The following is a 55049-nucleotide window of genomic DNA, read 5'->3' on the forward strand; positions in this document are numbered from 1 at the left end:
CGTACGCGTCGTCGAGGATCTCGCGGGCCGTGACCAGCGTCCGCTCCTCGGCGAGGCGGAGCGCCTGACGGGTGTACGGGGAGGGCGGGACCGGGTGGCGCCGGTGCCACCAGCCCGCGCCCACGGCGTACGCGCCGGCGGCGAGGACCAGGGTGGAGACCAGGTCGGGGATCAGGTCGGGGACGGACAGGGCCGGCAGGACATCGCCCACGGCGGGACCTCCTTCAGCGGATGTCCTCTTCTGTCGGCAGGTTCCCGGGCCCGACTGGAGATCGTTCTTCGGCCAATGAATGGCCGGATGACTACCGACGGATGTGCGTGCCGAGCGGATGCGCTCCGGTGCACCCGGGCGCGTTCGCCGGAAGGCCGGCGCCCCTGGAGAGCGCCCCCGCAGGGAAGGAGCCGCAGGTACCGCATGGTCCGTGCGCCTCGTACGTCCGATGTGTCCCGCAGGTCCCCTGGCTGGGGTGCGGCCTGCGTTGCCTGGGCGGCCTGTAATGCCTGTGCGGTTGGTGCGTCAGGGCCACACCAGGCAGTACGCCTGGTGGCCCGCGTCGTGGAGGCGGACGGAGAAGTCCTGCCACTCGTGGAGGAGGCGGTAGACGTTGAAGGCGTCGCGCGGGCCGCCGCGGTCGGGGACGGTCGACCATATGAAGGCCGCCGCGCCCACCGTCTCCTCACCCACGTCCCGCAGGGGGTCGACCACGGTCATCGGCAGCTTCACCACCGCGTAGTCGGGGTGGAGGACGACGAGCTCCAGCGGGGGGACCTGGTGCAGCGGGATTCCCTGTATCCCGGTGAGGACCATGGCAGCCACCGTCTCCGGCTTGATCTTGGTGAACATGCCCCCCATGCCCAGCTCGTCGCCGCCCAGCTCCTCGGGGCGCATCGAGATGGGCACGCGTGCGGCGGTCGCCCCGTCCGGGGCGCCGAAGTACTTGTAGGTCACCCCCACCCGGCCACCGCTCCTGATCCCGGGACCGCCGCCGGCCTCCGGGACCGGTCTGCTGCCCTGTACGCGTTCAGCATCGCGCCGGTGGCGCCCACGCCGCACAGGCTCGGGCCCGAGGCCGTCGGTGCCTTCGCCCACTCCGCCACCGCGATGCATATTTCATCCACCCGACTACTTCTAAGGAGACAGAGCCCCACCGCGAGCAACCCGATCATCGTGTCAGTGACCTCCCCACCAGGCGTGCGGCGAAACACCTGCCCGCGAGTCCGCGCGCGCCTCTGACACCATGGCACGTGTGAGCTTTCCCCATGACGCCCCAGTTTCGCAGACGCGAGGGGGCTGACGCCCTTTCGTGATACGAGGAGTGCGCGCTCCTTGCTCACCGGTGGCCGCGATGTCCCCACCAGCCCTCCGACCCCCCGAATCGCAGATCAGGACCAAAGTGGCGTATTCATACGAAGCCCCAGTTTCACAGTCGCTCTTCGACCGCGCGTCCGTCGTGACGCCCGGTGGCGTGAACTCGCCGGTGCGCGCCTTCAACGCCGTCGGCGGTACGCCCCGGTTCATGGTGTCCGGCACCGGTCCGTACCTCACCGACGCGGACGGTCGCGAGTACGTCGACCTCGTCTGCTCGTGGGGGCCGATGATCCTCGGTCACGCCCACCCCGAGGTCATCGGCGCCGTCCAGGCGGCGGTCGGCCGGGGCACCTCCTTCGGCACCCCGGGTGAGGGCGAGGTCGCGCTGGCCGAGGAGATGGTGGCCCGCGTCGAGCCCGTCGAGCAGGTGCGCCTGGTCTCGTCCGGCACCGAGGCGACCATGTCCGCGATCCGGCTGGCGCGCGGCTTCACCGGCCGGGCCAAGGTCGTGAAGTTCGCCGGCTGCTACCACGGCCACGTGGACGCGCTGCTGGCCGCCGCCGGCTCCGGCGTCGCGACCTTCGCGCTGCCAGACACCCCCGGGGTGACCGGCGCGCAGGCCGGGGACACCCTGGTGCTGCCGTACAACGACCTGGAGGCCGTCCGCGCCGCCTTCGCCGCGCACCCCGGTGAGATCGCCTGTGTGATCACCGAGGCCGCCGCAGGCAACATGGGCGTCGTCCGGCCGGTGGACGGCTTCAACGCCGGGCTCAAGGAGCTGTGCGCCGCCGAGGGCGCGCTGTACATCTCCGACGAGGTCATGACCGGGTTCCGTACGTCGAAGGCAGGCTGGTACGGCGTCGACGGCGTCCGGCCCGACCTGATGACCTTCGGCAAGGTGATGGGCGGCGGCTTCCCGGCCGCGGCCTTCGGCGGCCGTGCCGACGTCATGGCGTACCTCGCCCCCGCCGGTCCCGTCTACCAGGCGGGCACCCTCTCCGGGAACCCGATCGCCACCGCCGCGGGCCTCGCGCAGCTGCGGCTGCTCGACGACGCCGCGTACGCGAAGGTCGACGCGGTCTCCGCCGAGCTCCAGGGCCTGGTCAGCGGCGCGCTGAGCAAGGAGGGCGTCGCGCACCACGTCTCCACGGCGAGCAACATGTTCTCCGTGTTCTTCACCGACGGGCCGGTCCTGAACTACGCCGACGCGAAGAAGCAGGAGGCGTTCCGCTACACCGCCTTCTTCCACTCGATGCTCTCCCAGGGCGTCTACCTGCCGCCCTCGGCGTTCGAGTCCTGGTTCGTCTCCACCGCCCACGACTCGCGGGCCGTCGAGCGCATCGCCGACGCCCTGCCCGCCGCCGCCCGCGCCGCCTCGGAGGCCACCGCATGAGCGAGAACGGTTCCCGTCAGGACATCACCGTCGTCCACCTGATGCGCCACGGCGAGGTGCACAACCCGGAGGGCGTGCTCTACGGGCGCAAGTCCGGCTACCACCTCTCCGAGCTGGGCCGGAAGATGGCCGACCGGGTCGCCGAGCACCTGGCGAAGCGCGACGTCCGCCACGTCGTCGCCTCCCCCCTGGAGCGTGCCCAGGAGACCGCCACGCCGATCGCCACGGCGCACGGTCTGGACCTCGCCACCGACGAGCGGCTGATCGAGGCCGCCAACGTCTTCGAGGGCAAGACCTTCGGCGTCGGCGACGGCGCGCTGCGCAACCCGGACAACTGGAAGCACCTCACCAACCCGTTCAAGCCCTCCTGGGGTGAGCCGTACGTCGAGCAGGTCGTGCGGATGATGGGCGCCCTGGACGCCGCGCGCGACGCGGCCCGGGGCCACGAGGCGGTCTGCGTCAGCCATCAGCTGCCGATCTGGATCGTGCGCAGCTTCGTGGAGCGCCGCCGGCTCTGGCACGACCCGCGCAAGCGGCAGTGCACCCTCGCCTCGTTGACCAGCTTCACGTACCAGGGCGACAAGATCGTCTCGGTGGGCTACTCCGAGCCCGCCCGCGATCTGGTGCCCGCGCACCTGCTCGCCGGGGCGAAGCCGGTGAAGGGCAAGTCGAAGGCGTTCGGCGCCTGACCGCCCCGGAAACCGCTCCCGGAAGCTGATCCCGGAAGCCGATCCCGACAGCCGATCCCGAGAACTGATCCCGGGGGCGGGCCACGCCAGGTGGCCCGCCCCCGGGATCAGTCGTGCGGGGCGGCTCGGAGCAGGTCGGCTCTCAGCCCTCCGGGTCGCCCTTCTCGCCGAACCAGTCGAGGCAGACGACCAGGGCGTCGTCCTCCGGGTCCGCGTCGCGGTGCTCGGCCAGGGACTCCAGCACCACCCTCGGTACGGCGGGGGCGTGCAGCAGGCTCGCCCCCTGGATGGCGCGGGCCAGCGCCCGTTCGCCGTACAGCTCCCCGGCGTGGCTCGCCGCCGCGTAGACGCCGTCGCTGACGAAGACCAGCCGGTCCCCGGGGAGGACCTGGAACTCCTGGACGGCGTAGGCGGTCTCGTCGAACATGCCGAGCGGGAGCTGCGCCTCCAGGTCGAGGCGTTCCACGGTCTTGCCGCGCCTGCGCCAGAGCTGCGGGGACCCGGCGTCCACCACCTGGACGTTGCCGGTGGCCAGTTCGAAGGTGAGCAGCAGCGTGGAGACGTGCGACGCGCCCCGGTACTGGGCGTACAGCGCCTGGTCCGCGAGGGCCGCCTGGTCCGCTATGCCGATGCCGGCCCGGCGGGCGTTGCGCAGGGCGTTGACGGCGAGGTTGGTGAGGAGCGACGCCTCGATGCCCTCGCCCATGCCGTTGGTGACGGTGAGGGTGAGGGTGTCGGCGGTGGTGGACCAGTCGAAGTTGTCGCCGTGGATGGCGTACGCCGGTTCCAGCTGCGCGCCTATGGCGTACTCCGGCCGCGAGCACGCCCGGGCGGGCAGCAGCTGCCACTGCATCTCGGCGGCGAGCGTCAGCCGGCTGACCCGGCGGGCCCGCAGGTAGAGGTCGGTGTCGCGTTCGGCGACGATGATCTCGTGGCCGAGCAGCCGGGCGATCTCCGTGAGGTCCTGGACGGCGGCGGCCGTGCGCCGGTTGCGGGGCAGCGTCACGTCGAGGACGCCGAGCCGGTCGCCGCGGACCGTCACCGGAAGGTGCAGCACGACCGAGTCGTCCCGCCCCGGCGCGGTGCGCTCGTACGGTGTCTGGCTGCCGAAGGCGCGCCCTTCCGGGCTGCCGTTGACCGGCACCGGGCCCTCCGGGCGCGGCGGGGCGTCGACCGGCTGGAGCACCGTCAGGCTGTAGTCGGCCATCAGCAGCTCGATGTCCGAGGCGCCGTAGTGCTCGGCCAGTGCGGCACGCGCGGCCTCCACCAGGGCGTGCGGCGCGGCGGAGCGCAGGGCGCGTTCCACGGCCAGGTAGTTCGTCACAATTCGGTCGGCTTTCTTACCAGAGTGCTGCTCGGAGTCGAGCAGAGTACGGGACCCGGGGGTGTGCGGAGCATCAGAACCGTCCCCTTCGCGTCGGGCCCCTCCGACGGCGGAGCCCCGGCCGGAATCACCGGGCCGGGGCGGATGCGGCGGGGCGGGGCGTGGCCGGTGGGGGCGCCGCCGTCACACGGTGTCCGTCCAGCCGAGGTGGAGTACGGCCACGTCGTCGGCGAGTCCACCGCTGTCGGCCGCGAGGTCCTCGCACCGCTGGATGACCGCGTCCACGAAGTCGTCGGCCGGGAGGTGGGCGTACTCCCCGGCGATCGCCACGAGGCCCGCCTCGCCGAGGCGTTCGTACCCGTTGCCGACGCGGCCCTCGATGAGGCCGTCGGTGAAGAGGGCGAGCCGCGTTCCCCGGGGGGCCTCCAGCAGGGTCACCGGCCAGTGCGCGCGGCCGGGCAACAGGCCCAGTACGGGTCCGCCCGGTACTTCCTCCAGGTGGACCGGGCCGTCCGGGGGGCGTACCAGCATCCCCGGGTGACCGGCGCGCATGACCTCCACCCGCGGCGCGCGGGCGGCCCGGCTGAGCGTGGTGAGGGTGGCGAAGATCTCGGGGCCGGAACGCTCGGCCACCAGCATCTGTTCGAGCAGATCCAGCAGTCGCTGGCCGCGCGCGCCGGAGAGGATGAAGGAGCGCCAGGCCACCCGCAGGCACACGCCGAGGGCGGCCTCGTCGGGGCCGTGGCCGGAGACGTCGCCGACGACCGCGTGCGTGGTGCCGTCGGGCGTCTGGACGACGTCGTAGAAATCGCCGCCGAGGAGGGTCTGGGCGCGGCCGGGACGGTAGCGGGAGCAGACCTCGGCGGTGTCGTCGCGGAGCAGCGGGGTGGGCAGCAGGCCGCGTTCGACCCGGCTGTTCTCCGCGGCCCGCAGCCGGCTCTCCCGGAGGTCGGCGGCGGCGCGCTCGGCGCGCTTGCGTTGTATCGCGTAGCGGATGGCCCGGACGAAGAGCTCGGCTTCGAGGCGGCCCTTGATCAGGTAGTCCTGGGCGCCGCCGGTGACGGCGGCGAGGCCGGAGTCCTCCTGGGCGAGGCCCGTGAGGACGACGACGGCCGTGTCCGGGGAGCGGGAGAGGATCGTCTCCAGCGCGCCGAGTCCCTGGGAGTCGGGCAGGTGGAGGTCGAGCAGGACGCACTCGGGGGTGTCGCGGTCGAGGGCGTCGAGCGCCTCGGCGAGCGTCCGCGCCCAGGACAGGTCGATGGCCACTCCGCTGTCGGCGACCATCTCCTCGACGAGCAGGGCGTCCCCGGGGTCGTCCTCGATCAGCAGGACGCTCGGTCCGTCACCGCTCCACAGGTCGAAGCCCGGTGCCGTACGGGCGGCGGGGAGGGGTGAGGCGGTGCCGGTGCGCGTGGGCTCGGAGGAACTGCCGTCACGAGGTGCGAGGACGGAAGGGGGCGGGGTGCCCAAGGCGCTGTGCCTCCTCTCACCATGGACCGGCCGGCCATGGGGGCGCACGGTGCGTCCGCGACGAGACTAGAGGTAATAGTTGTTCACTGACAACAATTGCTGGGAGTAAACATCCCTGTTCGGGGCGGTACGGGGCGAAACGGTGCACTCTCCCCCGGGCAGGGGAGACGTAACTCTCAGGCCGGGTTCGCCAGCCATGCGGGTGCGACCCGCTCATATCTGTCCCCGTCGATGGCCTCCTCGGCGGCGTCCCGGAACGCCGCGAGACCCTTGTGCAGCGCTTCGGCCGCCTCGGGGTCCATCGTCGCGAGCACCTGGGACACCTCGCGCACCTGGGCGGCCCTGATCTCGTCCAGCAGGGCCCGGCCGGGGCGGCTCAGGTAGAGCTCTATCTCCCGGCGGCTGGCCGCGCTCAGGCGGCGTTCGACGAGGCCGGCCGCTTCCAGCCGGTCGCAGAGGCGGCTCGTCGCGGGCGGGGTGGACCCCAGCGCCTCGCCCAGCGCCCGCATGTTGCCGCCCTCCCGGCGTTCGATCGCCAACAGTGCGCGCAGCTGGGAGGGGGAGGTGGGACCCGCCGGAGCGTGCGCCTGGGCTCTTCCCCAGAGGACTGCGAGCAGATCCGTCACCTCGGACGCGGTACGAGCCATTTCTTGGGGGGACGACGGCCGGCGCGGGAACATCGTTCCACTGTGCCACCCCTGTGGCGCCGTTGTCAGCCCGCACGGTCGCCGGGTAAGGGGGCGGGTGCGCTGCCCGGGGCCGCGGGATCTGGACGGCGGGTGAGGGCTTCGGGTTCCGGGCGGGGAGCGGATGTGGAGACCCGGTGAGGGTCCGGTCGTGTAGTGAAAATCGTTTAATCGGAGGAACCGTCGCGTCGCTCCTCTCGTCTGAGTCTCTGCCGGTTTGTATGTACATGAGATAAAACGACCGCCATTGGGGACGTGGACGTGAACCTGAAGCATGCGCACAACATCAACCGGAGGGGACTGCTGGGAGCGGGCCTGGGAGCCGCAGCCGCCGCGGGAATCGCGGGCTGCGGCTCACTCGGTTCCGGGGGAGGGGCGCACCACGGCCCGGAGAAGAGCCCTTCGGGCGCCCCCAGCACGACGCCCGGCCACGGAACCGGCACCGGCGGGCCGAAAGTGCACGGCAAGGGCCCGGGGAACAGCGCCGTACGGCTGATCGGCGACGGCTCCACCTCCGACACCGGAAAGCAGCCGAAACAACCCGACGCGCCCGTGCCGCTCGAACCCGGCCAGACGCCCCCGCAGTTCGTGATCTTCTCCTGGGACGGAGCGGGCGAGGTCGGCAACGGCCTTTTCCCGCGTTTCCTCGAACTCGCCCGGGAACACGACGCGGCGATGACCTTCTTCCTCTCCGGGATCTATCTGCTGCCCGAGTCGAAGAGCTCGCTCTACCAGCCGCCCAACAATCCGCGCGGCGCCTCGGACATCGGCTACCTCACCGACGACCACGTCAAGCAGACCCTGCGGTACGTGCGCGAGGCATGGCTCGACGGCCACGAGATCGGCACCCACTTCAACGGCCATTTCTGCGCCGGCTCCGGATCGGTCGGGAACTGGACTTCCGAGCAGTGGGAGAGCGAGATCGAGCAGGCCGTGTCCTTCGTGACGCAATGGCGCACCAACAGCGGCTGGGCCGACGTCGAACCGCTGCCTTTCGACTACCGGAAGGAACTCATCGGCGCGCGCACGCCCTGCCTCCTCGGGCAGGAGAACCTGCTGCCGACCGCGAGCCGGCTCGGCTGGCGCTACGACGCGAGTTCACCGGGCGGGGTGCAGATGTGGCCGGAGAAACGTTTCGGTGTATGGGATCTCCCGCTCCAGGGAATGCCGTTCCCCGGCCACACCTTCGAGGTCCTCTCGATGGACTACAACATCCTCGCCAACCAGTCGCAGAATTCGACCCGGGGCATGACTTCGCGCTATCCCGGCTGGCGCGAACAGGCGACCGGTTCCTATCTCGCCGGGTTCCGCAGGGCGTACGAGACGAATCGCGCGCCCTTCTACATCGGCAATCACTTCGAGGAGTGGAACGGCGGTATCTACATGGACGCCGTGGAAGAGGTGATCAGGGAAGTGGCCGGCCGGCCCGATGTGCGGCTCGTCTCGTTCCGTCAGTTCGTGGACTGGCTGGACGTCCAGGACCCGGCAGTTCTGGCGAAGCTCCGTACGCTGGGGGTCGGTCAGGCACCCGCGGGTGGCTGGAACGCTTTCTTTAAGCAGGCCTGACAAGGGGCTTTACGGGCAGCGAGGGGGGTGCCCAAGATCCCCGGATCTGCCATGCGAAACTTTTCACATGAGCCATGGCCGCGCACTCCGACGCCGCTTCACCCTGCTCGCCGCCACGACCGCCGTCGTGGCCGGTGCTCTGACCCTGTCCGCGTGCGGCGGGGACGACATCAAGTCGGGCGGCGGCGGTGACACCAACTTCGTCACCGGCAGCGGGGGCATCTCGACCCTGTCCGCGAAGGACCGCCCCACCGCGCCGAAGCTCGAAGGCACCACCCTGGAGGGCAAGGCGCTCGACGTCGCCACCGCCTACAAGGGCAAGGTCGTCGTCGTCAACGTCTGGGGATCGTGGTGCGGACCCTGCCGGGCGGAGGCGAAGCACTTCGCCGCCGTCTCCAAGGAGACCGCCGGCCAGGGCGTCGAGTTCGTCGGGATCAACACCCGCGACACCCAGAAGGACGCCGCCGTGAACTTCGAGGCGGACGCGGACATCACGTACCCGAGCCTCTACGACCCGGTCGGCAAGCTCATCCTCCGCTTCCCCAAGGGCACCCTGAACCCGCAGACCATCCCGTCGACCGTGGTCATCGACCGCGAGGGGCGCATCGCCGCCCGCACCCTCCAGGCACTCGACGCGGAACAGCTGCACAAGATGATCGACCCGCTGATCGCGGAGAAGTGACCCGGTGACCGCCCTCGCCGCCGCCACGTACAACGAGACGGTCGTCAACGGTGCGCTGCTCGCCGCCGTGCCGATCGCGCTGCTCGGCGGCCTCGTCTCGTTCTTCTCGCCCTGCGTCCTGCCGCTGGTCCCCGGCTACCTGAGCTACGTCACCGGGGTCAGCGGCACCGACCTGGCGAACGCCCGCCGGGGCCGGGTCGTCGCCGGGGCCTCGCTCTTCGTGCTCGGCTTCACCGCCGTCTTCGTCTCGGGCGGCGCGCTCTTCGGCTACTTCGGCGGCACCCTCCAGGAACACGGCGGGACACTCCAGAAGGTCCTCGGCGTGCTGATGATCCTCATGGGGGTCTTCTTCATGGGGCTGATGCCGTGGATGACCCAGCGCGAGTTCCGCATCCACCGCAGACCGGTCACCGGTCTGCTGGGCGCGCCGCTGCTGGGCGCGCTCTTCGGCATCGGGTGGACCCCCTGCCTCGGCCCGACGCTGAGCGCGGTGACGATGCTCGCCTTCAACCAGGGGACCGCCGAGCGCGGGGCACTTCTGACGGTCGCGTACTGTCTGGGACTCGGTGTCCCGTTCGTCCTCGCCGCCGTCGCCTTCCGCAAGGCGCTGGGAGCATTCGGCTGGGTCAAGCGCCACTACGCCTGGGTCATGCGCATCGGGGGCGTCATGATGATCGCTACCGGCATCCTGCTGCTGACGGGCCTGTGGGCCACGTTCATGCAGGACGTGCAGGGCTGGTCCAACGGTTTCACTGTGGGGATCTGAGTTCCATTGAGCAAGCTGAACACCACTGACGAGCGCGACGACGCGCGCGCCGCCGAGCAGGCCGACCAGGAACGCCGGGATCTCGGCGCCGCCGGGGCGCAGCTCTCCACCGCACCCGTGGAGGAGCGTGCCGACCGCGAGGCCGGGCTGCCCGCCATGGGCGTCGTCGGCTGGATCCGCTGGTTCTGGCGCCAGCTCACCTCGATGCGGATCGCGCTGATCCTGCTCTTCCTGCTGTCGCTCGGCGCCATCCCCGGCTCGCTGATCCCGCAGAACAGCGTGGACGAGCTGAAGGTGCTGACGTTCAAGAACGCGCACACCACGGTCACCCCGATCTACGAGAAGCTCCAGCTCTTCGACGTCTACAGCTCGGTGTGGTTCTCCGCGATCTACATCCTGCTCTTCGTCTCGCTCATCGGCTGCATCGTGCCGCGCACCGTCCAGTTCGTGGGCCAGCTGCGCAGCCGCCCGCCGCACGCCCCGAAGCGGCTCACCCGGCTTCCCGCGTACACGACCTGGCGTACGGAGGCCGAGCCCGAGCAGGTCCGCGAGGCCGCCCTCGCCCTGCTGCGCAAGCGGCGGTTCCGCTCCCACGCGGCGGGGGACTCGGTCGCGGCGGAGAAGGGCTATCTGCGCGAGGTCGGCAACCTGGCCTTCCACGTCGCGCTCATCGTGATGCTGCTCGCCTTCGCAGTCGGTTCGCTCTTCAAGTCCGAGGGCGGCAAGCTCGTCACCGAGGGCGACGGCTTCTCCAACACGCTGACGCAGTACGACGACTTCAAGTCCGGCTCGCTCTACGACACGGACTCGCTGGCGCCCTTCAGCTTCACCCTCGACGACTTCATCGGCACGTACGAGAAGACCGGCCCGCAGCGGGGCACGGCCCGCACCTTCGAGGCCCACGTGACGTACGCCGAAGGCGCGTACGGCAAGGACAAGAAGGGCGTCATCAAGGTCAACGAGCCCTTGGTGATCGACGGCACCAAGATCTTCCTGATCTCGCACGGCTACGCCCCGGTCGTCACCGTCCGGGACGGCAAGGGCAAGCAGATCTTCAAGGCGGCCGTGCCGCTGCTGCCGCGTGACGCCAACATCACCTCGTCCGGCGCCATCAAGGTCATGGACGGCTACAAGGACAAGAACGGCAAGCGGGACCAGCTCGGTTTCCAGGCGTTCTTCGTCCCGACCTTCGCGGGCGCGGGCAGCGGCACGATGCTCTCGCAGTTCCCCGGCGCGGAGAACCCGGTCCTGGCGCTCAACGCGCTGCACGGCAGCCTCGGCGTCGACTCCGGCCTCCCGCAGAACGTCTACCAGCTCGACACGACGAAGATGAAGGCGTTCAAGGACGCCGACGGCGACAACCTGAAGCAGCGTCTGGCGCCCGGTGAGACCATGCGACTCCCGGACGGCGCCGGCTCCATCACCTTCGACGGCGTCGAGGAGTGGGCGAGCTTCCAGATCTCCCGCCAGCCGGCCGCCGGCTGGGCGCTGGGCGGGGCGATCGCCGCCATCGCCGGACTCGCCGGCTCGCTCTTCATCCAGCGCCGCCGCGTCTGGGTGCGTGCCGTGCGCGGGGCCGACGGGGTGACCGTCGTGGAGATGGCCGGACTCGGCCGCAGCGAGTCCGCGAAGCTGCCCGAGGAGCTGCTCGCCCTGGCGGTGGCGCTGAACGACGTGGCGCCGACCGCACCCGATCCACAGCCCGGCCCCGGCCTTCTTCCCGGCCAAGGGCTGGCTACCGACTCCGTGGCCGAACCCGGTCCCGGTACCGCCGTACCTGCCGCAGAAACTGCCGAAGGGGCTGAGAAGTGAATCTCGCCGCCGCCACCAACGAGAATCTGGCGCACACCAGCAATGTGCTGATCTATTCGTCGATGGCCGTCTACACCCTGGCCTTCCTCGCGCACATCGCGGAATGGGTGTTCGGCAGCCGCAGCAAGGTGGGCCGCACGGCCGCCGCGCTGGACTCCTCGCACCGGCCCGGGGCCGCCGCCGCGTCCGCGCCGAAGATCCAGGTCAAGCAGGCGGGCGGCGCCACCGCCGTGCTGGAGCGCCCGAAGGTGATCACCCGGGCCGCCGCCGGCAGCCGGGACGTCCCGGACGGCCCCGGCGCTTCCGGAGGCACGTTCCAGGGCGACCTGTGGGGCCGGATCGCGGTCTCGATGACCGTGCTCGCCTTCCTCGTACAGGCGGGTGGCGTCGTCGCCCGCGCGCTCTCCGTCGAGCGTGCCCCCTGGGGCAACATGTACGAGTTCTCGATCACCTTCTCCACGGTCGCCGTCGCGGCCTACCTGGTCCTGCTGGTGCTGCGGAAGAACGTCCGCTGGATGGGTCTGCTGCTGGTCACCGTGGTCCTGCTGGACCTCGGCATCGCGACCACCATCCTCTACACGGACAGCGACCAGCTGGTGCCGGCGCTCCACTCGTACTGGCTGTGGATCCACGTCTCCACCGCCATCATCTGCGGCGCCGTCTTCTTCCTCGGTGCGGTCGCCACGCTGCTCTACCTCTTCCGGGACAGCTACGAGCGGAAGATCGAGGACGGCGGTACGCCGGGCCGGTTCGCCCAGTCCGTCCTGGACCGGCTGCCCTCCGCGGCGACGCTGGACAAGTTCTCCTACCGCGCCAACGCGGCCGTCTTCCCGCTCTGGACGTTCACGATCATCGCGGGCGCGATCTGGGCCGGCGAGGCATGGGGCCGCTACTGGGGCTGGGACGCCAAGGAGACCTGGTCGTTCATCACCTGGGTCGCCTACGCCTGCTACCTGCACGCCCGCGCGACCGCCGGGTGGAAGGGCCGCAAGGCCGCCTACCTGGCGCTCATCGCCTTCGGCTGCTGGCTGTTCAACTACTACGGCGTCAACATCTTCATCACCGGCAAGCACTCCTACGCCGGGGTCTGACACCCGCTCCACACGCGAAACGGCTGCCCGCACCTCCCGTACGCACGGGGGGAGCGGGCAGCCGTTTCGCGCGGCCCGGGGGCCGGGGGATCAGCCCAGTGGGGTGTCCAGGACCGCCTTGCGGTGGCTGAAGGTGTCCATGGAGTACCGGCCGTGGTAGCTGCCCATGCCGCTCTCGCCGACCCCGCCGAACGGCAGGTCGGAGACGGTCAGGTGGGCGAGCGGCAGGCCGATGCCGACGCCGCCCGAGGAGGTCTCGGTCAGCAGCCGCTCGCGGACCTCGGCCGACTCCGTGAACGCGTAGAGCGCCAGCGGCTTGTCCCGGCCGTTGATGAAGTCGATCGCCTCGTCCAGCCCGGCCACGGTGAGGATCGGCAGCACCGGGCCGAAGATCTCCTCGCCCATGACCGGGGCGTCCGGGGCGACGTCGGCGAGCACGGTCGGCGCGATGTACTTCGCCGCCCGGTCGTGGGCGCCGCCGGTGACCGTACGGCCGGAGTCCAGCAGGCCGACCAGGCGGTCGAAGTGGCGCTCGTTGACGATGCGGCCGTACTCCGGGGAGGCCGAGGGGTCCGTACCGAACTGCGCCTCGACGGCGGTGGCGAGCGCGTCCGCGAGGGCGGCGGCGGTCTCCGGGTCGGTGAGGACGTAGTCGGGGGCCACGCAGGTCTGGCCCGCGTTGAGGAACTTCCCGGAGGCGAGCCGCTGCGCGACCGTCTCGAGGTCGGTGTCCCGGTCCACGAAGACCGGGGACTTGCCGCCCAGCTCCAGCGTCACCGGGGTGAGGTGCTTCGCCGCGGCGGCCATCACGATGCGGCCGACGGTGCCGTTGCCGGTGTAGAAGATGTGGTCGAAGCGCTGCTCCAGGAGGGCCGTGGTCTCCTCCACGGCGCCCTCGACGACGGCGACCGCGTCGGTGTCCAGGAACCGGGGGAGCAGCCGGGCCACGGCGGCGGAGGTCGCGGGGGCCAGCTCGCTGGGCTTGGCCACCACGCAGTTGCCGCCCGCCAGCGCGCCCGCGACCGGGGCGAGGAGCAGCTGCACCGGGTAGTTCCAGGGGGCGATCACCAGGACGACCCCGAGCGGGTCCCGCACCGTGGAGGCGGTGGCCCCGGCGGCGGCCAGCCCGGCGTGCACGGGGGCCGGTTCGGGGCGCAGCCAGTCGGCGAGGTGCTCCAGGGTGTGGTCGATCTCGCGGACGGTGAAGTCGATCTCGGTCCGGTAGGACTCGGTGCGGCTCTTGCCGAGGTCCGCGCGGAGCGCGTCGGCCAGCTCGTCGCCGTGCTCGGTGAGCAGGGTGCGCAGCCGCTCCAGCTGGTGGGTGCGCCAGGCCAGGTCCTTGGTGCGGCCGGTGCGGAAGGTGGTGCGGAGGCGGGCGACGACGTCGGCCGGGGACTCGGCGGGCATGGGGGCTCCCTGCTGAGAGGTGTGTGGGGGGTTCACGAGGTTCATGAGGTTGACATCATCAAGCAACACCTTCATGGAACTGCCGAAGCTTGAGTAAGTCAAATAATCGGAGTGCAGTGCGCACGGGACGTACCGTGGAGGGTCAGCACCAGGACTCCGGACATCGCGTGCGGACCCACGGACACCGCGTCCGGCACTCCACGCCCGGACCCACCGCCGCTCCTCTGCCCAAGGATGACCACCCCATGCCCCCGCCACCGGCACCCCGCGCCGACCGTGCCGCCCCCACCCCGGACGATCTGCTGGAGCCCCTGGCCGTCGTCGTACGGGGCCACTCCGACGACCTCACGGCCGTCGCCGCCCGCCACGGACTGAGCAGCGCGCAGGCCCGCGCGCTCATCGCGCTCGACGCGCCGATGCCGATGAGCGCCCTCGCGCGCCACCTGGTCTGCGACGCGTCCAACGCCACCGGGCTCGTCGGCCGGATGGAGACCCGGGGCCTGCTCGTCCGCACCCCCGCCCCCGGCGACCGCCGCTCCAAGGTGGCCTCCCGCACCCCCGAGGGCACCGAACTGGCCCACCGCATCCGCGCCGAGATGCGCGTGGTGCACGGCGCGCTGGAGGCGCTCACCCCGGAGGAGCGCACCGCGCTGCTCCCGCTGCTCAACCGTCTGGGCGCCCTGCTCGGCCCGTGAAGCGCGGGAGCCCGTAGCGGGAGCCCGTCGCGGGAGCCCGTAGCGGGAGCCCGGAGGTGAGAGCCCGTACGGCGGAGCCCGTACGTCAGAGCGCGTTCCTCGGAGCGCGTACGTCGGAGCCCGAACGCAAGAGCCCGCGCGGACCGGTGAACGGTGCGCGCGGGCTCTTGCGTGGAGGTGTGGCGTCCCGCCCGGTCAGGCGGTCGCAGGAGGCGGGGTTCCCGGCGCCTCGTCGGGGCCGGTACCGCGCTCGCGCCGCTTGAGTTCGTCCTCGCGGCGGCGCAGGTCGGCCTCCCAGTCCTTCAGGAGCGACTCGTCCTTCTTGTTCTCCGCGCGGAGACTGCTGAGGAACTCCGGATTGTCGTCCGGCGCCACCCACGCGGTGCGGTGGTTGCGGTGCCATTCGGAGGGCGTGCGGCCGCCGGCGGGGGCGTACCGCATCTTGCCCGCCGCCAGCCAGACGATCGGGCCGACGATCCAGAACAGCAGGATGATGAAGACCCAGGCGACTTTCGGCAGGTGCTTCGCCTCGTCCTCCGGGGTGTTGAGGCAGTCGATGAAGGCGTAGATCGTCAGCGCCAGCGGCAGGAGATAGATCAGGGCCCTGAGCATGGTTGAGGAAGTCCCCCCGGAAACGGCGGCGGGGCGTGATGGCCCCCGGTGAGGCGCCAGGGTACCGGCTTCCGGTGACGTCCCAGGGCGAGCCGGTGTGAACCGGCGGTGAGCAGTTCGGGACGAGGCTCCGCCAGGCGGGCCGCGACGAGCGCGGACGGGGAGAGCGGTGCGCGCCCGGGAGACGTACCGCCCGCCCCGTCCCGGGCTCGCGCAGGGCGGTCACTTCCGCCGGGGAATACCCCTGGGGGGTATCTGGTTGTACAGGGCGCCGCACCAACCAGTCGTACGAACGGGAGGCGAGCATGGACCACACGACGCACCACCAGGACCAGTACGTCACGGGCCACGGAGAGCACACCGCCGGCCACGACCCGCACGGTGGTCACGGTGCCGGGGGCGGAAGCTGGCGCATGGCCGCGCAGGCGACCCTCCACTGCCTGACGGGCTGCGCCATCGGCGAGGTACTCGGCATGGTCATCGGCACCGCGGCCGGCCTGCACAACGGCGCCACCGTCGCGCTCTCCATCGTGCTCGCCTTCGTCTTCGGCTACGCCCTGACCATGCGCGGTGTACTGCGCGCCCACGTCCCCTTCCGGCAGGCCGCCAAGGTCGCCCTGGCCGCCGACACGGTCTCCATCGCGGTGATGGAGCTGGTCGACAACACCGTCATGGTCGGCGTGCCCGGCGCCCTGAACGCCGGCCTGGCCGACGCCCTGTTCTGGGGATCGCTGGTCTTCTCCCTGCTCGTGGCCTTCGTGGCGACCACCCCGGTCAACCGCTGGATGATCAGTCGCGGCAAGGGCCACGCAGTCGTGCACGCCCACCACTGACCGCGCGCCAGGCGCCACGTGGCGGTGGCGTGTCGCAGGCGGACCGGAGTCCGCCCGGCCGCTACCCTCCCCGGCGCGGCGGTGGGGGAGCGGCCGAGGGGGAGCGTGGGGAGGATGACAAACTGATGGGCATGGCTTACGACGATCTTCGCTCCCTGCTCCGGGCCTTGGAACGTGAGGGCGATCTCAAGCGCATCAAGGCCGAGGTCGATCCGTACCTCGAAGTCGGCGAGATCGTCGACCGCGTCAACAAGGCCGGCGGGCCCGCGCTCCTGTTCGAGAACGTCAAGGGGTCCTCGATGCCCCTGGCCATGAACGTGTACGGCACCGACCGGCGGTTGCTGAAGGCGCTCGGGCTGAAGGCGTACTCGGACATCAGCGACAAGATCGGCGGCCTGCTGAAGCCGGAGCTGCCGCACGGATTCGTCGGCGTGCGCGAGGCCTTCGGGAAGCTCGGCTCGATGATCCACGTGCCGCCGAAGAAGGTGAAGGGGGAGAGCGCCCCCGTCCAGGAGGTCGTCCTCACCGGCGACGACGTGGACCTGGACCGGCTGCCCGCGCTCTTCACCTGGCCCGAGGACGGCGGCTCCTTCTTCAACCTGGGGCTCACCCACACCAAGCACCCCGAGACCGGCGTCCGCAACCTCGGGCTCTACCGCCTCCAGCGCCACGACCGCCGCACCATCGGCATGCACTGGCAGATCCACAAGGACAGCCGCAACCACTACCAGGTCGCCGCCAAGCGCGGCGAGCGGCTGCCGGTGGCCATCGCCTTCGGCGCGCCGCCCGCCGTGACGTACGCGTCGACCGCACCGCTACCCGGGGACATCGACGAGTACCTCTTCGCCGGGTTCGTGCAGGGCAAGCGGATCGAGATGGTCGACTGCAAGACCGTGCCGCTCCAGGTGCCGGCCCACGCCGAGGTCGTCATCGAGGGCTGGCTGGAGCCGGGGCAGATGCTCCCGGAGGGCCCCTTCGGCGACCACACCGGCTTCTACACCCCGCAGGAGCCGTTCCCCGCGCTGACCATCGACTGCGTGACCATGCGGAAGCGTCCGCTGCTCCAGTCGATCGTGGTCGGCCGCCCGCCCACCGAGGACGGGCCGCTGGGCCGCGCGACCGAACGGTTCTTCCTGCCGCTGCTGAAGATCATCGTCCCGGACATCGTGGACTACCACCTCCCCGAGGCCGGCGGCTTCCACAACTGTGCGATCGTTTCGATCGACAAGAAGTACCCCAAGCACGCCCAGAAGGTGATGAGTGCCGTCTGGGGCGCGCACATGATGTCGCTGACCAAGCTCATCGTCGTCGTGGACTCCGACTGCGACGTCCACGATCTGCACGAGGTGGCCTGGCGGGCGCTCGGCAACACCGACTACGCCCGGGACCTGACCGTCGCCGAGGGACCGGTCGATCACCTCGACCACGCCTCCTACCAGCAGTTCTGGGGTGGCAAGGCGGGCATCGACGCGACGAGGAAGTGGCCCGAGGAGGGTTACACACGGGACGGAGGCTGGCCGGAGATGGTCGAGTCCGACCCGGAGACGGCGGCGAAGGTCGACCGCCGCTGGAAGGAATACGGACTGTGACTGCCGCAGACGCAGCGCTGGGCCACGGCCCGGCGCAGCCCAGGAGCAAGGTGAAGGCGTTCCTGCGGCTGGTGATGATCGAGCACTCCGTGTTCGCGCTGCCCTTCGCGTACATCGCCGCGCTGATCGCGATGTTCCGGGTCAGCGAGTCGATCCACTGGGTCGAGCTGCTGCTCGTCACGGTGGCGATGGTGGGCCTGCGGACCTTCGCGATGGCCGCGAACCGGATCATCGACCGGGAGATCGACGCGCGCAACCCGCGCACCGCGACCCGCGAGATCGTCACCGGCGCGGTCTCCGTGCGCTCCGCGTGGACGGGCGCCCTGGTCGCGCTGGTCTTCTTCCTCGGCGCCGCCGCGCTCCTCAACCCGCTCTGCCTCGCGCTCGCGCCGCTCGCGATCGTGCCGATGGTCGTCTACCCGTACGGCAAGCGGTTCACGAACTTCCCGCACGCCATCCTCGGCATCGCCCAGGCCATGGGCCCGATCGGCGCCTGGCTCGCGGTGACCGGCAGCTGGTCGTGGGACGCGGTCATCCTCGGGCTGGCGGTGGGCATCTGGATCGGCGGCTTCGACCTGATCTTCGCCTGCCAGGACGTCCGCGCCGACCGCGCGCACGGCGTGCTCTCGGTCCCCGCGCGCTTCGGCATCCCGGCCGCGCTCTGGGGCGCCCGGGTCTGCCACGCGATCACGACCGGGCTGCTCGTCTGGTTCGGCCTCGCCACCGACGCGGAGCTCTTCTACTGGATCGGCATGGTGATCGTCGCCGTGGCCTTCGTCTACGAGCACCGGGTGGTGCGCCCGCACGACCTGTCCCGGCTCAACCGGGCGTTCTTCTCCGTCAACGGCTTCATCGGCATGGCGCTCTTCGCCTGCACCCTGCTCGACCTGGTGGTGCGCGGCCTCACGCCGTGACGGCGGGGATACGGGAGCGGCGCGGGGGAGCGACGCCCAAGAGCCGCTGCCCGGTTCCGGGTTCGGCCGGTGCGCGGGGGGCGGATACCCTCGGCGTGTGGAATCCTCGACTTCAGTGAGTCAGCAGCGGCGCCGGCCTTGGATTGTCGGGGTGTCCGGCGCCTCGGGGACCCCGTTCGCCGCTTCGGTGGTGCGCGGTCTGATCGCCGCCGGTGAGGACGTGGACCTGGTGGTGAGCCGTGCCTCGCGGCTCACGCTGCTGGACGAGACGGGGATCGCCTTCCGCGACGCGCACTGGCGGGACGACCTCGCGAGCTGGCTCGCGCGGGGGGCGGACGGGAAGCCGGACACCTTCGACGCCGACCTCTCCGGGGTGCGCCACTGGCCCGCCGGGGACCTCGCGGCCGGGCCGTCGTCGGGCTCGTACCCGGCGAAGGGGATGCTGATCGTGCCGGCCTCGACGGCCTGCGTGGCCGGGGTCGCGCTCGGGCTGTCGAAGGACCTGCTCCAGCGGGCGGCGAGCGTCACGCTCAAGGAGCGGCGCACCCTCGTCGTCGCCGTGCGGGAGACACCCCTGAGCGGCGCGACGCTGAAGCAGATGGTGGCCCTGGACGAGGCGGGGGCCGTGGTGCTGCCCGCCTCCCCGGCGTTCTACGCGGGCGCCACGCACATCCAGGACCTGGTGGACTTCGTCGCCGGACGGGTGCTGGACGCGGCAGGGGTGCCGCACGGCCTGTACCGCCGGTGGGAGGGGGAACTCGGTGGCGGCTCCCGCACCACCTGAGGTTCGCCCCGCCCGCTCAGCGCTTCTTGTGGCGCCGGCCGCGGGTCTTCGCGACGCGCTCGGTGGCGGCGGGCCGGTCCCCGCGCGCACGGTTGGCCTGGTCCTGCAGCTCACGCATGCGGGCGTAGGCCATCTCGATCGAGGCCACTGCGCTCGGGTACACGGTGTTCGCTCCTGAAGGTTCTGATGGTTCTGAAGGTTCGAAAGCTTTTCTTGGATCTTCTGAAAGATTCGCAGGGCCTAGGCCCTGTTCGCCTTAAATTCTATACGTAGACTTGCGATACTGCTGAATAATGGAAGGTTCTGTCATATGGACGCGGTGGACAGGCAGCTCATCCAGGCCCTCCGGGAGAACGGCAGGGCGTCGTACGCCGAACTGGGCCGCCTCGTCGGCCTCTCCGGGCCCAGCGTCACCGACCGGATCAACCGGCTGGAGTCCGCCGGGGTCATCACGGGTTACCGCGCCACCGTCAACGCGGCGGCACTCGGCCTCGGCGTCACCGCGCTGATCGGCATCTCCCTCTCCGACGCCGCCGACCACGAGGACGTGGCCCGCCGGCTGCGCGATCTGGAGGAGATCGAGGACGCCTGGTTCATCGCGGGCGACGACTCCTACATGCTCAAGGTGCGCGTCGGCGACGTGGACGGCCTGGAGAAGACGATCCGCCGGCTGAGCGGAACGAAGGGCGTCTCCCGCACGCGGACGACCATCGTGCTCTCCACGAAGTGGGAGAACCGGGTGGGAGAACTTCCCGAAGAGAGCTGAGGGTGTCCCCGGGGATCGCCGGGGAACCCCGGGGCGTACGGTGGGTCGAAGTCTGTTTACGGAGAAATGGGAGGCGTATCTGTGGACGCGGGACTCAAGCGCGAGCTGGAGGAGAAGGTCCGGGCCGGCGAGCGGCTGACCCGCGAGGACGGGATCGCTCTCTACGAGTCCGACGACCTGGCCTGGCTCGGCGGTCTGGCCCATGAGGTGCGCACCCGCAAGAACGGTGACGTCGTGCACTTCAACGTCAACCGCCACCTCAACATGACGAACGTGTGCACCGCCTCGTGCGCGTACTGCTCGTTCCAGCGCAAGCCGGGCGAGAAGGACGCGTACACGATGCGCATCGAGGAGGCCGTCCGCCTCGCCAAGGCGATGGAGAACGACAGCCTCACCGAGCTGCACATCGTCAACGGGCTCCACCCCACCCTGCCGTGGCGGTACTACCCGCGCTCGCTCAGCGCCCTCAAGGAGGCGCTGCCGAACGTGGCGCTGAAGGCGTTCACGGCGACGGAGATCCACCACTTCGAGACCATCTCCGGGCTCAGCGCCTCCGAGATCCTCGACGAGCTGATCGAAGCCGGTCTGGAGTCCCTGACCGGCGGCGGCGCGGAGATCTTCGACTGGGAGGTCCGCCAGCACATCGTCGACCACAACACCCACTGGGAAGACTGGTCGCGCATCCACCGCCTCGCGCACGAGAAGGGTCTCAAGACCCCGGCGACGATGCTGTACGGGCACATCGAGGAGCCCCGTCACCGCGTCGACCACGTGCTGCGGCTGCGGGAGATGCAGGACGAGACCGGCGGTTTCCAGGTCTTCATCCCACTGCGCTACCAGCACGACTTCGTGGACATGAAGGACGGCAAGATCCGCAACAAGCTCCAGGCGCGCACGACGATGGCCACCGGTGCCGAGGCCCTGAAGACCTTCGCCGTCTCCCGGCTGCTCTTCGACAACGTGCCGCACGTCAAGGTGTTCTGGGTGATGCACGGCGTGCAGACCGCCCAGCTGGCGCTCCAGCACGGCGCGGACGACATGGACGGCTCGGTCGTCGAGTACAAGATCACGCACGACGCGGACAACTACGGCACGCCCAGCAAGCTCGGCCGTGACGATCTGCTGGAGCTCATCCGGGACGCGGGCTTCCAGCCCGTCGAGCGCAACACCCGGTACGAGATCATCCGCGAGTACCCGGGTCCGGACGTCGACCGGCGCGAGTCGCCGCAGGCGATGCGGGTCTGACGCGAGGCGTCGCGACGGTTCGTCACCGGCCTCAAGGGCCCCGGTGGCAGGTGGAAAGCCTGCGGCCGGGGCCTTCGGCGTACCTGGGCTGCCACGGTGCCCGCCGACTGCGGTCACCGCCTGCGATCCCTGTGTCCACCGACCGCCTCGGCTGCCCCGCCCGTCTTGCATGCCGGAAGGGTGATTGAGGCCGTTCGGCGGTAATGACTAACCTTGGCACATGCCTCTTACCTTCACTCTGGATCCCGCTTTCGATCCCGAGCTGCGCGACGGCCTCCTCGCACTCTGGACCGACGTCTCCAACGCGGGCGGCGCGGTCGGCTTCGTCCCGCCGGTCACCACCGAGGACATCCGTCCCGAGCTGCTCAAGCACCTCACCGCGATGGTCGAGGGCCGCACCCGGCTGCTGGTCGGCCGGGACGAGGACGGCACGGTGGCGGCGACGGCCTTCCTCACCTTCAACACCCACCGGCTGATGAGGCACTGGCTCTGGCTCTACACGGTGATGGTCCACCCCTCCCACCAGGGCAAGGGGTACGGCCGCGACCTGATGGAGGCGGCGGCCGACGCGGCCCGCGGGATCGACGGCATCGAGGCCATCCGGCTCACCTGCCGGGGCGGCACCGGTGTGGACCGCTTCTACGGAAGCTGCGGCTACAAGGAGGTGGGCCGGGTGCCGAGTGCGATCCGGGTCGCCGAAGGCGACGACCGGGACGACATCACCATGCTGCTCCCGCTCCTCTGACCGGCCCCGAACGTGTCGGCGCGGGCCCTCGTACGGAGCGTTCCCGCAGTTCAGCCGGGGGCGCCGGAGGCGCGCCAGGGATCGCGGCAACCCCGTGAACCGAGCGATTTCGGGGCATGCTTCACTGGTCGGGCAGGTTCGCATCACCGTCGTACGTAGAGAGAGGTTCAGCCGTGTCCGCTGCCAAGCCGAGCGCAACGATCCGCTACTCCGCGCTGCGACTGCTGATTTTCGTCGCCTGCTTCTTCGTCGCCGGGGTGGCGGTCCACTTCGGAGTGATCCCCTCCGGCGTCGGCGGCTCCAACGTCGTCTGGGTCGTCCTGCTCGGGCTGGTGCTCTCCGCCCCGCTCAGCTACGTCCTGCTGCGCAAGCAGCGCGACGAGATGTCCGCCCAGGTGGTCGACAAGGTGAGCCGCGCCAAGTCCCGCCTGGAGGCGAACCGCACGCGCGAGGACGCCGTCCAGTAGGGCGCGACTCCCGCTCCGGCGGGACCTGCGAGCCCGGCCGGACTTGCGGGCCGCCGGGACACCGCACGTAACCTTCGTCACACTCGCGCGTCCCCGCGCGCCGCACATCGGACCCCGTTCCGGAGCAAGTCGCTCCGGTAGCGGGGTCTTTGGCGTTCACCACCCTCGCTCGCCGGGCACGCGCGGCGGGACGTGTGGTCATAGAAGAACTTTGAGGACCTCAAAGCCGCGGTGTTAACGTGAATGGCATGAAGACAGCAGTGCGCATCCGCTACGCCCCGGGCGTCCCGCTCGTGGCGCGCCTGCACGTCGATCTCTGCCGCCGCACGACCGCGGCCTGTTGTCGCGACTGACCGACAGCATGCAGCGGCGCCGCCTCCCGGCGAGGACGCCGCCTTCCGTCCCCCTCGTTCACCGCGTACGCATGCCCCCATGGGTACGCCGCGTCCTGTCTGGAGTGTGTCCGTGTCCGCGAACTCCGCGTCCACCACGGAGACCGCCGAGCCCCAGCGCTCCGGTTTTCGTATACCGAAGGTGCCCTTCTGGGCCCAGATCGTCGCCGGTCTGGTCCTCGGCGTCGTCCTCGGCTGGATCACCCGCTCGTACGACGTCGCGTGGCTCTACACCACGCTCGACAAGATCGGCCACATCTTCGTCCAGCTGCTGAAGCTGGCCGTCGCGCCGCTCGTCTTCTTCGCGATCCTGGTGTCGATCACCAACCTCCGCAAGGTCAACAACGCGGCCCGGCTCGCCACCCGCACCCTGCTCTGGTTCATGATCACCTCGCTGATCGCGGTCGCCATCGGCCTCACCATCGGCCTGATCACCAACCCGGGCTCCGGCACCGGCCTGACGCCGAAGGACGGCCTCAAGCCCGAGCACGCCGGCTCCTGGCTCGACTTCCTCACCGGCATCGTCCCGACCGACGTGATCACGCCGTTCACCGAGCTGAACGTCCTCCAGATCGTCTTCATGGCCGCCGTCGCCGGCATCGCCGCCCTCAAGCTCGGCGAGAAGGCCCAGCCGATCCTCACCCTCAGCGAGTCGATCCTGGAGCTGCTCCAGAAGGCCCTGTGGTGGGTCATCCGCCTCGCCCCGCTCGGCACCGTCGGCCTCATCGGATACGCCATCGCCGACTACGGCTGGGACCTCATCGGCAAGTACGCCACCTTCACCGCCGACGTCTACATCGGCTGCGCCCTGGTGCTCTTCGGCGTCTACCCGCTGCTGCTCGCCACCGTCGCCAAGGTCAGCCCGCTCCAGTTCTTCAAGGGCGCCTGGCCCGCGATCCAGCTGGCGTTCGTCTCCCGCTCCTCGGTGGGCACCATGCCCGTCACCCAGAAGGTGACCGAGCGCCTCGGCGTCCCGAAGGAGTACGCCTCCTTCGCCGTACCGTTCGGCGCCACCACCAAGATGGACGGCTGCGCCGCCATCTACCCGTCGCTGGCCGCGATCTTCATCGCGCAGATCTTCGACGTGCAGCTGAGCGTCGGCGACTACATCCTGATCGCGTTCGTCTCGGTCATCGGTTCGGCCGCGACCGCCGGTCTCACCGGGGCGACGGTCATGCTGACGCTGACCCTGTCCACGCTGGGCCTCCCGCTGGAGGGCGTCGGCCTGCTCATGGCCATCGACCCGATCCTGGACATGATGCGCACCGCCACCAACGTGGCCGGTCAGGCGCTGGTCCCGGTGATCGTCTCGGCCCGCGAGAAGATCCTCGACCTCGGCAAGTACAACTCCGCCTCGGCCTCGCCGGTGGACGAGATCGAGGTCCGCGACGAGGAGCCCGTCCGGGTCCCCGTCGCCGCCTGACATCGCCACCCGACGGCGCCGGTGGCGCGCCGGCCACCCGGCTGACGCGGCACCGGCCGCCACGGCACACCGCACCTCACGCAGGGGCGTCCGGTCCTTCGGGACCGGGCGCCCCTGCGTCGTCGCGGGACCTTCGCGCCGGGGGACCGGCCTCGCTCCCCGTACCCTTACTCGGGAGTAAGGCTGCGGGGGCGGAAGGAAGTCCGACATGGATGCCGTGAAGAGCAAGCGAATGCCACGCGCCGTGCGTGAGCAGCAGATGATGGACGCGGCGGTACAGATCTTCGGGCAGCGCGGCTACCGGGCGGCCTCGATGGACGAGATCGCGGAGCTCGCCGGCGTGTCGAAACCGCTGGTCTACCTCTACCTGAACTCCAAGGAGGAGCTCTTCACCGCGTGCATCCGCCGCGAGGCGAAGGCACTGGTGGACGCCGTCCAGGCGGGGGTCGAGCCGGGTCTGCCCGCCGACCGCCAACTCTGGGAAGGGCTGCGCGCCTTCTTCGTCCACACCGCCGAGAACCCGGACGGCTGGGCGGTGCTGCACCGCCAGGCGCGTACGCACGGGGAGCCGTTCGCCTCGGAGATCACCGCGATGCGGGACGAGATCGTCGCCTTCGTGACGGGCCTGATCGGCGCCGCCGCCCGGGAGGCGCACCACGATCCCGCGCTGCCCGACCGGGACGTGGTGGGACTCGCGCAGGCGCTCGTGGGCGCCGCGGAGGCGCTGGCGGGGTGGGCCAACGAGACCCCGGGCGTCTCGGCCCGGGAGGCGGCGGCGACGCTGATGAACTTCTCCTGGGCGGGTCTGGAGAACCTCATGAACGGGCGGCCCTGGCAGCCGCCGGTCTGACGTGGTGCGGGGCGGTGTGCGCCCCTCGGTCTCCTCAGGGAGCCCGGTCTCCTCAGGGAGCTTCCGGGGCGAGCCCGTCCGCGACCAGACCCGCGTAGACCGCCTTGCCCAGTGCCTGCACGGCGGAGTGCGGGCGCACCATCACGGTGAACTCCTTGATCAGACCGGCCTCGTCGAAGTGGAGCAGGTCGATTCCGTGGATCTGGGCGCCGTTCACGGTGGCACGGAAGAGCAGGACCTCCGAGGGGGCGTCCGTCCCGTCGGCGCTGGTCTCGGAGGTGCCCTCGAAGTGGCCGACGTAGCGGAAGTCCTCGAAGACGCGGAGCAGGACCCCGAAGAGGCCGAGCACCTGGGGCTTCCCGTCGAAGGGCGTGAACTTCACCGGGCTGTAGAGGCGGACGTCCTCGGTGAACAGCGCGTCCATCGCGCCGAGTTCGCCCTTCTCCACCGCGGCGCGGAAGCGGTCGGCCATCTCCATGGTTCCTCCGTGTGGTCCTGTGGTCCTGTGGTCGTGTGGTCCTGTGGTCGTGTGGGACGTACTGCGGGACGTGCGGGTCGTGCCCCGCGAGGTCGTACGACCGTACGGGATCACACGTCCCGGGTCACCGCACCGGTGAGGTGGACCCGTCCGCCGTCCGGGCCGCCGCGCAGCTGGAACGTCGTGCCCGGGCCGTCGGAGGCGTACGTCACCGTCCCCGGCAGGAGTACCGGTGCCCGGAACTCCGCCCGTACGGACCGGATGTGCTCGGCGCCCTCCGCCTCGGCGAGGCACCGGGCGACGGTCCACATCCCGTGGGCGATGGCCCGGGGGAAGCCGAACAGGCGGGCGGTGAGGGGGTGCAGGTGGATCGGGTTGCGGTCACCCGAGGCGGAGCCGTACCGCCGTCCCAGGTCGCCGGTGAGCCGCCACTCGGCGACGGCGGGCAGGTCGGGCAGGTCGTGGAAGGGCGGCGGCGCGGGTGGTACGGGCGCGGCGGGGGCGTTCCGTACGGAGTGGCGGGCGAGGTATCCGCTGCGGGACTCCCACACCAGCTCGCCCGCGACCCGGACCTCCGTCACGACGGTGACCTCGGTCCCGCGTCGGTGCGGCGACAGACTCTCCGCGTACACCGTCAGTTGGAGCGGGTCCTCGGGCCGTAGCGGTCGGTGCGAGGTGATCTCGATCCAGGTGTGGACGAGTCCGAGGACCGGCAGCGGGAACGACCGTGCCGTCATCAGCCGCATCGCGAGCGGGAAGGCCAGCACGTGCGGATAGGTCAGCGGGAGCGGACCGTCGGCGGGGAAGTGGCAGATCCGGCGGTAGCGCGCGAGGAGTTCGGTGGGGGCCGGGGCTTCGGGGCGGGAGATCCGGGTGGCCGGGAGCGAGGTGCCGGGCCGGCCGGGACGCTTGAACGGTGAGGTCAACGCGCCGCGCAGAAGCGAGAGTTCGAGGCGGGGCATCGGCTCACGCTCCCAGCAGGCTCTGGCCGCAGACCCGTACCACCTGGCCGTTGACGGCGGTGGAGGCGGGTTGCGCGAACCATGCGGTGGTCTCGGCCACGTCCACCGGAAGGCCGCCCTGGGAGAGGGAGTTCATGCGGCGGCCCGCCTCGCGGATGAAGAGCGGGACGGCGGCGGTCATCTTCGTCTCGATGAAGCCGGGGGCGACCGCGTTGACGGTGACGCCGTGCTCGGCGACGGCGCGCGGGGCCAACGACCGGACGAGGCCGATGATGCCCGCCTTGCTCGCCGCGTAGTTGGTCTGCCCGTTGTTGCCGGCGATGCCCGCGATGGATGCGGTGGCGACGATCCGGCCACCCCGGTTGAGGGTGCCGCCCTTGAGGAGCGCGTCCGTGGTCCGCAGCACCGAGTCGAGGTTGACGTCGATCACGGAGGCCCAGCGGTCGGCCGCCATGTTGGCGAGCCGCCGGTCGCGGGTGATGCCCGCGTTGTGCACGAGGACGTCGAGCCCGTCCGGGACCGCCGCCGCTATCCGCTCGGCGGCGTCCGGCGCGGTGATGTCCAGCGGCAGCGCGGTGGCGCCGAGCCGGTCGGCCGTCCGCACCAGGTCGGCCTCGGCCTGGGGGACGTCGAGGCAGATCACCCGGGCGCCGTCGCGGGCCAGCACGGAGGCGACGGCCTCACCGATGCCCCGCGCGGAGCCGGTGACCAGGGCGGTGCGGCCGGAGAGCGGGGCGAACCAGTCGGCGACCGGATCGGGGGTGGCTCCGGAGACCTCGACCACCTGGCCGCTGACGTACGCGGACCGGGGCGAGAGCAGGAAGCGCAGGGTGGACTCGGCGGACGCGGCTGCGCCCGGGACGATCCGTACCAGCTGCGCGGTGGTGCCCCCGCCGATCTCCTTGCCGAGCGACCGGACGAACCCCTCCAACGCCTGCTGCGCGGCGGCCTGGTGGTGGTCCTCGGGGGACGGGGCCGTACCGAGGACGACGACCCGGCCGCTGCGGGCGACCGAGCGGACGACGGGGTGCAGAGCCGCGTGGAGAGCGGCGAGCCCCGCCGCCGAGGTGATGCCCGTCGCGTCCACCACGATCCCGGCGGGGCGGGCCGCCCCCTCGCTCTTCCCCCCCTGCTTCACTCGCTCCACCTGGTCCACCTGGTCCACCTGGTCCACCTGCTCCACCACCGGGAGCCCCAGGCCGGCGAGCAGCTCACGGACCTCTCCGGGTACGGCCGGTTCGCCCGCGGTGAGGTGGAGCAGGGGCCCGTCGAGCGTGGGTGTCTCCAGCGACCAGCGGCGCAGCGGCGCGGGCTGGGGGAGTCCCAGCCGGCGGGTGAGAAAACGGCCGGGGGCTGTGCCGGTCAGGTGCAGATAGCGGTCGGCCATTGTCCAGACTCCCTGCTCGGTCTTAGATTTACTCCGGAGTAAGGTTACTCAAGAGTCAGGAGCTGGTCGAGATGAACCGCTTGCGGAAACGGCCCGGGGCGCCGCTCGGGACGACGGCACGTCTCCGGACGACGGTTGCCGGGGAGGGCGCGACGGCCTCCGCGACCGTCGGGACGGCGGCCTCCGTCACCGTCGGGACGAGAGGCTCGCGATGATTCCCCTTCCGCTCCCCCAGCCGCGCCGGGTCGCCGTCCTCGGTGGCAGCCGCATCCCGTTCGCCCGCTCGGACGGCCCCTACGCCGAGGCATCCAACCAGCTGATGCTCACCGCCGCGCTCGACGGACTCGTCGAACGGTTCGGCCTCGCGGGGCAGCGGGTGGGGGAGTTCGCCGCCGGTGCCGTCCTCAAGCACAGCCGCGACTTCAACCTCGCCCGCGAGACCGTGCTCGGCTCCCGGCTGGACCCCCGCACCCCGGCGTACGACCTCCAGCAGGCGTGCGGCACCGGCCTCCAGGCCGTCATCGCCGTCGCCAACAAGATCACCCTCGGTGCGATCGACTCGGGCATCGCGGGCGGTGCGGACACCGCGAGCGACGCACCGCTCGGCGTCAACGACGAGCTGCGCCGCATCCTGCTGAACGCCCGCCGCGCCAAGGGGAACGCCGCCCGGATCAGGGCACTCGCGGCGGTCCGCCCCCGCCACCTCGTCCCCGACATCCCGCGCAACGCCGAACCCCGTACGGGGCTGTCGATGGGCGAGCACGCGGCGATCACCGCCCGCCGCTGGGGCGTCACCCGTGAGGACCAGGACGTCCTGGCGGCGGCCAGCCACCGGCGGCTGGCCGCCGCCTACGACCGGGGGTTCCTGGACGACCTCGTCGTCCCGTACCTCGGTCTGGAGCGGGACCAGAACCTGCGGCCCGGCTCCACGGTCGAGAAACTCGCCACCCTCAAAACGGTGTTCGGCGCCGACCACCCCGACGCGACGATGACCGCCGGGAACTCCACCCCGCTCACGGACGGCGCCGCCACCGTGCTGCTGGCGAGCGAGGAGTGGGCCCGGGCGCGCGACCTGGAGCCGCTGGCGTACCTCTCGCTGTACGAGAGCGCCGCCGTGGACCACGTGCACGGCGAGAACCCGGAGGACGGCCTGCTGATGGCCCCCGCCCTCGCCGTGCCCCGGCTGCTGGAGCGGGCCGGGCTGACCTTCGACGACTTCGACCTGTTCGAGGTGCACGAGGCGTTCGCCTCGCAGGTGCTGGCCACGCTCGCCGCCTGGCAGCAGCAGGGCCTCGGACCCGTCGACCGGGAGAAGCTCAACGTGGCCGGTTCCTCGCTCGCCACCGGCCACCCGTTCGCGGCGACCGGCGCACGGATCGTCGCCACCCTCGCCAAGCTCCTCGCGGAGCGCGAGGGCCCGGGGCGCGGGCTGGTCTCCATCTGCGCGGCCGGTGGCCTGGGGGTGACGGCGATCCTCGAACGGCCGTGACCCGTACGGCATGTGCTCCGCCGTACCCGCCCGTGACCGCCCGCCACCGCCGCCAACGTCCCCGTCCCCGTCCGAGGAGCCGCACGTGTCCATGCCCCCGTCCTCCACGCCCCCCGCCCCGTTCGCGTCCCCCGCCGCGCCGCCCGTTCTGGTCCCCCCGCTCACCCTGTGCGGCGCGGACGGCAGGGTGCGGGAGGTCTCCGTACCCGCGTTCGCCCCGCCCGTCCTCCACGGCTCGCTCGCCGACATCCCCTTCGACAACGCACGCGAGGCGCCCTCGGACGCGGTCCTCAGCCGTAAGCAGGAGGACGGCAGCTGGCGGGACGTGACCGCCCGCGACTTCGCCGACGAGGTGCGCGCCGTCGCCAAGGGCCTGATCGCGGAGGGCTTCCGGCCCGGCGCCCGTATCGCGATCATGGCCCGTACGACGTACGAGTGGACGCTGCTCGACTTCGCCGCCTGGGCCGCCGGGCTCGTCACCGTGCCCATCTACCCGACGTCCTCGGCGTACCAGGTGCGGTGGATCCTGCAGGACTCCGGCGCGCGGGCCTGTGCGGTCGAGGGGAAGGAGCAGGCGCGGATCGTCAGCCAGGAACGCAAGGACCTCGCCGATCTGGCCCACCTGTGGCAGCTCGACACCGGGGCGCTCGGCCGCCTCAAGGCGGTGGGCAAGGACGTGCCCGACACGGCGGTGGACGAACGGCGCGGCCGACTGGGCCCGGACAGCGCCGCCACCCTGATCTACACCTCCGGCACCACCGGCCGGCCCAAGGGGTGCGTGCTCACCCACGGCAACTTCTTCGCCGAGGTCGACAACGCCATCGAGCTCCTCCACCCGGTCTTCAAGTCGGTCTCCAAGTACCCCGCTTCCACCCTGCTCTTCCTGCCGCTCAGCCACGTGTTCGGCCGGATGGTCGCGGTCGGCTGCATGCGCGCCCGGGTTCGCCTGGGCCACGCCCCCTCGATCCGCACCGAGGACCTGCTGGCGGACCTGGCCGGCTTCAAACCGTCGTTCCTGCTGGCGATCCCGTACGTCCTGGAGAAGGTCTTCAACACCGGGCGCGCCACCGCCGAGAAGATGGGCCGCGCCTCCTCCTTCGACCGGGCCGCCGGAATCGCCCAGCGGTACGGCCAGGCGGTCGAGGCCGCCGAACACGGCACGGGTCCGGGTCCGGGCCGAGCCCTGAAGATGGCCCGCGCCCTCTACGACCCGCTGGTCTACCGCCGTATCCGCGCGGCCCTCGGCGGCCACGTCCGCTACGTCATCTGCGGCGGCTCCCCGCTGGGCCGCCGGCTCGCCGCCTTCTACGCGGGCGCCGGCATCGAGATCTTCGAGGGGTACGGCCTCACCGAGACCACCGCCGCCCACACCGTGACCCCGCCCCTCAGGCCCCGTCTGGGCACGGTCGGCTGGCCGCTCCCCGGCGCGGCGGTGCGGATCGCCGACGACGGGGAGGTGCTGCTCCGGGGCGGCCAGGTCTTCCAGGGTTACTGGGACGCGCGGCGCGGCGAGTCCGTCCCGGTGGTGGACGACGGCTGGTTCGCCACCGGTGACCTCGGGGCGCTCGACGACGACGGGTACCTCACCATCACCGGCCGCAAGAAGGACATCATCATCACCTCGGGCGGGAAGAACGTCATCCCGGCCCCGCTGGAGGACTGGCTGCGCGCACACCCGCTGGTCAGCCAGTGCATGGTCGTCGGCGACAACCGCTCCTTCATCACCGCGCTGATCACCCTGGAGGAGGACGGGCTCGCGCACTGGCGGCAGATGAAGAAGAAGCAGGGCGTCCCGGTCCGTGAGCTGATCCACGACCCGGAGCTGCGGGAGACGATCCAGCACGCGGTGGACGAGGCCAACAGCTCCGTCTCGCGCGCCGAGTCGATCCGCAAGTTCACGGTGCTGCCCGTCGACTTCACCGAGGAGAGCGGCCACCTCACGCCCTCGCTCAAGCTCAAACGGGACGTCGTGGCACGGGACTTCGCCGCGGAGATTGAGGAGCTGTACCGGAAGTGAGGTGGCGGGGCCGGGTGTGTGGAGACGCGCGGGCCCGGGGCGGCCGTGACTGCGGCGGTCTACTCCGGCGGTCGAAACTCCGGCATCCTGGGGCGTGTTCGGCCCGATGTGACGCTCGTACCCCACGAGACCCGTACCCCCACGACGCCCGGCTCTCGACTCGGAGGATGAATCCGCGTGCGATCCCCCCTGCGCATCGCCCTGCTCGCTCTCGTCGCCCTGGTGGCCGGTCTGCTCACGGCCACCCCGGCCGCGGCGGCCCCGAACTTCAAGGCCCCCTACCCCTGCGGCCAGCAGTGGACCTACAGCCACCACTCGGCCGAGGTCCGCCTCGCCCTCGACTTCGTCCGCACCGACGGCGGAGCCACGGCGGGTACCCCCGTGCTGGCCTCCGCGGCCGGTACCGCCTACCGGTACTCCCAGCCCAGCGGTGCGGGCAACTACATCGCCATCGACCACGGCGGCGGCTGGCAGACCTACTACTTCCACCTCTCCGCGTACTCCGTCGCCAACGGGGCCCAGGTGGCCCAGGGTCAGCAGATCGGAGTGACCGGTTCGACGGGCAACAGCACCGGTGCGCACATCCACTACGAGCAGCTCTACAACGGTGTCGGCCAGAACATCGTGCTCAACGGCCAGTCCCTGGCCCCGTATCCGAGCGCCTACAACAGCAAGTACCTGACCAGCGACAACGGATGCGGTGGCGGCGGTACGGGGAAGTACTGGGTGGACACCTTCGCCAACGCCACCGGGTACGCGTCAGCCAACACCGCCGACGCGCAGGGCGTCCTCAACGCCGGTACCAACTACGTCTACTGCAAGGTCTGGGGCGCGCAGGTCGGCTCGGGCTCGGCGTACAACCACTGGTGGCTGCGGACCGACCTGGACACGGTGTACGCGGGCAAGAACGGCTACAACGCCTACGTCTCGGCCTACTACCTCTCCCGCTGGGGCAGCGACGAGGCCCGCGACAACAACGGCACGGTGATTCCGGACTGCTGAGCGGAGGCTGCGGGGGAGGGGCCTGCACCGAGTCGCGTCTTCGCGACCGTGTGTGCTCGTCGGGCGCCATCGTGACCGCGCCCCACGGGCGTCCCACGGGTGGCGGGCCCTTCCGTGCGGACGGGTCATACGGGGGGGTGTGGAACTCCACGTACTCGATCGTCGCGCCACCGGGGTGCCGTACGGTCAGGTTGCGGCCCGTGGGCACGTCGTTGGGGCCGTCGAGAACCTCTCCCCCGTGCTGTCCGGCCAGGCGCAGGACCTCGGTGAGGGACCCGACGATCGCGGTGGCGTGGGTGCCGCGGTAGGGGGCGAGGGCGTCGTCGGTGCCCGCGAGAAGCAGAAATCCGCCCACGGTCGCGAGTTCCAGATCACGGTAGGTGAAGCGCAGCCCCGGTTGCTCTCCGGTGAGTTCGGTGAACGTGGGCAGCGCGGTATCCAGATCGTCGACGTACACCCGGGCGAAGGTGGTGAGCATCGGTGCGGCGTCTCCCAGGTCGTTTCGACTTTCCCGAAATATGGAATTGATCTGCATACCAGGGATGCGCCGTAGGTGCGGGCAAGGGGGACGGATGAGGCAACTCGGCATAGATGAGGTGGAATTGGCCACGGTCCTGCGCGCGCTGGGCGATCCGGTCCGGCTCTTCCTGGTCCGGCGGATGGCTGAGGGCGGAGAGAGCGTGTGCACTCCGGCGGGCCTGGACGTGCCACCCTCCACGCTCTCCAACCACTGGCGTGTTCTGCGCGAGGCAGGTATCACCCAGACCCGGCGGGCCGGTAAAGCGCGACTGATGACACTGCGGCGTGACGCCCTCGACGCCCGCTTCCCCGGGCTCCTGGACGCGGTACTGGGCGACGGCGAGGGATGAGCCCGCGCCCGTGGGGGTGCCGCTCTTACAGCGGGTTGTCGCCGTTGATGTTGAGGGCGTGCCCCGGCCGGAAGAAGCGCTTGGCGAACACGTGGCCGTGCTCGGCCGCCATCCGGAACCAGGGCTCCGACGCGGCGAGCCCGTCGCGGTCCTCGACGAGGCGGCCCATCTCCCACATCGACTGGGGGTCCTTCCGCTCCACTCCCACCCGGAAGAGGCGCTCCGCCTCGTCGGGGTCTCCCCCGATCTTCGCGAGGAGCGCCATCGACCGCAGGGCCCGCAGATCGCCGCCCTCGGCCGCGGCGGCGAGCCGCTCCGGGGTGCCGTACTTCCGGTGCTGCCGCCAGATGCAGAGTGCCAGCAGCAGTCCGAGCAGCCAGGCCAGCCAACTGACGTCGAAAAGCGTGTCGTTGTCGGTCGCCATCCCGAGCACACTCAGGATCGCCGCCACGACAAAGAGCAGGAATGCCATTCGTACCCCCCCGGGTTGCGCACAGCCCACCGGCTCTCTTCCCGGTGGACGGCCCCGTTATCCCTGGGCGGGTACGGAATCGGTGGGTGCGGGCCCCGTGCCGTCGCTCCCGCCGCGCCCTACCGTGGGGCGCGGCACTTCGACGGAGGCCGGGCGGCGCGCACCGAACAGCGCCGACCAGCACCGACCGCCACCACCGGACTCACCGCACGGACCACGACGGAGGTTCCCCGTATGCGGATCGCCACCATCATCTTCCTGACCGACCAGACGGTCACTCCCGTCGCACTCGCCCGCGAGCTGGAGCAGCGCGGCTTCGCCGGGCTTTATCTGCCCGAGCACACCCACATCCCGGTGAGCCGGGACACCCCGTACCCGGCGGGCGGCGACCTGCCGCCCGAGTACGGCAGGACGCTGGACCCGTTCGTCGCGCTGGGGCAGGCGGCGGCGGTGACCGAGCGTCTCGCCCTGGGTACCGGGATCACGCTGGTCGCGCAGCACGACCCGATCGACCTGGCGAAGCAGGTCGCCACGCTCGACCACCTCTCCGACGGCCGGTTCACCCTGGGCGTCGGCTTCGGCTGGAACGTGGAGGAGGCCGCCGATCACGGCGTGGAGTGGAAGACCCGGCGCGCCCGGGGCCGTGACCGGCTGGCCCTGATGCGGGCGCTCTGGTCGGACGAACCGACCTCGTACGAGGGTGAGTTCGGGTCGGTGAGCGCCAGCATCGCCTACCCGAAGCCGGTGCGTGAGGCACGGGGACCCGTCGTCGGTCCTCGTACGCTCATCGGCGGCGCGGCCGGGCCGAAGCTCTTCGCGTACATCGCGCGGTACGCGGACGGGTGGCTGCCGATCGGCGGGAGCGGGCTCACGGAGGCCGTGCCGAAGCTGCGTACGGCCTGGGAGGAGGCGGGACGCGACCCGGCGCACCTCGAGGTGGTGCCGTACGCGATCGTGCCCACGCCGGGCAAGCTGGCGCACTTCGCGGAGCTGGGCATAGAGGAGGTCGTGGCGCAACTGCCGTCGGCCGGTGAGCCGGCGGTGCTGCGGGCGCTGGACGCGTACGCCGCGTTCCTCTGACGGTACGTGCCCGGGGGCGGCGCCCGGCCCACCGCCGGGCCGCCCGCCGGGCCGCCCCGCCCCCTCCGCCCCCGTCGCCTACCGCACCGAGCGCAGCGCCCGGAGCGTCGGCGCCCCGGCTCGTTCCGGTCGTGCGTCCGGGTCCCCCGCAGGGCCCTCGCCTTCGGCGGTGTCGGCGTCCCCCGCGGCCTCGGGGTACCCGGCGTCCCGCTCCCGTACCAGCCCCGGCAGCCCGGCCAGCTCGGTCAGGGCGTCCACCCGCCAGTCGGCCGACTCCACCACGTCCGGGTGATCCGCCCACCAGTGCCCGAACGGGCCGCGCCGCAGGTGCGCGGTCCGCAGGCCGGCGGCCTTCGCGGGGAAGAGGTCCTCGGCCGGGTGGTCGCCGACGTACACCGTGGTGCTCGGGTCGGCGTCCGACGCCTCCAGCACCCGCACGAAGAACCCCGGGTCCGGCTTGGCCACGCCCCACCGGGCCGTGGTGACGACGAGGTCGGCCGGGAGGTCCAGGGCCCGCAACTGCTCGGTGGCGCGCGCCGCTCCGTCTCCCGCCACCACCACGCGCAGCCCGAGGGCGCGGAGTCCGGCGAGCGCCGGGCGTACGTCCGGGTAGAGGTCCCGCTCGCCCAGGTGCTCGCCGCGCCCCGCCGCCTCGCGGGCCAGCTCCGCCTCCGCCACGTCCATGCCGGGACGGAGCAGCGCGAGCGCGTCCGTGGCGCTGCCGCCCCCGACGACGGCCGCGCCGACCAGAGCGCTCACCGTGTGCACGGGCACACCCAGCCAATCGGCCCAGGACGCCCAGTGGCTGTCGTCGCGAACGAGGGTCTCACCGATGTCGAACACGATCGTTTCCATCACCGTCCCGACCCTACGGGGCGGACCCCGTCGCACCGTGACCATCCGCGCCCGGACGCGCGGCGCGGGCCGTACGGGGGTGCGGAGCCGAGAGGAACCGGCCGCCCCGGGGCTCCGGTCCCGCTCGTATGCTCGATCCATGACCGATCCTCAGAGCGGACGTCCCACGACCAACGCCATGCGGCGCGCACTCAGACGGGCACGCGACGGTGTGGCCCTCGACGCGACCGAGGCCGCCGTGCTCCTCCAGGCGCGCGGTGACGATCTGACGGACCTCGCCGCGTCCGCTGCCCGGGTGCGTGACGCGGGCCTGGCGGCGGCGGGCCGGCCGGGTGTCATCACGTACTCCCGCAAGGTGTTCATTCCGCTCACCCGTCTCTGCCGCGACATCTGCCACTACTGCACCTTCGTCACCGTCCCCGGCAAGCTCCGCCGCGAGGGCCACGGGATGTTCCTCTCGCCCGACGAGGTCCTCGACATCGCCCGCCAGGGAGCGGCCCTCGGCTGCAAGGAGGCGCTCTTCACCCTCGGTGACCGCCCCGAGGACCGCTGGCCCGAGGCACGGGAGTGGCTGGAGGCGGAGGGGTACGACGACACCCTGGCGTACGTACGCGCCATGGCGATCCGGGTCCTGGAGGAGACCGGCCTGCTCCCGCACCTCAACCCCGGGGTGCTCGGCTGGACCGACCTCCAGCGGCTCAAGCCGGTCGCCCCCTCGATGGGGATGATGCTGGAGACCACCGCGACCCGCCTCTGGTCGGAGAAGGGCGGTCCGCACCACGGCTCCCCGGACAAGGAACCGGCCGTCCGGCTGCGCGTCCTGGAAGACGCCGGCCGCTCCAACGTCCCCTTCACGACCGGCATCCTGATCGGCATCGGCGAGAACTACGAGGAGCGCGCCGACTCCCTCTTCGAGATCCGCCGCACCGCCCGCGCCTACCACGGCATCCAGGAAGTCATCATCCAGAACTTCCGCGCCAAGCCGGACACCGCGATGCGCGCGATGCCCGACGCGGAACTGGAGGAGCTGGCCGCGACGATCGCGGTGGCCCGGCACATCCTCGGTCCGTCCGCCCGCATCCAGGCCCCGCCGAACCTGGTGGACTCCGAGTACGCGCTGATCGTCGGCGCGGGCATCGACGACTGGGGCGGGGTCTCCCCCCTCACCCCCGACCACGTGAACCCCGAGCGCCCCTGGCCGCACATCGACGAACTCGCCGCCCGTACCGCCGAGTCCGGCTTCTTGTTGCGTGAACGCCTCACCATCTACCCGGAGTTCATCCAGCGCGGCGAACCGTGGCTCGATCCCCGGCTGCTCCCGCACGTCCGGGCGCTCGCCGACCCGGAGACCGGCATGGCGAAGGAGGGAGCCGTCCCGGTCGGCCTCCCCTGGCAGGAACCGGACGAGGAGTTCGGTGCCACCGGCCGTACCGACCTGCACCGCACCATCGACACCGAGGGCCGCACCGGGGACCGCCGCGAGGACTTCGACGAGGTGTACGGGGACTGGGAGGCGCTCCGCGAGGCCGCCGCCCCCGGCATGATCCCCTCCCGGATCGACACGGACGTACGCGAGGCGCTGAGCCGGGCCGCCGACGACCCGACGAAGCTCACCGACGCCCAGGCACTCGCCCTGCTCCACGCGGAGGGCCCGGCGCTGGACGAACTCTGCCGGATCGCGGACACCCTGCGCCGCGACACGGTCGGCGACGAGGTCACCTACGTCGTCACCCGGAACATCAACTTCACCAACGTCTGCTACACCGGCTGCCGTTTCTGCGCCTTCGCGCAGCGCCGCACCGACGCCGACGCGTACACCCTCTCCCTCGACCAGGTCGCCGACCGGGCCGCCCAGGCGTGGGACGTGGGCGCGGTGGAGGTCTGCATGCAGGGCGGCATCCACCCCGACCTGCCCGGCACCGCCTACTTCGACATCGCGCGGGCCGTGAAGGAACGCGTCCCCGGCATGCACGTGCACGCCTTCTCCCCGATGGAGGTCGTCAACGGGGTCACCCGCACCGGGCTTTCGATCCGCGACTGGCTGATCACCGCCAAGGAGGCCGGACTCGACTCGATCCCCGGCACGGCGGCGGAGATCCTGGACGACGAGGTCCGCTGGGTCCTCACCAAGGGCAAACTCCCCACCGCCACTTGGCTGGAGGTCGTGAAGACCGCCCACGAGGTGGGACTGCGCTCCTCGTCCACCATGATGTACGGGCATGTGGACCAGCCCCGCCACTGGCTCGGCCACCTGCGCACCCTGGCCCGACTCCAGCAGGAGACAGGCGGGTTCACCGAGTTCGTGACCCTCCCGTTCATCCACACCAACGCCCCGGTCTACCTCGCGGGCATCGCCCGCCCCGGCCCCACCGACCGCGACAACCGCGCGGTCACCGCCATGGCCAGGCTGCTGCTCCACCCGCACATCACCAACATCCAGACCAGCTGGGTGAAGCTCGGCGCCGAGGGCGCCGCCGAGATGCTCCGTTCGGGCGCCAACGACCTCGGCGGCACGCTGATGGAGGAGACCATCTCCCGCATGGCAGGGTCGAGTTACGGCTCGTACCGCTCCATCCAGGATCTGGTGGCCATCGCCGAACTGGCCGGCCGCCCGGCGAAGCCGCGTACCACCCTGTACGGAGAGGTCCCCGCCGAGCGCGTCGCGGCGGCGACCGCCTCGGACGGACACCTCCCGGAGCTGCTGCCGGTACTGCCTGCCTGAGCCGACGCGCCGCCCCGCACCCCCGCGCCGCCCTCATGCCCCGCCGCCCCCGTACCGCCCGCTCGCGCGTGGTACGGGGGCGGCGCGTGCGGGGGCCGGGGGTACGGGTGCGCGGTCAGTCGCGGCCCAGCGCCTTGCCCAGCCGCAGCAGCCCCTCGCGGATCTCGTCGGGGGTGTGGGTGGTGAAGGACATCCGCAGCGTCGCCGGTTCCGGTGTGCCCGCGTAGAACGGCGCCCCCGGCACGTACGCCACCTCGTGGGCGATCGCCTTCGGCAGCAGCGCGGTCGCGTCGTGGCCGTCGGGCAGCCGGACCCAGACGAACATCCCGCCGTCCGGCCGGTTCCAGGTGCTGCCGGGCGGCAGTGCGGCCGCCAGGCCGTCGAGCAGGGCGTCCCGGCGCTCGCGGTAGGCGGTCCGGACCCTGGCCACATGGGCGTCGAGGTCGGAGACGGCCAGGTAGCGGGCCGCCGCCGCCTGGTCGACGGCGGAACAGTGCAGGTCGGCGGCCTGCTTGACGATCGCACAGGCCCGGAGCAGCGCGGCGGGCGCGCGGAGGTGGCCGAGCCGCATCCCGGGGGCCATCACCTTCGAGAAGCTGCCCAGCAGGACCGTACGGTCGGCGGCGGCGTCCAGCGAGGAGAACCACGGCACGTGCGCGCCCTCGTAGCGCAGCTCGCCGTACGGGTCGTCCTCCACGATCCACAGCCCGAGCCGCTCGGCCACCTCGGCGATGGCCTGACGGCGGGCGAGCGGGAGGGTGCGCCCGGTCGGGTTCTGGAACGTGGGGATCGTGTAGAGCAGCTTGGGCCGTTCCCGCTCCACGAGCTCGGCGAGCGCGACCGGGTCAAGGCCGTCGTCGTCGCACGGTACCGGCACCACCCGCGCCCCCGCGAAGGCGAAGCACTGCAACGCCGCGAGGTAGGTGGGGTCTTCGACGAGCACGGTGTCCCCGGGCTCCAGCAGAGCCGTCGCGAGGAGCGTCAGCGCCTGCTGCGACCCGGTGGTGATCATCAGGTCCTCCGCCCGGGTCGCCAGCCCCCGCGCGGAGTACCGGGCGGCGACGGCCGACCGCAGCCCCGGATCGCCCTCGGTCACCGAGTACTGGAGCACCCGGGCCGCGTCCTCGGCCAGCACATGGTCGTACGCGGCCCGGATCTCGCCGGTGTCGAACAGCTCCGGCGCCGGGAGCCCGCCCGCGAACGAGATCACCTCGGGCCGCGAGGTCAGCGCGAGGATCTCGCGTACGGGCGAGGCGCCGACCGAGGCGGCACGGGCGGCGAGGGCGGGGGTGGCGGATCGGGTCGTCATGAGCGCAGCTTACGAACAACCTGCCCTTTTCCGACAGGCGTTGTGGAGCGTGAACCGGAAGGCGGCCGTGGAGCAGCGGTGTTGACGGCTGAACGATCGGGAACGGGGTGCCGACGGACTGGGGCCGGGGCACTGCTCAGACCGTGTCCGGCGACCCGGCCCGTGCGATGCGGGACGCGAGGAAGGCGAAGGCCAGGGCCAGGACGGCCTGCGCGGTCACGGCGACGGCGAAGCCGCGGGGCAGGGCGGCGGCGGGGCCGTCCGCCGCCGCGTCGGCCACGGCGTGGAAGAGGCCGCCGAGGAGCGCCACGCCCAGACCGAGGCCGAGTTGCTGCAACGTGGTGAAGAGGCCACCGGCGACACCCGCCGCCCAGGTCGGGGTGCGGGAGAGGACCGTGCGGAGGACCGGCCCGTACATCAGGGCCTGGGTGACGCCGAGCACGATCAGGAGCGGTTGCAGCGCCCACGGGGTGTGGCCGTGGCTGCCGTGCACGGTGAGGACGAGGAGCAGGAGCACGGCGGCCTGTCCGATGGCCGCGCCCGTCATCGTCCAGCGTCCGGTGCGGCGTTCGACGGCCGGCAGGGCGAGGGCGGTGACGACGAACGCCGCGCCGAATCCGAGCAGCAGCACGACGGTGCCCCAGGCGTCCACGCCGAACGCGCCCTGGGCGAGCGCCGAGAACTCGTACAGGAACGCGCCGTAACCGGTGAAGAAGAGCAGCGTCATGATCAGGCCCTGCCGCACGGCCGGGGTGCGCAGCACGCTCGGCGGTACGACGGGCAGTTCACCGCGGCGTTCGGCGGCGCGCTGCGAGCGGGCGAAGGCGGCGAGCAGTACTCCGCCCGTGGCCAGCATCGCGAGCACCGGGGCGGGGCCGCCCGCGGAGGTCCCGAGCGTCAGGGGCACCACGACGAGGAGCAGTCCCGTACCGAGGAGCGCGGCCCCGCGCAGATCGAGCGCGAGCGGCGCCGTCGAGCGCGACTCGGGCACGGTCCGCAGGGCGAGCAGGGCGACCGCACCGATCGCCCCGGTGAATACCTGGACCAGCCGCCAGCCCCAGTGGTCCCCGGCTGCCTGGGACACGCCGCCCGCGAGGAGTTGCCCCGCCACGGTCGCGATCCCCCCGACGGCGGCGAAGAGCGTGACACCCAGCGACCGCAGCTTCTCCGGCGCGGTGGACTGGATGGTGGAGAGGACCTGCGGGGTGAACAGGCCGGCGGCCACGCCCAGGACGGCGCGCAGCACGACCAGGGTGACCAGGTTCGGCGCGAGTGCGGCGAGCGCGGAGGCCATGCCGAACGCGGCGACACCGGCCGAGAGCAGCCGGCGCCGCCCGAACCGGTCGCCCAGCCGCCCCGCGACGACGAGGGTCGCGGCGAACGCCGTGGTGTACGCGGACAGGACGAGCTGCCCGCCCGACACGGTCACGCCGAGGTCCGCGGTGATCGCGGGTTCGAGCAGGTTGACCGAACCGAACGTCATGTTCACGGGCAGGAAGGCGACGAGCAGGGCGGCGAGGCCGGTGCCAGTGAGGGCGCGCGCCGGGGGTGGCGCCACCGCGTGCGCGGCGGGAACGGTCGGGGCGGCGTGCGGTGCGGGAACGGTCGGTGCGGTGTGCGCGGCGGGAACGGTCGTCACGGTCATGACCATGACTCTGCGCGCCCCCTCATCCTGGTACCAGGAGCCTGCTCATAGGGGTACCAGTACTACCTGGATGCACCGGCCCCCGCACACCACCGAGGCGCGACACTGGGGCGGTGACCTCTTCGACGCCCGACCGCAGCGCCCTCGGCGCGTTCCTGCGCGCCCGCCGCGCCCGCGTCACCCCCGGCGACGTGGGCCTGCCGGCGGGCGGCCGGCGCCGCACTCCCGGGCTGCGGCGCGAGGAGGTGGCGCAGCTCGCCGGTGTCGGGGTCACCTGGTACACGTGGCTCGAACAGGGGCGGGCCAAGAACGCCTCCGACCAGGTGCTGGACGCGGTGGCGCGCGTCCTGCGCCTGGACGACGCCGAGCACCTGCACCTGATGATGCTCGCGGGCCGCGGCACGGTCCCCGAACCGGGACCGCCCATGTTCCTGCGCCCCGAGCACACCGCCCTCCTGGCCAAACTGCTGCCCTACCCGGCCGCCGTGCAGACCGACTGCTACGACCTCGTCGCGGCCAACCGCACCTACCGGTACCTCTTCGCCGACCTGGACGCGTACCCGGTCGAGGAACGCAACTGCGCCTGGCTGATGTTCACCGAACCGAGCTGGCGCAACAGCCTGGTCGACGAGGACACCGTCCTCCGCGAGATGACCGCGCGGCTCCGCGCCCGCCAGCCGGAACACCGTGACGACCCCCGCTGGAACAGGCTGATCACCCGGCTCCGCCAGGAGTCGCCGGACTTCGTACGGCACTGGGAGTCGTACGAAGTCCGGGGCGACCGCAACCAGTTGCGCCACTACCAGTCACCGCGCGTCGGCGCCCTCGACGTGCAGTTCCAGAGTCTGTGGCTGGACCGGACGCGGGGCGAGCGGATCATCGTCATGACGCCGGACGACGCCGCCACCGCCCAGCGCCTGGAACGCCTCGACTCGCTGGTCGGCGCCGCACCGGCGTGGACCGCGGGCGGCAGCCTCGACGCCGACGGTTCGGCCGCCGGGGCGTGAGGGCGGGCGTGTGACGGTCCCGCGTGGGGCGGCAGGCCGACCCGTCGCACCGGAGTCAGGCGCCGGAGTCACGCGACGGCGTCCCCGGCGGCCGGCGGCGGCGACTGTTCCTTCGCCGTGGCGATCACCTCGTCCAACACCTCACGGGAACGGAGCAGGTCACCGATCATCCGGTCGATCCGGTCGCGTTCCGCGCCGAGGTCGCTGACCAGCCGGGGCGTGGCGACGGCGGACGGCCCGCCGTCCGAGTCCCGTACGCAGGGCAGGAGTTCGTAGATCTTCGAGCTGCTCAGCCCGGCCGCGTAGAACTCCTGGATGCGGATGACCCGGTCGACCGCGCCTTCCGGGTACTCACGGTGCCCGCCGGGCGTACGGTCCGAGGCCAGCAGGCCCTGCTGCTCGTAGTAGCGCAGGGAACGCTCGCTCACTCCCGTACGCCGGGCCAGTTCGCCGATCCGCATGGTTTCCGTCCGTCCCGTCGACCCGGAACCCGGGCTTGAACCTGACACCGGTGTCACTTCCTACCCTCCCGGCATGACGAACACACCGGTCCCCACTGCCGCGAAGGCGTCGGTCTTCGATCCCGCCGCGCTCGGCCCGCTCCGCCTCCCGAACCGTCTCGTGATGGCCCCGCTGACCCGCAACCGCGCCACCGCCGACGGCGTACCCACCCCGCTCATGGCCACCTACTACGCCCAGCGCGCCACGGCCGGCCTGATCATCGCCGAGGCGTCCACCCCGAACGCGGTCGGGCAGACCTACCCCCACATCACCGCCATCCACCGCCCGGCCCACGTCGCCGGATGGCGCCTGGTCACCGACGCGGTGCGCGCGGCGGGCGGACGGATGTTCCTCCAGCTCCAGCACGGCGGACGCGTCGGCCACCCCGACACCAGCGGTCTGACCCCGGTCGCCCCCTCGCCGGTGGCGCTCCCCGAAACCCTCCACACGCCCACCGGGAAGCAACGGGCGCCCGTACCGCGCGAGATGAGCCCGGACGACATCGAGGAGCACATCGCCGACTTCGCCTCGGCCGCCCGCCGCGCGATCGAGGCGGGCTTCGAGGGGGTGGAGGTCCACAGCGCCAACGGGCACCTGCTCCACCAGTTCCTCTCCCGGAACACCAACCGCCGCACCGACGCCTACGGCGGCCCGGTCGAGCACCGCGTCCGGTTCGCCGCCGAGGTGGTACGGGCCGTCGCCGAGGCGATCGGCCCCGAACGGGTCGGGCTCCGCGTCTCTCCCGGCAACACGGTCAACAGCATCGAGGAGGGTGACACCGAGGAGATCTACCCCGCGCTCCTCGCCGCTCTGGCGGGCAGCGGGATCGCCTACCTCCACATCGGGTACGCCGACCCCGGCCGGCCCGTCTTCCGGCGCATCCGCGAGGAGTGGCCCGGCACCCTGATCGCCAACCCCGTGCTCCCGAAGGACCGCATCCCCGAGGACGGCGGCCTCGCCGCGAGCGAACACCTGCTCGCCGCCGGAGCCGACCTCATCGCCCTCGGCCGCCCGTTCCTCGCCAACCCCGACCTCGTCCACCGCCTGCGTACGGCAGCCCCGGTCAACCAGGTACGGGACGCGTACCTGATGTACGTCGGCGGGGCGACCGGCTACACGGACTACCCGGCTCTGCCGGAGTCGCCGGTTGCCGGCTGAACCGCGGGGAGCAGGGCGGGGCGTCCGCGTCGGAACTCCTGGTGCAGAAGTCGAATGAAGGGGCAACTGGTGTATGTGGTAACTCAGTTGATGACCTTGGTGACGTCTGTAAGACTCACCCCTCGTCGCTGGGTCGACCACCCGGTGACCATCCGAACCCTTGGGGGAATCACATGCAACTGCGCCTGTTAAGAGGATCTCTGTCCCGTACCGCGAGCGTCGTCGCGCTCGCTGCGGCCCTGGCAACCGGCTCGACCGGCCTTCTGCCGGTCGTGCAGGCGCACGCCGCACCGGCGGCTGCGGGCACCTTCGGCTTCAGCGGCGACGAGGGCGACTACATCAGTCAGGGGCAGTCCTACGCCTACGACACCGCCTCGGACGACCACCTGGACGTCTCCGCGAACGCGGACAACAGTGGGGTGTCGCTCTCCGTCGACGGCGCCAACGGTGACTGGTGGTACCTGAACCTCGCCGCACCCTCGGGCACCACCCTCGCCCCGGGGACCTACACGGGGGCGACCCGCGACCCGTTCCAGGAGCCGTCCGATCCGGGGCTGTCGCTCTACGGGAACGGCCGGGGCTGCAACACGCTCACCGGCACCTTCACCATCGAGGACGTGGAGTTCGGCCCCCTGGGCTACGTCAAGACGCTCGACGCGACCTTCGAGCAGCACTGCGAAGGGGACATCGCCGCCGCCCGCGGCGAGGTCCACATCGACAAACCGGCCCCTCCCGCCGCTCTCGACCTCGGTCTCGCCGTGTCCCTGGACGGCACCGCGAGCACTCTGAACGGCAAGGCCACGCTGGGCGGTACGGTCAGCTGCAACAAGCCCGTGCGGGTCGACGTCTCGGGGGACGTCACCCAGGTGAAGAAGCGGCAGCTCATCCGCGGCTCGTACGCCACCGTGGTGAACTGCGTGCCGGGGGCGCCGGTCGCCTGGTCCGCGAAGGCGGTGCCGACGGGTGACGTGCCCTTCCAGCGCGGTGACGTCGAAGTCGAGGCCCGTGCGACGGCGACCGACCCGGACTACGAGCAGTCCGTGTCGGCCGCCGAGACGGTCGCGGTCCACCTCGCCCGAGGCTGACCGACCCGCGTCGCCGTCCCGCGGCCGGTTCCGCAGCCGGCTGCGCGGGGCCGGCCGTCCCTCCCCGGGCCGGCCGGCCCCGCGCGCCGGCCGGTCGGGGGCGAGGCAGGCGCGGACCGGCGGGACACCGGGGCTCCGGGCTCGGAAGCTCGTAAGAAACCGGGGGTGGGAGACTGGCGGGTATGGATATCCGCCGCAGGAACAATGTGACCGTCACCGGCCGTACGGATGGGCCGGTGCTTCTGCTGGCGCACGGGTTCGGCTGCGACCAGAACATGTGGCGCCTGGTCGTGCCGGCGCTGGCGGAGAGCTACCGCGTCGTGCTCTTCGACTACGTGGGCGCGGGACAGGCGATCCCCTCGGCCTGGGACGAGCAGCGGTACAGCTCCCTGGACGGCTACGCCCAGGACGTGCTGGAGGTGCTCGAGGAGCTGGACCTGAGAAAGGTGACCTTCGTGGGGCACTCGGTCAGCGCGATGGTGGGCGTGCTCGCGGCGGCGAAGGCACCGGAGCGCATCTCCCGGCTGGTGATGGTCGCTCCCTCGCCCCGCTACATCGACGAGGACGGCTACCGCGGCGGGTTCAGCGCGGAGGACATCGACGAGCTGCTGGAGTCGCTGGAGTCGAACTATCTGGGCTGGTCGGCGGCGATGGCCCCGGTCATCATGGGCAACGACGACCGGCCCGAACTCGGCCAGGAACTGACCGCCTCGTTCTGCGCGACCGACCCGGCGATGGCCCGCGTCTTCGCCCGTACGACGTTCCTCTCCGACAGCCGCAAGGACCTCAAGACGGTCACCACGCCGACACTGATCCTGGAGTGCCGGCAGGACGTGATCGCCCCCCGCGAGGTCGGCGCCTACGTCCGCGACGCGATCCCCGGCAGCGTGCTGGTCACCCTGGAGGCGACGGGGCACTGTCCGCAGCTGAGCGCGCCGGAAGCCACGGCCGGAGCGATCGTCGACTTCGTCGGGGCCGCCTGATGATGTGCCGCACCGACCAGTCCCCGGAGCCCGGCGAGGAGCAGGACGTCGCCACCACGAACACGGTCTTCACCTCGCTGCTGGAGGACAGCGCCGAGGAGCTCTACGAGCAGGCCCCGTGCGGCTACCTGTCGACGCTGATGGACGGCACCATCGCCAAGATCAACAGCACCCTCCTGGAGTGGCTGGGCCTGGAGCGGTCCCGGGTGGTGGGGCGGATGCGCTTCACCGACCTGCTGACCGTGGGCGGCAAGCTGTACCACGAGACGCACTTCGCGCCGCTGCTCCAGATGAAGGGCGAGGTCAGCGGCATCGCCATGGACATCAAGGCCGCCGCCGGCCGGCGGATGCCGGTGCTGGTCACCTCCAGGGTGAAGACCAGCGAGCGCGGCGAGCCGCTGCTGATCCGCACCACCGTCTTCGACGCCAGCGACCGCCGCGCCTACGAGACGGAGCTGCTGCGCGGTCGCCAGGTGGCCGAGGAGGCCCGGCGGCAGGCCGAGGAAGCCCATCGGCGGGCCGAGGCGGACCGCGCCAGGCTCCAGGAGGCGTTCGCCGTCCTCCAGCAGAGCCTGTTGCCCTCCCAACTGCCCGAGATCCCGGGTCTGGAGGCCGGCTCCTACTACCACACGGCCTCCCCGGACCTGCTGGGCGGAGACTTCTACGACCTCTTCCCCCTGGGCTCCGACCGGTGGGCGTTCTTCCTCGGCGACGTGTGCGGCAAAGGCCCCCAGGCCGCCGCCGTCACCTCGCTGGCCCGTTACACCCTGCGCGCCGCCGCCCTGCACGACGACGACCCCGTCACCGTGCTCACCACGTTGAACACGGTGCTGCACGAGCGGTACTCCAGCGGCGAGGGACGCTTCTGCACCGCCATATTCGGCACCCTCGAACCCCGCGACGGCCACGTCGACGTGCACCTGGCCTCCGGCGGCCACCCCTCGGCCCTGATCGTGCGCGCCGACACCAGCGCCGACTACCTCCACACCCCTGGCGGGATGCTCGTCGGCGTCATGCCCCAGGCATCGTTCACCGCCGCCCGCACCCGGCTGCTCCCCGGCGACACCCTGCTGCTGTACACCGACGGCCTGACCGAGGCCCGCATCGGACCGGACCGCCGGCTCTACGGCGACGAAGCCCTGCGCGCCTTCGCCGCCGACCAGCCGGCACAGGGCCCGAAGGCCCTGATCACCGCCCTGGGCGGGCTGCTCGCCTCCTTCGGCGACGGTCTCGACGACGACACCGCGCTCCTCGCCCTCGGCGTGCCCGCCCCGTCCCACACCCTCGCGAGCGGGAACCAGACATGAGCCTGCTGACGATCACCACCCGCGACGCAGCCACCGGCCCCGTACTGGGGATCATCGGTGATCTCGACTACGCGACCGCGCCGGAACTGCGCGATGCCCTGGAGGGCCTCAGCCTCGCAGCAGGGCAACAGCTGGTCCTTGATCTGGCCGGTCTGGAGTTCTGTGACTCCAGCGGGATCAGCGCCCTGCTGTCGGCCCGCATCCTGGCCGTCGAGCAAGGCGCCCGCATCGCCCTGGTCGAGGTCCCCGCCAACACCGCCCGCATCCTGGGCATCCTGGGCCTGGACCAGGTCTTCGCCCTCGCCCCGGACGCCGGTGAGGCCGCTCGGCGCGATCCCCTCGCGGGCTGAGGTCCGGTCGCGGGGACCGTGCGCGGGCCGCCGGCCGGGCGCGGGCCGCAGGTTGTGCTCGGAGGCTGTGATCAGCGTCATCCCTGTGCATGACCTGCGTGGGGGAACCGTCTCCCGACCGGATGCCCTCCTCATGACGACGGCTGGACGCGGCGAGCATGACCGCGTTCCCTCGGGCGACAACGGGAAGGGACCTTCATGAAACTGGCAGTCAAGACCGCAGCGTTAGGGGTAGTCCTCGCAGCCACCGCCGTACTGGTGGCTCCGGGAACCGCACTGGCCGACGACCCCAAGGACGGCGGCGTGGCCCGTTGTTCGGAGGGCAAGGTCTGCCTCTTCGACGGCCCCAGCCTCACCGGGGACGTCCTGCAGCTCGACGCGGTGGACAACCGCAACATCGGTGCGGCGTGGAACGACCGGGCGGGCTCGCTGTGGAACCGCAGCAACCTCAATGTGTGCATCTGGACCGACGCCGACTTCCGCGGCCTCAACTGGATCATCGAGCCGGGCAACAAGCAGGAACTCTGGGCGCTCTACGACAACTCGGTGACCAGCATCGAGGCCCACTCCGGCTACGGCTGCGGGGGCTGAGCCGGCAGGCTGAGCCGACGGACTGACCGACCCCGCCATCCTCCTGCGGTGCGAGGGGGGATGGCGGGCGTCGGAGGATGGCGGGCGTCGGAGAAGCGGGGGGCGCACCGTTCCGGCCGGGTGCGGTTCGTGCTGGTGCTAGTAATAGCCCTTGGTGCCGTCGAGCAGCTCCCGGACGATGTCCGCGTGTCCCGCGTGCCGCCCTGTCTCCTCGATGAGGTGGATCAGCATCCAGCGGAGGTTCGCGCCGCCGGCGTGGAAGCCGGTGTGCCGGCCGATGTCGTCCAGGGAGGCTGCGGCGACGATCTCGTTGCTGCGCGCGCACTGGGCCTCGTACTCCGCGAGGAGCTCGGCGAGAGGACGGCCCTCGGTGACCCAGTCGGCGTCCTCGCGCGACTCGTCGAACGCCGGGTTCTCCTTCGTGTCGCCGCCGAGGAACGCCACCTCCAACCAGGTGTGTTCGGTCCAGCGCATGTGGGAGACGAGACCGGCCATCGTCATGGCCGGCGAGGTCGGGACGACCGGCCGGCGCGCGTCCTCGTCGCTGACCCCCTCGCACTTCCAGCGCAGAATCTGCCGCTGAAGGTCGAGCCAGCCGACGAGCGCGGTACGTTCGTCCGCCTGGAGTGGGGGACGCTTCAGTTCCGATGTCATGACGGGGCACGCTACCGGGGTGGTGGTGAAGCGCAATCGGATTATGGGGCTGCGATACGCGCTTGGGTGAGATGCGAGCAGCCCCGGGCGGGGGCGCCTCCACCCATCGCCCCGGTCAACTCCGGGCTGAGCCCTGGCCCGGGGCAGTACGCGGAGACGCGCGGCCCCGGGCAGCTTCGTACCCGGTCTGTTCAGTGCCTGGCGGCGAAGGCGATGAATGCTGCCCAGGCGGGGGCGGCGATGAGAAGCGCGGGGCCGGTGGGGTCCTTGCTGTCGCGGACGGGGACAAGACCGGGGACGTTGTCACAGACTTCGAGGCAGTTGGTGTCACCGCCGTCGCTGAAAGTCGACTTGCGCCAGGCAACGCGACTGAGGTCGGGCAGTGCGGCCGTCATTCCGCCCTCTGGAACTGGCCGAGGAACGCCGTCCACGCGGGGGCGGTGATGGCGAGCGTGGGGCCGGTGGGGTTCTTGCTGTCGCGGACGGGGACGAGGCCGGGGACGTTGTCGGCGACCTCGATGCAGTTGGTGCCGCCACCGTCGCTGAAGGTCGACTTGCGCCACGTGACGTTGGAGAGGTCAGGGTTACCGGTCATGATTGGTGCTCCTTCAAGACACGCTGGACGAACGTCGCTGAGTCCGGCGGGGACATCGCTAGATCTCGGACCCGATCGTAGGACAGGCGGTAGCCAGCCACCTTCTCAGCCTCATCCATCAACTCGCCTACGCCATTGCCCTCGACGTAGGCAACGGCGGTTCCCTCGGGCTCCCACAGCAGCCAAAGATGGCTGTCCATCAGCCCATGTACTCCTGCCGAGAACGGCAGAACCTGTAGGACCACACCTGGCAACTCGCCCACCTCGATGAGGCGGCTCAACTGCTCACACCAGACGTTTGCATCCGCAGTCGGTCGGCGTAGCGCCACCTCGTCCAGGATCAGTCGGATGTGAGGCGATGGGACCCGATGCAAGATCTCCTGACGGCTGATGCGCGCTGCGACCTGTTCCTCCACCAGGTTGGCGTTACCTTCCGGAGTCTGGGCCGCAGACAACACCTCCCGGGCATAACCCTCCGTTTGAAAGAGCCCAGGAATGGCGAGCTGGAACATCCACATGATGCGAGCCCGGCTCTCCAGCCGCATGAACTCCTTGTACTTGTCCTTGAACACTTCCCTCCGGGCGACCTTCCACAACCCCTGGAGCAGTTCCCCGCTCTCGTAGTGCCGGTCGAGGTCCTGCATCACCTCCAGCTTCGACAGCCGTTGGCCGACCTCCAGCCGGTACAGGTAGCTCTTGTCGTAGCGGGTCTCCTCGGCGAGCTGTCCCAGCGACTTGCCGGTCTTCTCGCGCAGGTAGCGCAGCGTCCGGCCGAGCGCGGCGCGGCCCGACTCCTCGTCCACGTCGGCCGGTTCGGTCATCGTGGTCCTCCCGTTGTCCTGTGCGCGGGCAATCGTGTGCTGCTACCGAGCGTAGGCCGGGACAGTGATCATCGAGTCACGAACGGTGAGCATCACCCGATGGAAGTCACCCCGAGTCACTGCGTCTGCGAGGCACACCTCATGACCGATTCCCAGTTCCGCCTGATGCCCTGGAACTCACCCGAGGGCAAGCGTTGTTACCTGAGCACCGACAACCCCGACAGCCGGATGTCCCGCCTCGCCGACGAGGTGGAGGCCGATCTCCTCGCGTGCGGGGAGGACGTGCTCGCGGGGGCGCGGGAGGTGCTGGCCGACGAGTCGGCCGGGGAGGTGGCCGTACGGTTCGCGCTCAGGGCGGCCACCGAGTCGTTGCGGGACGTGTTGCGGGTGGCGGAGTGCCGGGAGGGGCGGCCTCCGTTCGCCTGGATCGTGGGCGGGGTGAGCCCGGGGCCCCGGCGGTGAGGGGTCCCGGGCGGTGAGGTGCGCGTGGCCCCAGGCGTGCCCGGCCCTCTTTGTCGGGAAAACCCTGATGAATGCCGTTCAAAAGTGATCTCCGGAGCTACTCCGTACATACCGTTCCGGCCCTGAATCAGTCGTTCCCGTTCTATTACAGTGCTGGCGGAGCCGTACCGACGGTAAGGGGACTGGCCGGATGACCATCGGGACCACAGCTGTCTGGGGCCGTGTGGAGCAGCAGGACTTCCGCAGCCGGGTACGGGGAGCGCTGCTGGGCGCCGCGCTCGGGGACGCGCTCGGGGCGGCCGTCACACCGCTCACGCTGGAGGAGATCCGGGAGGCCCACGGGGTCGGCGGGGTCGCGGACTTTGTACCGGTGGACGGGCGGCGGGGCGGTGTCACCTCGGTCACCCAGCTGACGCTGTTCACCGTGGACGGGCTGATTCGGGCGCAGGTGCGGCGCGACACGGGGGCCTGGCATCCGCCGACCGACGTGTACCGGGCCCATCTGCGGTGGGCGGCGACGCAGCGCGACTGGGGGCCCGACGAGCGGCGCGAGGGGGACGGCTGGCTCGCCCGCGAGGAGTGGCTGTACGCCCGTCGCGCGCCCGCACGGTCCTGCCTGCACGGCTTCGGGGACACCACCATGGGCACCCTGGAACGGCCGAAGAACCCGGACGCCCGGGATTCCGCTGCCCTGACCCGGTCGGCGCCCTTCGGGCTGCTGGCCGGGTGGGAGCCGCAGTTGGTGTGTCAGCTCGCGGTCGAGTGCGCGGCCCAGAGCCACGGGCACACCACCGCCCAACTGGCCGCCGGTGCCTTCGCGGTGGTGGTCCACGGGCTGGCCCGGCGGGACACCCTGGACGGGTCGGTGCAGCGGGCGCTGGCGCTGCTGGCGGAACGCCCGGGCCACGAGCCCGTCACCGAGGCGGTGCGCCGGGCCCTCGGAGCCGTACGACAGGGCATTCCGGGGCCGGCGCTGCTCGAGTCGCTGGGGGCGGACGACTCGGCGGAGGAGGTGCTCGCCGTGGGGCTGTACTGCGCGCTCGTCGGCGAGGACGTACGGCACGGGCTCCGGCTTGCGGTGAACCACGGGGGGCCCTCCTCGGCCACCGCGGCGGTCTGTGGGGCTCTGCTGGGCGCGTTGCACGGGGAGACGGCGCTGCCGCCGTCCTGGCTCGCGGAGATCGAGGGCCGGGCCACCCTCCTCGAACTCGCCGACGACTTCGCGATGGAGATGACGCAGGGCCCGGCCCTCCACAACGCCACCGCCGCGGCGCCGGGCTGGCTGGCCCGCTACCCGAGGGTGTGAGGACGGCCGGGGACTTGCGCAGGGCTGCCCCCGGTTAGTAATCGCCTTGCGGGATCAGCGCAGTTGGGTCAGCATCCGGCCATGGAACAGCCAGCTGACACGTACCGCCACGAGCGGGTCGAACTGCGCCGGTGGCGCGCCGACGACATCGAGGCCCTGGACCGGGCGATCAACGAGTCGCGCGAGCACCTGCTTCCCTGGATGCCCTTCGCGGCGACCCACGACCGGGCGCAGGGGGAAGGCTTTCTGGCCTTCGCCGAGAAGGAGTGGCTCGCGGGGGAGGCGTACAACTACGCGATCGTCTCGGACGGCGTGGTGGTCGGTAGCTGTGGTCTGCACCGTCGGATCGGGCCTGGCGGCCTGGAGATCGGGTACTGGCTCCACCACGCGTGGACGGGGAAGGGGCTGGCCACCATGGCGGCGGCTGCCCTCGTGGAGGCGGCGCGCGGGCTGCCGGGCATCGACCGCGTCGAGATCCACCACGACGAGGCCAACGTCGCGAGCGGCTCCGTCGCCCGACGCCTGGGCTTCACCGAGTTCGCCCGCGTCTCGGCGCAGGACCGACCGGTGGCGCCCGGCGAGACGGGCGTCGACATCCGATGGCGCCTCGCGGTACGGGACGAGGCGCCGGCGGGGGCCTGACGCCTTCTGGTGAGCGACCGGCCGGCCGCGCGTGGACCGTTCAGCCACCCCGTGTCCGCCCGGAGGCCCGGGCCGGCCGCAGCAGGACCGGACGGAGCCTGCTGTACCCGCGTACCGATACGGGCCTCAGCGAACGGAGTTCGTAGGCGGGCATGCCCGAGAGCTCCCCGGCGAGCTCCGTGTTGACGAGGACGGTGTCGGGTCGGGCCACCGCGGTGAGCCGGGCGGCGATGTTCACGGCCGCCCCGTAGACGTCGCCGAAGCGGCTGAGTACGGCTCCGTGGGCGAGCCCGGTCCGTACCTGCGGCAGCCGCTGCTCCGCCTCGGCGCGGGCGGTGAGCTCCAGGGCTATGTCGGCCGCCTCGGAGGCCGACTCGCAGACGAAGAGCACCTCGTCCCCGATGGTCTTCACCACCCGGCCCCGGCCCTCGGCGACCACGTCACCGGTGAGGCTCTCGAACAGGTCGAGCACGCGCACGAGTTCGGCGTTGCCGAGGCCTCGGGTCATCCGGGTGTAGCCGACCATGTCGGTGAAGCCCACCGCCCGGTCGCGGACGTCGGCGCCCTCGTACGGCGGCACCGGGCCGCCCGCCGCGCCGTCGGCCGTCTCGTCACCGAGCCCGTCCGCCCGCCGGCCCGACCGGGCGCGCGCGGCCTCGTCCGCCTCGGCGAGGACGCGTTCGGCGTACGCCGCGAGGTGCCGGCGCCAGACGTGTTGCTGCAACTGCTCCATCTCCGGCAGCAGCGCTGCGGCGTGCGCCATCAACGTCCCCCCGTCCAGGGTGGAGGCCGACTCGCGGTTGATCCAGGACCAGAGGGTGTGCACCTCCCACTCGGCGAGCCGGGACAGGTGGTGGCCCAGGGCGCGGGCCATCATGATCTCGCTCTCCTCGGTGATGAGCCCGGCCGCGATGAGCCGTTCCCCCGCGCGGAGCGCCTCGACGTCGGCCTCGGTGAAGACCCGCGCGTCCTTCTCGACCATGGGGAACCCGAGCGCGCGCCAGATCGACTCGGTGCGCTCGGAACCCACCCCGGACCGTTCGGCCATCTCCTGCCTCGTCCAGACACGCCCGCCGCCGAGCAGCACCTCCTCGACGGCCTGCCCCAGCGCGTCGATGCCGAGGGGGTCGGACCACTCCTCCGCCGGCCCCGGCGTGCTCATGTGGTGTGCACGATCAGCACGTCGAGAGGCGCCTTCCTGGCGATGTCCGCCGGCACGGAGCCGAGGATGCGCCCGGCGAGGGAGCGGAGACCGCGGTTGCCGACGACCAGCAGATCCGCCGAGGTGTCCCGGGCGATCCGGGTCAGCGCGGCGACCGGCTCGTCCTCCACCGCGATCGTCCGCACGTTCTTCGCGCCCTGCGCCCGGGCCCGGTCCGTCGCCACGCGCAGGGTTGCCTCGGCGGGCGCCGAGCCCACCACTTGGTACGCCTCCGCACCCAACTCATCCTGCGCCTGGGCGAGTTCGTGCCCGCGCATGGGTTGATACGCACAGGCGATGACGAGTTCGGCCTCGCAGGCGGCGGCGAGGCTCGCCGCCCTCTCGACCGCCGCCAACGACGACTCCGAACCGTCCGTGCCGACCATGACCGTCTGGTACGCGACCACGCCAAACTCCTTACTCGCAAGTCAACTTACTGCAAAGTAAGGTAGGGGGGCGCAGGTCCCCGGGCAAGGGGCGGGGGGTCGCGGTGCAGGTGACGTGCCGCACGCACCACCTTCCGGCCGTTGGCCCGATCCCGCCCCTGGGTGCCGGGTGGGTTCCTGGCGATGGCCTGGAGCCGGGCGCG

General features: G+C 71.5%; 57 protein-coding genes (1 of these 57 running past the window's edge). 35 read left to right on the forward strand and 22 right to left on the reverse strand.

From position 1 onward, the window contains the following. A protein-coding gene (locus tag ACFYPN_RS28875; protein WP_358758270.1) for a hypothetical protein crosses the window boundary here: on the reverse strand, positions 1-211 show its 5' portion. Its footprint begins 89 nt before the window's first position; 211 of the gene's 300 nt are visible here — the first part of the coding sequence; it begins with the start codon at positions 209-211; its stop codon lies beyond the left edge, outside the window. Positions 212-517: 306 nt separating this feature from the next. Further along, positions 518-1108 carry a hypothetical protein gene (locus ACFYPN_RS28880; protein WP_358758268.1) on the reverse strand — a complete coding sequence of 197 codons (591 nt, stop codon included), beginning with the start codon at positions 1106-1108 and terminating at the stop codon, positions 518-520. A 286-nt stretch (positions 1109-1394) separates the two neighbouring features. Here ACFYPN_RS28880 and hemL point away from each other — a divergent pair, with 286 nt between their 5' ends. Together hemL and ACFYPN_RS28890 are read left to right on the forward strand one after the other, a co-directional pair. Further along, positions 1395-2702 carry a glutamate-1-semialdehyde 2,1-aminomutase gene (hemL, locus tag ACFYPN_RS28885; RefSeq protein WP_358758266.1) on the forward strand — a complete coding sequence of 436 codons (1308 nt, stop codon included), beginning with the start codon at positions 1395-1397 and terminating at the stop codon, positions 2700-2702. Beyond that, positions 2699-3391, forward strand: coding sequence for a histidine phosphatase family protein (locus ACFYPN_RS28890; protein WP_358758265.1), 693 nt, complete (start codon positions 2699-2701; stop codon positions 3389-3391). Before hemL ends, ACFYPN_RS28890 begins: the two co-directional genes overlap by 4 nt. A gap of 142 nt (positions 3392-3533) precedes the next feature. Here ACFYPN_RS28890 and ACFYPN_RS28895 read toward each other — a convergent pair whose 3' ends face one another. The 3 genes from ACFYPN_RS28895 to ACFYPN_RS28905 all read right to left on the reverse strand — a co-directional run bounded on the left by ACFYPN_RS28895 (position 3534) and on the right by ACFYPN_RS28905 (position 6832). Next, entirely contained in the window at positions 3534-4715 is a 1182-nt protein-coding gene (locus tag ACFYPN_RS28895) for a PP2C family protein-serine/threonine phosphatase (protein WP_358758263.1), read from the reverse strand. Positions 4716-4898: 183 nt separating this feature from the next. Next, positions 4899-6185, reverse strand: a complete 1287-nt coding sequence (locus ACFYPN_RS28900) for a SpoIIE family protein phosphatase (protein ID WP_358758261.1) — start codon at positions 6183-6185, stop codon at positions 4899-4901. A 176-nt stretch (positions 6186-6361) separates the two neighbouring features. Then, positions 6362-6832, reverse strand: a complete 471-nt coding sequence (locus ACFYPN_RS28905) for a MarR family transcriptional regulator (protein ID WP_358758259.1) — start codon at positions 6830-6832, stop codon at positions 6362-6364. A gap of 300 nt (positions 6833-7132) precedes the next feature. Here ACFYPN_RS28905 and ACFYPN_RS28910 point away from each other — a divergent pair, with 300 nt between their 5' ends. From ACFYPN_RS28910 to ccsB, 5 genes are all read left to right on the forward strand, one after another. Then, positions 7133-8437, forward strand: a complete 1305-nt coding sequence (locus ACFYPN_RS28910; RefSeq protein WP_358758258.1) for a hypothetical protein — start codon at positions 7133-7135, stop codon at positions 8435-8437. Positions 8438-8504: 67 nt separating this feature from the next. Then, positions 8505-9119 (forward strand): TlpA disulfide reductase family protein, encoded by a 615-nt coding sequence (locus tag ACFYPN_RS28915; protein ID WP_358758256.1) that lies wholly within the window; start codon positions 8505-8507, stop codon positions 9117-9119. A gap of 4 nt (positions 9120-9123) precedes the next feature. After that, positions 9124-9885, forward strand: coding sequence for a cytochrome c biogenesis protein CcdA (locus ACFYPN_RS28920; RefSeq protein WP_358758254.1), 762 nt, complete (start codon positions 9124-9126; stop codon positions 9883-9885). A 6-nt stretch (positions 9886-9891) separates the two neighbouring features. Then, positions 9892-11697: a cytochrome c biogenesis protein ResB gene (locus ACFYPN_RS28925; protein ID WP_358758252.1), complete on the forward strand. Its 1806-nt coding sequence runs from the start codon at positions 9892-9894 to the stop codon at positions 11695-11697. Further along, the gene (gene ccsB / locus ACFYPN_RS28930; RefSeq protein ID WP_358758250.1) at positions 11694-12788 is read left to right on the forward strand and encodes a c-type cytochrome biogenesis protein CcsB; all 1095 of its coding nucleotides are present in this window, start codon (positions 11694-11696) and stop codon (positions 12786-12788) included. The genes ACFYPN_RS28925 and ccsB overlap by 4 nt, the downstream gene beginning before the upstream one ends. Positions 12789-12878: 90 nt before the next feature. On the opposite strand, the gene ACFYPN_RS28935 is transcribed toward ccsB, so the two are convergent. Further along, positions 12879-14240 (reverse strand): aldehyde dehydrogenase family protein, encoded by a 1362-nt coding sequence (locus ACFYPN_RS28935; protein ID WP_358758248.1) that lies wholly within the window; start codon positions 14238-14240, stop codon positions 12879-12881. Positions 14241-14440: 200 nt separating this feature from the next. Here ACFYPN_RS28935 and ACFYPN_RS28940 point away from each other — a divergent pair, with 200 nt between their 5' ends. Continuing rightward, entirely contained in the window at positions 14441-14890 is a 450-nt protein-coding gene (locus tag ACFYPN_RS28940) for a MarR family transcriptional regulator (protein ID WP_358758247.1), read from the forward strand. A gap of 195 nt (positions 14891-15085) precedes the next feature. Here the strand turns inward: ACFYPN_RS28940 and ACFYPN_RS28945 are convergent, their stop codons facing one another. Then, positions 15086-15502, reverse strand: coding sequence for a PLD nuclease N-terminal domain-containing protein (locus ACFYPN_RS28945; protein ID WP_358758245.1), 417 nt, complete (start codon positions 15500-15502; stop codon positions 15086-15088). 305 nt (positions 15503-15807) lie between these two features. Between ACFYPN_RS28945 and ACFYPN_RS28950 the strand changes: the two genes are divergently transcribed. The 4 genes from ACFYPN_RS28950 (at position 15808) to ACFYPN_RS28965 (ending at position 19622) form a co-directional block, all read left to right on the forward strand. Next, entirely contained in the window at positions 15808-16335 is a 528-nt protein-coding gene (locus ACFYPN_RS28950; protein ID WP_389302260.1) for a DUF4396 domain-containing protein, read from the forward strand. A gap of 131 nt (positions 16336-16466) precedes the next feature. Then, on the forward strand, positions 16467-17924 hold the full coding sequence (locus ACFYPN_RS28955; RefSeq protein ID WP_358758243.1) for a menaquinone biosynthesis decarboxylase: 1458 nt from the start codon (positions 16467-16469) through the stop codon (positions 17922-17924). Then, positions 17921-18838: a menaquinone biosynthesis prenyltransferase MqnP gene (mqnP, locus tag ACFYPN_RS28960; protein ID WP_358758241.1), complete on the forward strand. Its 918-nt coding sequence runs from the start codon at positions 17921-17923 to the stop codon at positions 18836-18838. The genes ACFYPN_RS28955 and mqnP overlap by 4 nt, the downstream gene beginning before the upstream one ends. A 115-nt stretch (positions 18839-18953) precedes the next feature. Further along, positions 18954-19622 (forward strand): UbiX family flavin prenyltransferase, encoded by a 669-nt coding sequence (locus ACFYPN_RS28965; RefSeq protein WP_358758361.1) that lies wholly within the window; start codon positions 18954-18956, stop codon positions 19620-19622. A gap of 16 nt (positions 19623-19638) precedes the next feature. Here the strand turns inward: ACFYPN_RS28965 and ACFYPN_RS28970 are convergent, their stop codons facing one another. Next, positions 19639-19785, reverse strand: coding sequence for a hypothetical protein (locus ACFYPN_RS28970; RefSeq protein WP_358758369.1), 147 nt, complete (start codon positions 19783-19785; stop codon positions 19639-19641). 147 nt (positions 19786-19932) lie between these two features. Here ACFYPN_RS28970 and ACFYPN_RS28975 point away from each other — a divergent pair, with 147 nt between their 5' ends. The 6 genes from ACFYPN_RS28975 (at position 19933) to ACFYPN_RS29000 (ending at position 25510) form a co-directional block, all read left to right on the forward strand. Next, positions 19933-20388: an Lrp/AsnC family transcriptional regulator gene (locus tag ACFYPN_RS28975; protein WP_358758239.1), complete on the forward strand. Its 456-nt coding sequence runs from the start codon at positions 19933-19935 to the stop codon at positions 20386-20388. Positions 20389-20469: 81 nt separating this feature from the next. Next, positions 20470-21633 (forward strand): aminofutalosine synthase MqnE, encoded by a 1164-nt coding sequence (mqnE, locus tag ACFYPN_RS28980; RefSeq protein WP_358758359.1) that lies wholly within the window; start codon positions 20470-20472, stop codon positions 21631-21633. A 220-nt stretch (positions 21634-21853) separates the two neighbouring features. Next, positions 21854-22378: a GNAT family N-acetyltransferase gene (locus ACFYPN_RS28985; RefSeq protein WP_358758237.1), complete on the forward strand. Its 525-nt coding sequence runs from the start codon at positions 21854-21856 to the stop codon at positions 22376-22378. 173 nt (positions 22379-22551) lie between these two features. Continuing rightward, complete coding sequence (locus ACFYPN_RS28990) at positions 22552-22845, forward strand: DUF4229 domain-containing protein (protein ID WP_358758236.1); 294 nt, start codon at positions 22552-22554, stop codon at positions 22843-22845. Positions 22846-23310: 465 nt separating this feature from the next. After that, complete coding sequence (locus ACFYPN_RS28995; protein WP_358758234.1) at positions 23311-24660, forward strand: dicarboxylate/amino acid:cation symporter; 1350 nt, start codon at positions 23311-23313, stop codon at positions 24658-24660. Between the two features lie 208 nt (positions 24661-24868). Further along, on the forward strand, positions 24869-25510 hold the full coding sequence (locus tag ACFYPN_RS29000; protein ID WP_358758233.1) for a TetR/AcrR family transcriptional regulator: 642 nt from the start codon (positions 24869-24871) through the stop codon (positions 25508-25510). Positions 25511-25562: 52 nt separating this feature from the next. Here ACFYPN_RS29000 and ACFYPN_RS29005 read toward each other — a convergent pair whose 3' ends face one another. The 3 genes from ACFYPN_RS29005 to ACFYPN_RS29015 all read right to left on the reverse strand — a co-directional run bounded on the left by ACFYPN_RS29005 (position 25563) and on the right by ACFYPN_RS29015 (position 28337). Next, positions 25563-25988: a nuclear transport factor 2 family protein gene (locus tag ACFYPN_RS29005; RefSeq protein ID WP_358758231.1), complete on the reverse strand. Its 426-nt coding sequence runs from the start codon at positions 25986-25988 to the stop codon at positions 25563-25565. Between the two features lie 110 nt (positions 25989-26098). Further along, a complete protein-coding gene (locus ACFYPN_RS29010; RefSeq protein WP_358758229.1) occupies positions 26099-26950 on the reverse strand; it encodes a MaoC/PaaZ C-terminal domain-containing protein in 852 nt (283 codons plus the stop codon). Positions 26951-26954: 4 nt separating this feature from the next. Then, positions 26955-28337 carry a 3-oxoacyl-ACP reductase gene (locus tag ACFYPN_RS29015; RefSeq protein ID WP_358758227.1) on the reverse strand — a complete coding sequence of 461 codons (1383 nt, stop codon included), beginning with the start codon at positions 28335-28337 and terminating at the stop codon, positions 26955-26957. A 211-nt stretch (positions 28338-28548) separates the two neighbouring features. On the opposite strand from ACFYPN_RS29015, the gene ACFYPN_RS29020 reads away from it, so the two are divergent. The 5 genes from ACFYPN_RS29020 (at position 28549) to ACFYPN_RS29040 (ending at position 33714) form a co-directional block, all read left to right on the forward strand. Next, on the forward strand, positions 28549-29826 hold the full coding sequence (locus ACFYPN_RS29020) for an acetyl-CoA C-acetyltransferase (RefSeq protein WP_389302267.1): 1278 nt from the start codon (positions 28549-28551) through the stop codon (positions 29824-29826). A 91-nt stretch (positions 29827-29917) separates the two neighbouring features. Then, complete coding sequence (locus ACFYPN_RS29025) at positions 29918-31843, forward strand: AMP-binding protein (RefSeq protein ID WP_358758358.1); 1926 nt, start codon at positions 29918-29920, stop codon at positions 31841-31843. Between the two features lie 177 nt (positions 31844-32020). Beyond that, on the forward strand, positions 32021-32845 hold the full coding sequence (locus ACFYPN_RS29030) for a M23 family metallopeptidase (protein WP_358758224.1): 825 nt from the start codon (positions 32021-32023) through the stop codon (positions 32843-32845). A gap of 139 nt (positions 32846-32984) precedes the next feature. Further along, the gene (locus ACFYPN_RS29035) at positions 32985-33398 is read left to right on the forward strand and encodes a hypothetical protein (RefSeq protein ID WP_358758222.1); all 414 of its coding nucleotides are present in this window, start codon (positions 32985-32987) and stop codon (positions 33396-33398) included. 19 nt (positions 33399-33417) lie between these two features. Next, the gene (locus tag ACFYPN_RS29040) at positions 33418-33714 is read left to right on the forward strand and encodes a metalloregulator ArsR/SmtB family transcription factor (RefSeq protein ID WP_358758220.1); all 297 of its coding nucleotides are present in this window, start codon (positions 33418-33420) and stop codon (positions 33712-33714) included. A gap of 25 nt (positions 33715-33739) precedes the next feature. Here the strand turns inward: ACFYPN_RS29040 and ACFYPN_RS29045 are convergent, their stop codons facing one another. Next, on the reverse strand, positions 33740-34186 hold the full coding sequence (locus tag ACFYPN_RS29045) for a sel1 repeat family protein (RefSeq protein WP_358758218.1): 447 nt from the start codon (positions 34184-34186) through the stop codon (positions 33740-33742). A 234-nt stretch (positions 34187-34420) separates the two neighbouring features. Between ACFYPN_RS29045 and ACFYPN_RS29050 the strand changes: the two genes are divergently transcribed. Further along, complete coding sequence (locus tag ACFYPN_RS29050; RefSeq protein WP_358758216.1) at positions 34421-35266, forward strand: LLM class F420-dependent oxidoreductase; 846 nt, start codon at positions 34421-34423, stop codon at positions 35264-35266. A gap of 78 nt (positions 35267-35344) precedes the next feature. On the opposite strand, the gene ACFYPN_RS29055 is transcribed toward ACFYPN_RS29050, so the two are convergent. Then, the gene (locus ACFYPN_RS29055) at positions 35345-36121 is read right to left on the reverse strand and encodes an HAD family hydrolase (RefSeq protein ID WP_389302271.1); all 777 of its coding nucleotides are present in this window, start codon (positions 36119-36121) and stop codon (positions 35345-35347) included. A 139-nt stretch (positions 36122-36260) separates the two neighbouring features. Here ACFYPN_RS29055 and ACFYPN_RS29060 point away from each other — a divergent pair, with 139 nt between their 5' ends. Further along, positions 36261-38843, forward strand: coding sequence for a bifunctional FO biosynthesis protein CofGH (locus tag ACFYPN_RS29060; RefSeq protein WP_389302274.1), 2583 nt, complete (start codon positions 36261-36263; stop codon positions 38841-38843). 115 nt (positions 38844-38958) lie between these two features. Here ACFYPN_RS29060 and ACFYPN_RS29065 read toward each other — a convergent pair whose 3' ends face one another. Both ACFYPN_RS29065 and ACFYPN_RS29070 read right to left on the reverse strand, forming a co-directional pair. Next, positions 38959-40152: a PLP-dependent aminotransferase family protein gene (locus ACFYPN_RS29065; protein ID WP_389302276.1), complete on the reverse strand. Its 1194-nt coding sequence runs from the start codon at positions 40150-40152 to the stop codon at positions 38959-38961. Between the two features lie 136 nt (positions 40153-40288). Continuing rightward, complete coding sequence (locus ACFYPN_RS29070; protein WP_389302278.1) at positions 40289-41797, reverse strand: MFS transporter; 1509 nt, start codon at positions 41795-41797, stop codon at positions 40289-40291. 113 nt (positions 41798-41910) lie between these two features. Between ACFYPN_RS29070 and ACFYPN_RS29075 the strand changes: the two genes are divergently transcribed. After that, positions 41911-42804, forward strand: a complete 894-nt coding sequence (locus tag ACFYPN_RS29075) for a helix-turn-helix transcriptional regulator (protein ID WP_358758211.1) — start codon at positions 41911-41913, stop codon at positions 42802-42804. A 68-nt stretch (positions 42805-42872) separates the two neighbouring features. Here the strand turns inward: ACFYPN_RS29075 and ACFYPN_RS29080 are convergent, their stop codons facing one another. Beyond that, the gene (locus ACFYPN_RS29080; RefSeq protein ID WP_389302280.1) at positions 42873-43265 is read right to left on the reverse strand and encodes a MerR family transcriptional regulator; all 393 of its coding nucleotides are present in this window, start codon (positions 43263-43265) and stop codon (positions 42873-42875) included. Positions 43266-43338: 73 nt separating this feature from the next. Here ACFYPN_RS29080 and ACFYPN_RS29085 point away from each other — a divergent pair, with 73 nt between their 5' ends. From ACFYPN_RS29085 to ACFYPN_RS29110, 6 genes are all read left to right on the forward strand, one after another. Continuing rightward, positions 43339-44463 carry an alkene reductase gene (locus ACFYPN_RS29085; protein ID WP_389302283.1) on the forward strand — a complete coding sequence of 375 codons (1125 nt, stop codon included), beginning with the start codon at positions 43339-43341 and terminating at the stop codon, positions 44461-44463. A gap of 173 nt (positions 44464-44636) precedes the next feature. Continuing rightward, positions 44637-45548 carry a hypothetical protein gene (locus tag ACFYPN_RS29090; RefSeq protein WP_389302285.1) on the forward strand — a complete coding sequence of 304 codons (912 nt, stop codon included), beginning with the start codon at positions 44637-44639 and terminating at the stop codon, positions 45546-45548. A 182-nt stretch (positions 45549-45730) separates the two neighbouring features. Then, on the forward strand, positions 45731-46531 hold the full coding sequence (locus tag ACFYPN_RS29095) for an alpha/beta fold hydrolase (protein WP_389302287.1): 801 nt from the start codon (positions 45731-45733) through the stop codon (positions 46529-46531). A 2-nt stretch (positions 46532-46533) separates the two neighbouring features. Then, the gene (locus ACFYPN_RS29100; RefSeq protein WP_389302393.1) at positions 46534-47838 is read left to right on the forward strand and encodes a PP2C family protein-serine/threonine phosphatase; all 1305 of its coding nucleotides are present in this window, start codon (positions 46534-46536) and stop codon (positions 47836-47838) included. Next, positions 47835-48188 (forward strand): STAS domain-containing protein, encoded by a 354-nt coding sequence (locus ACFYPN_RS29105; protein ID WP_358758201.1) that lies wholly within the window; start codon positions 47835-47837, stop codon positions 48186-48188. The genes ACFYPN_RS29100 and ACFYPN_RS29105 overlap by 4 nt, the downstream gene beginning before the upstream one ends. Positions 48189-48386: 198 nt before the next feature. Further along, entirely contained in the window at positions 48387-48779 is a 393-nt protein-coding gene (locus ACFYPN_RS29110) for a peptidase inhibitor family I36 protein (RefSeq protein ID WP_389302290.1), read from the forward strand. A 138-nt stretch (positions 48780-48917) separates the two neighbouring features. On the opposite strand, the gene ACFYPN_RS29115 is transcribed toward ACFYPN_RS29110, so the two are convergent. The 4 genes from ACFYPN_RS29115 to ACFYPN_RS29130 all read right to left on the reverse strand — a co-directional run bounded on the left by ACFYPN_RS29115 (position 48918) and on the right by ACFYPN_RS29130 (position 50849). Beyond that, positions 48918-49433 carry a DinB family protein gene (locus ACFYPN_RS29115; RefSeq protein WP_389302293.1) on the reverse strand — a complete coding sequence of 172 codons (516 nt, stop codon included), beginning with the start codon at positions 49431-49433 and terminating at the stop codon, positions 48918-48920. A gap of 191 nt (positions 49434-49624) precedes the next feature. Next, positions 49625-49828: a DUF397 domain-containing protein gene (locus ACFYPN_RS29120; protein WP_389302295.1), complete on the reverse strand. Its 204-nt coding sequence runs from the start codon at positions 49826-49828 to the stop codon at positions 49625-49627. After that, positions 49825-50028 (reverse strand): DUF397 domain-containing protein, encoded by a 204-nt coding sequence (locus tag ACFYPN_RS29125; protein ID WP_389302298.1) that lies wholly within the window; start codon positions 50026-50028, stop codon positions 49825-49827. Before ACFYPN_RS29125 ends, ACFYPN_RS29120 begins: the two co-directional genes overlap by 4 nt. Beyond that, complete coding sequence (locus tag ACFYPN_RS29130; RefSeq protein ID WP_389302301.1) at positions 50025-50849, reverse strand: helix-turn-helix domain-containing protein; 825 nt, start codon at positions 50847-50849, stop codon at positions 50025-50027. Before ACFYPN_RS29130 ends, ACFYPN_RS29125 begins: the two co-directional genes overlap by 4 nt. Before the next feature lie 141 nt (positions 50850-50990). Here ACFYPN_RS29130 and ACFYPN_RS29135 point away from each other — a divergent pair, with 141 nt between their 5' ends. The 3 genes from ACFYPN_RS29135 to ACFYPN_RS29145 all read left to right on the forward strand — a co-directional run bounded on the left by ACFYPN_RS29135 (position 50991) and on the right by ACFYPN_RS29145 (position 53259). After that, positions 50991-51311: a hypothetical protein gene (locus ACFYPN_RS29135; protein ID WP_389302304.1), complete on the forward strand. Its 321-nt coding sequence runs from the start codon at positions 50991-50993 to the stop codon at positions 51309-51311. Between the two features lie 190 nt (positions 51312-51501). Next, positions 51502-52617 (forward strand): ADP-ribosylglycohydrolase family protein, encoded by a 1116-nt coding sequence (locus tag ACFYPN_RS29140; RefSeq protein WP_389302305.1) that lies wholly within the window; start codon positions 51502-51504, stop codon positions 52615-52617. Between the two features lie 81 nt (positions 52618-52698). Next, positions 52699-53259, forward strand: a complete 561-nt coding sequence (locus ACFYPN_RS29145; protein ID WP_389302307.1) for a GNAT family N-acetyltransferase — start codon at positions 52699-52701, stop codon at positions 53257-53259. Positions 53260-53299: 40 nt separating this feature from the next. Here the strand turns inward: ACFYPN_RS29145 and ACFYPN_RS29150 are convergent, their stop codons facing one another. Then, positions 53300-54421 carry an adenylate/guanylate cyclase domain-containing protein gene (locus ACFYPN_RS29150; protein ID WP_389302310.1) on the reverse strand — a complete coding sequence of 374 codons (1122 nt, stop codon included), beginning with the start codon at positions 54419-54421 and terminating at the stop codon, positions 53300-53302. Continuing rightward, positions 54418-54867 carry a universal stress protein gene (locus ACFYPN_RS29155; RefSeq protein ID WP_358758181.1) on the reverse strand — a complete coding sequence of 150 codons (450 nt, stop codon included), beginning with the start codon at positions 54865-54867 and terminating at the stop codon, positions 54418-54420. The genes ACFYPN_RS29150 and ACFYPN_RS29155 overlap by 4 nt, the downstream gene beginning before the upstream one ends. Positions 54868-55049 lie beyond the last annotated feature (182 nt).

The sequence above is a fragment of the Streptomyces sp. NPDC005576 genome, from assembly GCF_042871745.1.
In the GTDB taxonomy this organism is placed as follows: Bacteria; Actinomycetota; Actinomycetes; order Streptomycetales; family Streptomycetaceae; genus Streptomyces.

Coding starts and splice junctions, on each gene's coding strand:
- ACFYPN_RS29005 (WP_358758231.1), bottom strand. CDS start 25,988: ATGGAGATGGCCGACCGCTTCCGCGCCGCGGTGGAGAAGGGCGAACTC.
- ACFYPN_RS29120 (WP_389302295.1), bottom strand. CDS start 49,828: ATGACGGCCGCACTGCCCGACCTCAGTCGCGTTGCCTGGCGCAAGTCG.
- ACFYPN_RS29050 (WP_358758216.1), top strand. CDS start 34,421: ATGCGGATCGCCACCATCATCTTCCTGACCGACCAGACGGTCACTCCC.
- ACFYPN_RS28935 (WP_358758248.1), bottom strand. CDS start 14,240: ATGAACCTCGTGAACCCCCCACACACCTCTCAGCAGGGAGCCCCCATG.
- ACFYPN_RS29025 (WP_358758358.1), top strand. CDS start 29,918: ATGCCCCCGTCCTCCACGCCCCCCGCCCCGTTCGCGTCCCCCGCCGCG.
- ACFYPN_RS29100 (WP_389302393.1), top strand. CDS start 46,534: ATGTGCCGCACCGACCAGTCCCCGGAGCCCGGCGAGGAGCAGGACGTC.
- ACFYPN_RS29045 (WP_358758218.1), bottom strand. CDS start 34,186: ATGGCATTCCTGCTCTTTGTCGTGGCGGCGATCCTGAGTGTGCTCGGG.
- ACFYPN_RS29020 (WP_389302267.1), top strand. CDS start 28,549: ATGATTCCCCTTCCGCTCCCCCAGCCGCGCCGGGTCGCCGTCCTCGGT.
- ACFYPN_RS28975 (WP_358758239.1), top strand. CDS start 19,933: ATGGACGCGGTGGACAGGCAGCTCATCCAGGCCCTCCGGGAGAACGGC.
- ACFYPN_RS29065 (WP_389302276.1), bottom strand. CDS start 40,152: ATGACGACCCGATCCGCCACCCCCGCCCTCGCCGCCCGTGCCGCCTCG.
- ACFYPN_RS29040 (WP_358758220.1), top strand. CDS start 33,418: ATGAGGCAACTCGGCATAGATGAGGTGGAATTGGCCACGGTCCTGCGC.
- ACFYPN_RS28940 (WP_358758247.1), top strand. CDS start 14,441: ATGCCCCCGCCACCGGCACCCCGCGCCGACCGTGCCGCCCCCACCCCG.
- ACFYPN_RS29105 (WP_358758201.1), top strand. CDS start 47,835: ATGAGCCTGCTGACGATCACCACCCGCGACGCAGCCACCGGCCCCGTA.
- ACFYPN_RS29140 (WP_389302305.1), top strand. CDS start 51,502: ATGACCATCGGGACCACAGCTGTCTGGGGCCGTGTGGAGCAGCAGGAC.
- ACFYPN_RS29085 (WP_389302283.1), top strand. CDS start 43,339: ATGACGAACACACCGGTCCCCACTGCCGCGAAGGCGTCGGTCTTCGAT.
- ACFYPN_RS29095 (WP_389302287.1), top strand. CDS start 45,731: ATGGATATCCGCCGCAGGAACAATGTGACCGTCACCGGCCGTACGGAT.
- ACFYPN_RS29135 (WP_389302304.1), top strand. CDS start 50,991: ATGACCGATTCCCAGTTCCGCCTGATGCCCTGGAACTCACCCGAGGGC.
- ACFYPN_RS29070 (WP_389302278.1), bottom strand. CDS start 41,797: ATGACCGTGACGACCGTTCCCGCCGCGCACACCGCACCGACCGTTCCC.
- ACFYPN_RS29145 (WP_389302307.1), top strand. CDS start 52,699: ATGGAACAGCCAGCTGACACGTACCGCCACGAGCGGGTCGAACTGCGC.
- ACFYPN_RS29125 (WP_389302298.1), bottom strand. CDS start 50,028: ATGACCGGTAACCCTGACCTCTCCAACGTCACGTGGCGCAAGTCGACC.
- ACFYPN_RS29010 (WP_358758229.1), bottom strand. CDS start 26,950: ATGCCCCGCCTCGAACTCTCGCTTCTGCGCGGCGCGTTGACCTCACCG.
- ACFYPN_RS28880 (WP_358758268.1), bottom strand. CDS start 1,108: ATGCATCGCGGTGGCGGAGTGGGCGAAGGCACCGACGGCCTCGGGCCC.
- ACFYPN_RS29150 (WP_389302310.1), bottom strand. CDS start 54,421: ATGAGCACGCCGGGGCCGGCGGAGGAGTGGTCCGACCCCCTCGGCATC.
- ACFYPN_RS29015 (WP_358758227.1), bottom strand. CDS start 28,337: ATGGCCGACCGCTATCTGCACCTGACCGGCACAGCCCCCGGCCGTTTT.
- ACFYPN_RS28985 (WP_358758237.1), top strand. CDS start 21,854: ATGCCTCTTACCTTCACTCTGGATCCCGCTTTCGATCCCGAGCTGCGC.
- ACFYPN_RS29090 (WP_389302285.1), top strand. CDS start 44,637: ATGCAACTGCGCCTGTTAAGAGGATCTCTGTCCCGTACCGCGAGCGTC.
- ACFYPN_RS28950 (WP_389302260.1), top strand. CDS start 15,808: ATGGACCACACGACGCACCACCAGGACCAGTACGTCACGGGCCACGGA.
- ACFYPN_RS28955 (WP_358758243.1), top strand. CDS start 16,467: ATGGCTTACGACGATCTTCGCTCCCTGCTCCGGGCCTTGGAACGTGAG.
- ACFYPN_RS28915 (WP_358758256.1), top strand. CDS start 8,505: ATGAGCCATGGCCGCGCACTCCGACGCCGCTTCACCCTGCTCGCCGCC.
- ACFYPN_RS28905 (WP_358758259.1), bottom strand. CDS start 6,832: ATGGCTCGTACCGCGTCCGAGGTGACGGATCTGCTCGCAGTCCTCTGG.
- ACFYPN_RS29060 (WP_389302274.1), top strand. CDS start 36,261: ATGACCGATCCTCAGAGCGGACGTCCCACGACCAACGCCATGCGGCGC.
- ACFYPN_RS28945 (WP_358758245.1), bottom strand. CDS start 15,502: ATGCTCAGGGCCCTGATCTATCTCCTGCCGCTGGCGCTGACGATCTAC.
- ACFYPN_RS29000 (WP_358758233.1), top strand. CDS start 24,869: ATGGATGCCGTGAAGAGCAAGCGAATGCCACGCGCCGTGCGTGAGCAG.
- ACFYPN_RS29055 (WP_389302271.1), bottom strand. CDS start 36,121: ATGGAAACGATCGTGTTCGACATCGGTGAGACCCTCGTTCGCGACGAC.
- ACFYPN_RS29130 (WP_389302301.1), bottom strand. CDS start 50,849: ATGACCGAACCGGCCGACGTGGACGAGGAGTCGGGCCGCGCCGCGCTC.
- ACFYPN_RS29110 (WP_389302290.1), top strand. CDS start 48,387: ATGAAACTGGCAGTCAAGACCGCAGCGTTAGGGGTAGTCCTCGCAGCC.
- ACFYPN_RS28890 (WP_358758265.1), top strand. CDS start 2,699: ATGAGCGAGAACGGTTCCCGTCAGGACATCACCGTCGTCCACCTGATG.
- ACFYPN_RS29080 (WP_389302280.1), bottom strand. CDS start 43,265: ATGCGGATCGGCGAACTGGCCCGGCGTACGGGAGTGAGCGAGCGTTCC.
- ACFYPN_RS29115 (WP_389302293.1), bottom strand. CDS start 49,433: ATGACATCGGAACTGAAGCGTCCCCCACTCCAGGCGGACGAACGTACC.